General features: G+C 58.8%; 53 protein-coding genes and 2 tRNA genes (2 of these 55 running past the window's edge). 19 read left to right on the plus strand and 36 right to left on the minus strand.

Going from position 1 to position 57,671, the window contains the following annotated elements; translation table 11 throughout:
• A protein-coding gene (locus tag C3938_RS03185) for a S8 family serine peptidase (RefSeq protein WP_199775482.1) crosses the window boundary here: on the plus strand, nt 1-2,406 show its 3' end. It extends 2,598 nt beyond the left edge of the window; the window shows 2,406 of its 5,004 coding nt (coding positions 2,599-5,004); its start codon lies off the left edge, out of view; it ends in the stop codon at nt 2,404-2,406.
• 89 nt (nt 2,407-2,495) lie between these two features.
• On the opposite strand, the gene C3938_RS03190 is transcribed toward C3938_RS03185, so the two are convergent.
• The 5 genes from C3938_RS03190 to C3938_RS03210 form a co-directional block, all read right to left on the minus strand.
• Nucleotides 2,496-3,068, minus strand: a complete 573-nt coding sequence (locus tag C3938_RS03190; protein WP_233998622.1) for a class GN sortase — start codon at nt 3,066-3,068, stop codon at nt 2,496-2,498.
• Nucleotides 3,069-3,106: 38 nt separating this feature from the next.
• On the minus strand, nt 3,107-5,464 hold the full coding sequence (locus tag C3938_RS03195) for a marine proteobacterial sortase target protein (protein ID WP_105103199.1): 2,358 nt from the start codon (nt 5,462-5,464) through the stop codon (nt 3,107-3,109).
• A 291-nt stretch (nt 5,465-5,755) separates the two neighbouring features.
• Complete coding sequence (locus C3938_RS03200; protein WP_105101801.1) at nt 5,756-6,859, minus strand: phosphoribosylaminoimidazolesuccinocarboxamide synthase; 1,104 nt, start codon at nt 6,857-6,859, stop codon at nt 5,756-5,758.
• Nucleotides 6,860-6,975: 116 nt separating this feature from the next.
• Nucleotides 6,976-8,088, minus strand: coding sequence for an AI-2E family transporter (locus C3938_RS03205; protein ID WP_105101802.1), 1,113 nt, complete (start codon nt 8,086-8,088; stop codon nt 6,976-6,978).
• Nucleotides 8,089-8,165: 77 nt separating this feature from the next.
• Nucleotides 8,166-8,438 carry a sulfurtransferase TusA family protein gene (locus tag C3938_RS03210; protein ID WP_105101803.1) on the minus strand — a complete coding sequence of 91 codons (273 nt, stop codon included), beginning with the start codon at nt 8,436-8,438 and terminating at the stop codon, nt 8,166-8,168.
• 165 nt (nt 8,439-8,603) lie between these two features.
• On the opposite strand from C3938_RS03210, the gene C3938_RS03215 reads away from it, so the two are divergent.
• Complete coding sequence (locus tag C3938_RS03215; protein ID WP_233998624.1) at nt 8,604-10,121, plus strand: M48 family metalloprotease; 1,518 nt, start codon at nt 8,604-8,606, stop codon at nt 10,119-10,121.
• A 200-nt stretch (nt 10,122-10,321) separates the two neighbouring features.
• On the opposite strand, the gene nadA is transcribed toward C3938_RS03215, so the two are convergent.
• The 18 genes from nadA to C3938_RS03305 form a co-directional block, all read right to left on the minus strand.
• Nucleotides 10,322-11,401, minus strand: a complete 1,080-nt coding sequence (gene nadA / locus C3938_RS03220) for a quinolinate synthase NadA (RefSeq protein WP_105101804.1) — start codon at nt 11,399-11,401, stop codon at nt 10,322-10,324.
• A gap of 230 nt (nt 11,402-11,631) precedes the next feature.
• Nucleotides 11,632-11,707 (minus strand) — tRNA-Lys (locus C3938_RS03225).
• Between the two features lie 84 nt (nt 11,708-11,791).
• Nucleotides 11,792-11,867, minus strand: a tRNA-Lys gene (locus C3938_RS03230).
• Between the two features lie 95 nt (nt 11,868-11,962).
• Complete coding sequence (gene queC / locus C3938_RS03235; protein ID WP_105101805.1) at nt 11,963-12,655, minus strand: 7-cyano-7-deazaguanine synthase QueC; 693 nt, start codon at nt 12,653-12,655, stop codon at nt 11,963-11,965.
• Nucleotides 12,656-12,697: 42 nt separating this feature from the next.
• Nucleotides 12,698-13,348: a 7-carboxy-7-deazaguanine synthase QueE gene (gene queE, locus C3938_RS03240; RefSeq protein WP_105103201.1), complete on the minus strand. Its 651-nt coding sequence runs from the start codon at nt 13,346-13,348 to the stop codon at nt 12,698-12,700.
• A gap of 315 nt (nt 13,349-13,663) precedes the next feature.
• Complete coding sequence (gene ybgF, locus C3938_RS03245; RefSeq protein WP_233998625.1) at nt 13,664-14,494, minus strand: tol-pal system protein YbgF; 831 nt, start codon at nt 14,492-14,494, stop codon at nt 13,664-13,666.
• 15 nt (nt 14,495-14,509) lie between these two features.
• Complete coding sequence (locus C3938_RS03250; protein WP_105101807.1) at nt 14,510-14,986, minus strand: OmpA family protein; 477 nt, start codon at nt 14,984-14,986, stop codon at nt 14,510-14,512.
• A gap of 136 nt (nt 14,987-15,122) precedes the next feature.
• A complete protein-coding gene (tolB, locus tag C3938_RS03255) occupies nt 15,123-16,418 on the minus strand; it encodes a Tol-Pal system beta propeller repeat protein TolB (protein ID WP_105101808.1) in 1,296 nt (431 codons plus the stop codon).
• Nucleotides 16,418-17,200, minus strand: a complete 783-nt coding sequence (gene tolA, locus C3938_RS03260; RefSeq protein ID WP_105101809.1) for a cell envelope integrity protein TolA — start codon at nt 17,198-17,200, stop codon at nt 16,418-16,420. Before tolA ends, tolB begins: the two co-directional genes overlap by 1 nt.
• Nucleotides 17,201-17,216: 16 nt before the next feature.
• Nucleotides 17,217-17,648 (minus strand): protein TolR, encoded by a 432-nt coding sequence (tolR, locus tag C3938_RS03265; RefSeq protein ID WP_105101810.1) that lies wholly within the window; start codon nt 17,646-17,648, stop codon nt 17,217-17,219.
• Between the two features lie 35 nt (nt 17,649-17,683).
• Nucleotides 17,684-18,376 (minus strand): protein TolQ, encoded by a 693-nt coding sequence (gene tolQ / locus C3938_RS03270; protein ID WP_105101811.1) that lies wholly within the window; start codon nt 18,374-18,376, stop codon nt 17,684-17,686.
• A gap of 4 nt (nt 18,377-18,380) precedes the next feature.
• The gene (ybgC, locus tag C3938_RS03275; protein WP_105101812.1) at nt 18,381-18,785 is read right to left on the minus strand and encodes a tol-pal system-associated acyl-CoA thioesterase; all 405 of its coding nucleotides are present in this window, start codon (nt 18,783-18,785) and stop codon (nt 18,381-18,383) included.
• A 137-nt stretch (nt 18,786-18,922) separates the two neighbouring features.
• Nucleotides 18,923-19,942 carry a Holliday junction branch migration DNA helicase RuvB gene (gene ruvB / locus C3938_RS03280; RefSeq protein ID WP_105101813.1) on the minus strand — a complete coding sequence of 340 codons (1,020 nt, stop codon included), beginning with the start codon at nt 19,940-19,942 and terminating at the stop codon, nt 18,923-18,925.
• 46 nt (nt 19,943-19,988) lie between these two features.
• A complete protein-coding gene (gene ruvA / locus C3938_RS03285; protein WP_105101814.1) occupies nt 19,989-20,600 on the minus strand; it encodes a Holliday junction branch migration protein RuvA in 612 nt (203 codons plus the stop codon).
• Between the two features lie 265 nt (nt 20,601-20,865).
• Complete coding sequence (gene ruvC / locus C3938_RS03290) at nt 20,866-21,396, minus strand: crossover junction endodeoxyribonuclease RuvC (protein WP_105101815.1); 531 nt, start codon at nt 21,394-21,396, stop codon at nt 20,866-20,868.
• A gap of 146 nt (nt 21,397-21,542) precedes the next feature.
• Nucleotides 21,543-22,286 (minus strand): YebC/PmpR family DNA-binding transcriptional regulator, encoded by a 744-nt coding sequence (locus tag C3938_RS03295; protein WP_105101816.1) that lies wholly within the window; start codon nt 22,284-22,286, stop codon nt 21,543-21,545.
• Between the two features lie 97 nt (nt 22,287-22,383).
• The gene (gene aspS, locus C3938_RS03300) at nt 22,384-24,162 is read right to left on the minus strand and encodes an aspartate--tRNA ligase (RefSeq protein ID WP_105101817.1); all 1,779 of its coding nucleotides are present in this window, start codon (nt 24,160-24,162) and stop codon (nt 22,384-22,386) included.
• Nucleotides 24,163-24,194: 32 nt separating this feature from the next.
• Nucleotides 24,195-24,461, minus strand: coding sequence for an FmdB family zinc ribbon protein (locus C3938_RS03305; protein WP_105101818.1), 267 nt, complete (start codon nt 24,459-24,461; stop codon nt 24,195-24,197).
• 305 nt (nt 24,462-24,766) lie between these two features.
• Here C3938_RS03305 and C3938_RS03310 point away from each other — a divergent pair, with 305 nt between their 5' ends.
• The 4 genes from C3938_RS03310 to C3938_RS03330 all read left to right on the plus strand — a co-directional run bounded on the left by C3938_RS03310 (nt 24,767) and on the right by C3938_RS03330 (nt 29,022).
• Complete coding sequence (locus tag C3938_RS03310) at nt 24,767-25,207, plus strand: HU family DNA-binding protein (protein ID WP_105101819.1); 441 nt, start codon at nt 24,767-24,769, stop codon at nt 25,205-25,207.
• 178 nt (nt 25,208-25,385) lie between these two features.
• Complete coding sequence (locus C3938_RS03315) at nt 25,386-27,116, plus strand: proline--tRNA ligase (RefSeq protein ID WP_105101820.1); 1,731 nt, start codon at nt 25,386-25,388, stop codon at nt 27,114-27,116.
• A gap of 280 nt (nt 27,117-27,396) precedes the next feature.
• Nucleotides 27,397-27,957 carry a lytic transglycosylase domain-containing protein gene (locus C3938_RS03325; protein ID WP_105101822.1) on the plus strand — a complete coding sequence of 187 codons (561 nt, stop codon included), beginning with the start codon at nt 27,397-27,399 and terminating at the stop codon, nt 27,955-27,957.
• A gap of 27 nt (nt 27,958-27,984) precedes the next feature.
• Nucleotides 27,985-29,022, plus strand: coding sequence for a helix-turn-helix transcriptional regulator (locus C3938_RS03330; RefSeq protein WP_105101823.1), 1,038 nt, complete (start codon nt 27,985-27,987; stop codon nt 29,020-29,022).
• A 198-nt stretch (nt 29,023-29,220) separates the two neighbouring features.
• Here the strand turns inward: C3938_RS03330 and C3938_RS03335 are convergent, their stop codons facing one another.
• Nucleotides 29,221-29,532, minus strand: coding sequence for a c-type cytochrome (locus C3938_RS03335; RefSeq protein WP_105101824.1), 312 nt, complete (start codon nt 29,530-29,532; stop codon nt 29,221-29,223).
• A 236-nt stretch (nt 29,533-29,768) separates the two neighbouring features.
• On the opposite strand from C3938_RS03335, the gene C3938_RS03340 reads away from it, so the two are divergent.
• Nucleotides 29,769-30,614 carry a peptidyl-prolyl cis-trans isomerase gene (locus tag C3938_RS03340; RefSeq protein WP_105101825.1) on the plus strand — a complete coding sequence of 282 codons (846 nt, stop codon included), beginning with the start codon at nt 29,769-29,771 and terminating at the stop codon, nt 30,612-30,614.
• Nucleotides 30,611-31,624, plus strand: a complete 1,014-nt coding sequence (locus tag C3938_RS03345; protein WP_105101826.1) for a HupE/UreJ family protein — start codon at nt 30,611-30,613, stop codon at nt 31,622-31,624. Before C3938_RS03340 ends, C3938_RS03345 begins: the two co-directional genes overlap by 4 nt.
• 52 nt (nt 31,625-31,676) lie before the next feature.
• Here C3938_RS03345 and C3938_RS03350 read toward each other — a convergent pair whose 3' ends face one another.
• The 6 genes from C3938_RS03350 to C3938_RS03375 all read right to left on the minus strand — a co-directional run bounded on the left by C3938_RS03350 (nt 31,677) and on the right by C3938_RS03375 (nt 39,039).
• Nucleotides 31,677-32,153, minus strand: a complete 477-nt coding sequence (locus C3938_RS03350) for an Lrp/AsnC family transcriptional regulator (protein WP_105101827.1) — start codon at nt 32,151-32,153, stop codon at nt 31,677-31,679.
• Between the two features lie 115 nt (nt 32,154-32,268).
• Nucleotides 32,269-33,462 carry a pyridoxal phosphate-dependent aminotransferase gene (locus C3938_RS03355; RefSeq protein WP_105101828.1) on the minus strand — a complete coding sequence of 398 codons (1,194 nt, stop codon included), beginning with the start codon at nt 33,460-33,462 and terminating at the stop codon, nt 32,269-32,271.
• Nucleotides 33,463-33,610: 148 nt separating this feature from the next.
• Nucleotides 33,611-35,800 (minus strand): autotransporter outer membrane beta-barrel domain-containing protein, encoded by a 2,190-nt coding sequence (locus C3938_RS03360; RefSeq protein ID WP_158681547.1) that lies wholly within the window; start codon nt 35,798-35,800, stop codon nt 33,611-33,613.
• Between the two features lie 84 nt (nt 35,801-35,884).
• Nucleotides 35,885-36,403: a DUF2878 domain-containing protein gene (locus tag C3938_RS03365; RefSeq protein ID WP_158681548.1), complete on the minus strand. Its 519-nt coding sequence runs from the start codon at nt 36,401-36,403 to the stop codon at nt 35,885-35,887.
• Between the two features lie 103 nt (nt 36,404-36,506).
• On the minus strand, nt 36,507-37,994 hold the full coding sequence (locus C3938_RS03370) for a cryptochrome/photolyase family protein (RefSeq protein ID WP_105101831.1): 1,488 nt from the start codon (nt 37,992-37,994) through the stop codon (nt 36,507-36,509).
• Between the two features lie 25 nt (nt 37,995-38,019).
• Nucleotides 38,020-39,039 carry a YbgA family protein gene (locus C3938_RS03375; protein WP_233998627.1) on the minus strand — a complete coding sequence of 340 codons (1,020 nt, stop codon included), beginning with the start codon at nt 39,037-39,039 and terminating at the stop codon, nt 38,020-38,022.
• Nucleotides 39,040-39,269: 230 nt separating this feature from the next.
• Here C3938_RS03375 and C3938_RS03380 point away from each other — a divergent pair, with 230 nt between their 5' ends.
• From C3938_RS03380 to C3938_RS03390, 3 genes are all read left to right on the plus strand, one after another.
• Nucleotides 39,270-42,347: an FAD-binding and (Fe-S)-binding domain-containing protein gene (locus C3938_RS03380; protein WP_105101832.1), complete on the plus strand. Its 3,078-nt coding sequence runs from the start codon at nt 39,270-39,272 to the stop codon at nt 42,345-42,347.
• A 42-nt stretch (nt 42,348-42,389) separates the two neighbouring features.
• Nucleotides 42,390-43,115 carry a tetratricopeptide repeat protein gene (locus C3938_RS03385; protein ID WP_105101833.1) on the plus strand — a complete coding sequence of 242 codons (726 nt, stop codon included), beginning with the start codon at nt 42,390-42,392 and terminating at the stop codon, nt 43,113-43,115.
• A 646-nt stretch (nt 43,116-43,761) separates the two neighbouring features.
• Nucleotides 43,762-44,187, plus strand: a complete 426-nt coding sequence (locus tag C3938_RS03390; protein ID WP_105103203.1) for a 3D domain-containing protein — start codon at nt 43,762-43,764, stop codon at nt 44,185-44,187.
• Nucleotides 44,188-44,374: 187 nt separating this feature from the next.
• Here the strand turns inward: C3938_RS03390 and C3938_RS03395 are convergent, their stop codons facing one another.
• Both C3938_RS03395 and C3938_RS03400 read right to left on the minus strand, forming a co-directional pair.
• The gene (locus C3938_RS03395; protein WP_105101834.1) at nt 44,375-45,094 is read right to left on the minus strand and encodes a hypothetical protein; all 720 of its coding nucleotides are present in this window, start codon (nt 45,092-45,094) and stop codon (nt 44,375-44,377) included.
• Nucleotides 45,095-45,306: 212 nt separating this feature from the next.
• A complete protein-coding gene (locus C3938_RS03400; RefSeq protein ID WP_105101835.1) occupies nt 45,307-45,573 on the minus strand; it encodes a hypothetical protein in 267 nt (88 codons plus the stop codon).
• 241 nt (nt 45,574-45,814) lie between these two features.
• On the opposite strand from C3938_RS03400, the gene C3938_RS03405 reads away from it, so the two are divergent.
• On the plus strand, nt 45,815-46,810 hold the full coding sequence (locus C3938_RS03405) for a rhodanese-related sulfurtransferase (RefSeq protein WP_105103204.1): 996 nt from the start codon (nt 45,815-45,817) through the stop codon (nt 46,808-46,810).
• Between the two features lie 63 nt (nt 46,811-46,873).
• Here C3938_RS03405 and C3938_RS03410 read toward each other — a convergent pair whose 3' ends face one another.
• The 3 genes from C3938_RS03410 to apbC form a co-directional block, all read right to left on the minus strand.
• Entirely contained in the window at nt 46,874-47,257 is a 384-nt protein-coding gene (locus C3938_RS03410; RefSeq protein ID WP_105101836.1) for a hypothetical protein, read from the minus strand.
• Nucleotides 47,258-47,548: 291 nt separating this feature from the next.
• Entirely contained in the window at nt 47,549-47,941 is a 393-nt protein-coding gene (locus C3938_RS03415; RefSeq protein WP_105101837.1) for a hypothetical protein, read from the minus strand.
• Between the two features lie 27 nt (nt 47,942-47,968).
• Nucleotides 47,969-49,084 carry an iron-sulfur cluster carrier protein ApbC gene (apbC, locus tag C3938_RS03420; RefSeq protein ID WP_105101838.1) on the minus strand — a complete coding sequence of 372 codons (1,116 nt, stop codon included), beginning with the start codon at nt 49,082-49,084 and terminating at the stop codon, nt 47,969-47,971.
• 323 nt (nt 49,085-49,407) lie between these two features.
• Between apbC and metG the strand changes: the two genes are divergently transcribed.
• The 5 genes from metG to C3938_RS03445 all read left to right on the plus strand — a co-directional run bounded on the left by metG (nt 49,408) and on the right by C3938_RS03445 (nt 53,898).
• Nucleotides 49,408-51,450 carry a methionine--tRNA ligase gene (gene metG, locus C3938_RS03425; protein WP_105103205.1) on the plus strand — a complete coding sequence of 681 codons (2,043 nt, stop codon included), beginning with the start codon at nt 49,408-49,410 and terminating at the stop codon, nt 51,448-51,450.
• Nucleotides 51,451-51,750: 300 nt separating this feature from the next.
• Nucleotides 51,751-52,698 (plus strand): D-2-hydroxyacid dehydrogenase, encoded by a 948-nt coding sequence (locus tag C3938_RS03430; protein ID WP_105101839.1) that lies wholly within the window; start codon nt 51,751-51,753, stop codon nt 52,696-52,698.
• A 108-nt stretch (nt 52,699-52,806) separates the two neighbouring features.
• Nucleotides 52,807-53,103 (plus strand): DUF883 family protein, encoded by a 297-nt coding sequence (locus C3938_RS03435; protein WP_105101840.1) that lies wholly within the window; start codon nt 52,807-52,809, stop codon nt 53,101-53,103.
• Between the two features lie 89 nt (nt 53,104-53,192).
• The gene (locus tag C3938_RS03440; RefSeq protein ID WP_158681549.1) at nt 53,193-53,672 is read left to right on the plus strand and encodes a hypothetical protein; all 480 of its coding nucleotides are present in this window, start codon (nt 53,193-53,195) and stop codon (nt 53,670-53,672) included.
• Nucleotides 53,673-53,688: 16 nt separating this feature from the next.
• A complete protein-coding gene (locus tag C3938_RS03445) occupies nt 53,689-53,898 on the plus strand; it encodes a hypothetical protein (protein ID WP_105101842.1) in 210 nt (69 codons plus the stop codon).
• 4 nt (nt 53,899-53,902) lie between these two features.
• Here the strand turns inward: C3938_RS03445 and C3938_RS03450 are convergent, their stop codons facing one another.
• On the minus strand, nt 53,903-55,273 hold the full coding sequence (locus C3938_RS03450) for a nitrate- and nitrite sensing domain-containing protein (RefSeq protein WP_158681550.1): 1,371 nt from the start codon (nt 55,271-55,273) through the stop codon (nt 53,903-53,905).
• Between the two features lie 482 nt (nt 55,274-55,755).
• Between C3938_RS03450 and C3938_RS03455 the strand changes: the two genes are divergently transcribed.
• Complete coding sequence (locus C3938_RS03455) at nt 55,756-56,604, plus strand: formate/nitrite transporter family protein (protein WP_105101844.1); 849 nt, start codon at nt 55,756-55,758, stop codon at nt 56,602-56,604.
• Nucleotides 56,605-56,645: 41 nt separating this feature from the next.
• Nucleotides 56,646-57,671, plus strand: partial view of a bifunctional protein-serine/threonine kinase/phosphatase gene (locus C3938_RS03460; RefSeq protein WP_105101845.1) — the 5' portion only. The gene runs 705 nt beyond the window's last position; 1,026 of the gene's 1,731 nt are visible here — the first part of the coding sequence; its start codon is at nt 56,646-56,648; its stop codon lies off the right edge, out of view.

Below are 57,671 nucleotides of genomic sequence, written 5' to 3' on the forward strand. Positions count from 1 at the left end.
GAGCTGCATATGCCCGTGGTTGCGGCCAACGTGCACGACGAGCTGCCGCTGTCGGTGAACATCGATGCGAGCCGCGATCAGGGGTCGGAAACCCTGATGGTCAGCACCGGTGACTACAGCCAGCTGACACCCCGCTACTACGGTCTGGTGCAGCCCGAAGTGACCAGCACCACACTGGAATCGGTATCTGCATTTCTCTCGCTGGAGAATATCGAGAAGGGCTGGAGTATTCAGACCGTAGAGGTGCCGGAAAACACCGTGCGCTTCGTGGCCGAATCCCTGTCTGCGGAGAAAATCAGCACCGCTGAGGACATGAACCCGCGCTACTTTGTGCATCACCCGTTCATCATCGTGGGCCGGGATCTGAACGGTAGCGGTGGCTTCATTCCCTCCGCGAGTGAAATGGAAGCGGACCCCTATGCGCTGTCCAACGAGTATCACCGCGAGGTACTCTGCGTCTCCTCCAGTTATTCCGAAGACAACTTCTGTAACTTCCAGAAGCCGGAAGCCGGCAGCTATTGGGTCGCCACCGTCAACACCGGCGACTTCCCGGTAGTGGCCAACACCGGTGTGGCAATGCTGAGTGCCAATTCCGCCAAGGGCAACCTGAGTGTATCCGGCCCCGCGGCGCACGACGGCAACGGCGAGTACCCGCTGACCGTGAGCTGGGACCTTCCGGACTCCAGGCAGGGCGAGAAGTACTACGGCGGTTTTGATCTGGGCAACATGCCCGGTGCCGAAGGTACACTCGGCTTCACCTCGGTGAACATTTCCCGCGGTGAGGATGCGGTGCAGTGGAGCGTTAGCCAGGACAAGGCGCGCGCGCTGGATGTGATCGATTTCAAGGTCAAGATCCGGCCGAACCTGGAGAGTGACGACCGCAACTACGACCTGAAGATCGATCTGCCAGACGGCATGCGCCTGCTGGGAGACAGTATCCTGGCAAACAACGAGGCGCTTCAGGACGCCGTCCAGTGGGATGACCACAGCCTGTCCCTCGCCGGCCTGCAGAGCGCCACGCGCAACATCAAGCGCGAGTATGTGATGACCAGCAACATCGACGATCAGATGTGCCACACACCGTTGATCGACGAGTACTCCACCGGTGGCTACATCGACCTCAAGGGGGAGTTCGGTATCCAGCCGAATGCCGATTGGCTCGCGGGGGATTACCGGGTCAACTATGACGTGCCCATCTGGTGGCTGTTCGGCAACGAAGACGCTGACTTCAGGGTATACAACCAGTCCAATGCCGGTTACGTGCGCATGCACACCGTGGGGGCGCTGCAGTTCAACACCGCCTATTGGACAATGAGCCAGCACCGCGGACCGGGCTTCCTGTACGAGTCCCTGGCGCCCTTCTGGCGCGGCTCCTTCGAAATGAAGTACCGCCGCCATTACGAAGATCCGTGGGGCCTGACCATCGCCGCCCAGTACGCGGATGAACGCCCGGACCTCGGCGACCTGCTGTTCCTCGAGTACGACAATGTCACCGATAAAAATACCGGCGACGAGTACGACTTCCAGGCAATTCTGCGCAGCGGTATCGACGACCGCGAAGGCCGATTCGAGATCATCTACGCCTACGACAACCTCGGTGCGAACCTCACCAAAGGTGTGGTGATGACCGAAGGTTTCGACAGTGCCTTCTCCGGCAACGCCGGCCCCAAGAACGGCATGCTCCACACGGTGGCGGGTTACGATGACCTGGACACAAAACTGAGTGACGACCTGGTACTGTGCTTCGACTATGTCGGTCCGGAAAAGAGCCTGGTTGAAGTCACCTTCCAGGCACTGGTACAGCCCGCGGCCACCGGTGCGAATCTGGAAGTGACCTTTACTCACGATCTGCAGGGGCAGCCGCAACAAACCGAGGTGCATCCCATCGCGGTGAAGGGCAACATTCAGCTGGCGGAAATCGCAGATATGACTGTTGCCGAGAACGGCCGTATCGAAGGGATTGATGTGCTCTACACCGATGCCAATGAGGTGCCCAACACGGTATTCGTAAGCGGTGAACATATCTCCGCAGGCGTGAACGGTTACCGCTTCGACCTGATCCCGGCGGCCAACTTCCACGGCAAAACGCTGGTTACGGTAACCGTGCAGGACAACGAGCACGCCGGTGACGCGGCCTCCACCAGCTTTATGTTGACGGTGGTGTCCGATGGCGAGGAACCGGGTTGTACCGATATCGAAGCGGACAACTACGATGAAAACGCCACCAGAGATGACGGCAGCTGTACCTATCCGCAGCCTGAACCGGAACCAGAGTCTCAGCCGGAACCGGAAGAGCCCAAGAAGAAAAAGAAAAAATCCGGCGGTTCAACCGGAACCCTCATGCTCGCACTGCTGATCGCCCTCGGGCTTGGTCGCCGCCTCCGAATGAATATCCGGAAGCAGTAACGACCGCTGTCTAACAACCATTCCTCCTTGACCCGGCGAACATCTGTTCGCCGGCTTCTCACCCCGGTCTTGCGACCGGGGCTTTTTGTTTACAGACGCACCGGTTGCGCCGTGCCTGAATACTCCGCGTAAACCAGGTACCGCAGCGGACCACCAGAGTCCAGAGCATCAAACGGGTAACAGGTCATCAGGATCAGCCCCCATGACCGTTTCGCGGTCATCGTAGCCGGCAGTACGGCGTTTCTGCTGTCGACAATCTCTGCGTCAGTGACCCGAAAACTGTGCCAGCGGCCATCCGCGCCCTGCAGTTGTACCGGCATGCCCACACGTAGTTTTCCAAGCCCGCGAAAATGCGTATCCCGGTGCGCGGCAATCACCGCGACACCGAGGTCGGAGGTCGCCCCTGGCAAAACGGAAGACGCATACAACCCGGGACCAAAAGCGAGCGCTTCCCCACTGGTACCCTGCAGTACCACCAGCGGCTTTTCGTCGCCCAGTTGCAGTTGCGCCACCGGCCAGGTATCTGCCCAGGGCCAGGGTTTATGTGGCTCGCCACTACTCAGCTGGCGCTGCCAGGAATCTCTGATCAGGTATTGCGCCAGTTGCGCCTTAAGCAGCAACCAGCTACCGCTTCCCAGTTGCCACAGCCCGGCGAAAATCAAGATTAGAGACAGGCACCGCTGAATGTTTCCGCGTGTGGTCACCGGGACGTACCCCGCGGGTTGTCGCGTTTTGCCTGCAGGTAAAATTCCAATCGGCTGCGACGACGGCGGGTATCCGGCAACACACCCCGCAGCCAGCGGCGCACCGCACGCTCGATAGCGCCGCGCCACACGCGCAGCCTCGTCGCGCCGCGCACCAGCCCCCCAAGACCCAGCAAGAGAACGGCGAGCAGCCATTGACCATAAATACCATTGGCGGTTGCCGGGTAGGTAAAGGGCTGCTGCACCTGACCGTGAGCAACAGCGTTAGGTACCGGACTCGATTTCAGTGACTCCGATAACGGGCGCACCGGCGTTTCTTCCACCGCGACAAAACTGGTGTAGGGGCTCGACAGTTGATAGGCCAGTGCCAGCCGCAGGATTTCTTCGCGCAACGGATCGACTACGCCATCCCCTGACAGCGGCCCGCGCTCGCGCTGTTCGTCGCGGAGCACGGCAATTTTCGCCCGCGCCCACAGGCTGCCGATGCTCTTGCCAGTCTGGTCCACCGCAAGCTGGGAAAGCGATACCGTGCGGGAAAAATGCTGACCCGCGAGGCGTCCGGTGATCGTCACTTCACCAGACGAAGCCACACCGAGACGGTGCCCGTCTACCCGCGCCAGCAGGCGTACCGGTTCGCCACGGTAGAGATCCGGCAACCGCCTAGGGTAGGCCTCAACATTCATGCCCTGGGGCCACTGTACCTGCAAGTCCGTTACCAGTGGGCTTTCCAGCTTCTCGAACAGCACGCGCATTTTACTTTGCACTTCACTCAGATCTCCGATCTGCACGAAGCTTCCACGCCCGTACTCCGCCGCCTTTGACATAAAGAAGCTGTTTGGCGCGGACCCGATACCAACGGGGAACAGGCGCACGTTACCGAGTCGCTGACGGATCAATTCAAACAATGCGGATTCGTTGCCGACCGCGCCATCGGTAATAAAAATCAGCTGCCGGACCAGTTCATCGGATTCATCACCGACCTGCTGTGACAAGGCTTCTTTCAGCGCCGGAGCCATTTCAGTGCCCCCGGTGGCTTGCAGAGACTCCACCCAATTGCGTGCGCGGTGAATATTTTCTGCTGACGCCGATACCGGACGGGGATAAAACGTGCGGTAGTTGCTGTTGAATTCAATCACATTGAAGCGATCCGTCGCCGACAGACGAGACAATGCCAACAGCAGACTTTCCTTTGCCTGTCGAATGGAGTTGCCACTCATGGAACCGGACGTGTCCAGTACGAACACAACTTCCCGCGGTAATTTTCGTGTGGTGCTACTGTCCTGGGGCGGCAATAGCAGCAGCTGCAAATATTGTGAGGCATCCGCTACGGACTGCTCGGCAAACATCGCCGCTGCAGGCATGGCGGAAGACTGTGGCCGCCAGTACAACGCAAAATCCCGATCCATCGGAACACTGCCCTGCTTGAACTGGATACGGTAGTGGTGGTTAGTCTCACTGCGGAAATCTATCTCGTGGTAGGAACTGTGAATATCTGCGAGCGGTAATCCCATGCCGAGGTCGATTTGAATTTTCATCCGATGACTCCCCCGCTCCGCCAGTTCGCTGTCCGGCACCATCACCGGAGAAATCTGGTCTGCATCGGGCACCTGATCCGTGGGTAACGACCAGCCGTGGGCGTTGAGGTTCACTTGCTGTTGTGGCTTCACAGGCTCACCGGGCATGTAGCGTGGTGTCAGGGTACTCGGCAGACGCAGGCTGAACTGGCCACCCTCAAAGCGCAGGGTCTGCAGGTAGCGGACTTCCACCGAGATCTTCTCGCCCGGTGCGATATTCGCCACCCGGCTGGTAAACAGGTTCGGGCGCTGCTGCTCCAGCAGAGCCGCGCGCTTACCGGCTTCGCGTGCTTCCTTGTAAATTTTCTGCGCCTGCTGACGCTCGCGTACCTCGCCGATGATACGCCGCTCGCCAACCACGATTTCCATGCCATTGACCGCGGCGCTTTCCGGCAGTGGCAATACGTATACCGCTTCCTGCCAGTCATTGCTGGTGTTGGAAAACTGCTGTTGCAGTGTGACTTCCGCCACCAGCCCATGCACGCGGATGTCGACTTCGGTGCCGAGGTGAATGGCGGGGATATAGCGGCCTTTTTCGGTGGTCTGGAACAGTAGGTCGCCACTACCGGTGTCATTGATGCCGACGCTTTCAAATTCCGCAGTCGGCACACTCTCCGCTTTAGCGCCGACGGCGGCGAGCAGGACGGCTATCGCAGTCACCAGTAGCAGTAACCAGCTGCCGGTGCGGTTTTTGCGGTAGCGGCGGCGGTAATATTCCTCGGTGGGAAGAATCAGCAGGTCGCGTTCGATACGCGGCGCGTGGAAAAAGGGACGGTTCACTGGTGCCTCCAGAGTTTTCATCAATGGAGACATTTAACAGAGGCAAGTGGGCAGCGGCGGGTTATAAACCGGGCGGGGTAAGGATCAATTGTGGCGAATTGTGGCGGAGTGTTTTCAGCGGGCTCATGGATGCCTCGTAGCCACCTCCGCGGCGGCAAATCACCGAGGAGGGCGTTTCAGGACCGCTGTGAACCCGCCCCCAGCGCTTTGGCACCAAAGCAGCAATTCACCGGCACCCGAAAAAAAAGAAACCGGCACAGAGGCCGGTTTCAAGATTTCATATCGGAAAAATCAGTCAATCAAACCGTATTCATCCCGCAGCACCTGAATAATTTCCGCTTTCGGGTTGTCAGAAATCTCAAGCTTGCCGCCAATGATTTTCTCAGCGATACCCACGTAAGTTGCGGACAAATCCATCAACATGGATTCCGGCAGTTCATTGTCGCGGGCCAGGGCCTCACGTTCGTCCATGCGATCCTTGTTCAACAGGATGTCCGGATCCGGGAAGTAGTTCAACAGCGCCTGGCGGAAGCCCTCTTTGGAGTTTTCCACAACCTTGCCACCGCGATAGGCCTCGCCATCCCAGATACGGGAAGAGTCCGGCGTGCCAACTTCATCCATGTAGATCAGCTTTTCGTTACCCTCCGCATCCGTCACATAACCAAACTCAAATTTGGTATCGACAAAGATCTGATCCAGCTTCGCCAGCGCGGAGGAAATCACATCGAAACCTTCTTTCAGAAGTTTTTCGTACAGATCAATATCGCCTTTGCTGCGGAAATTGAATGCCTCGAAATTGTCTTCGATGTTCTTGCGGGTAATGTTCACATCATCCGCTTCCGGAACTCCGGGAATACCTTTGAGGATACCCTTGGTGGATGGCGTAACCAGCAGTTCCGGAAGTTTCTGGTCCTTCTGCAGACCATCCGGAATTTCAATGCCGCAAAACTCACGTTCGCCCTTACTGTATGCGCGCCACATGGAGCCGGTAATGTACTGACGCACGATGGCCTCAATCCTGACCGGGCTCGCTTTCTGTACGATCCATACCCCCGGATGGGGAATATCCAGGATATGGCTGTCCGCCAGCCCCTGCTCCTTGAACAGCTTGAACCAGTGATTGGAGATTGCGTTCAGTGCCGCACCTTTACCGGGTACACCGAGGAGGCCGCCTTCACCGGTCCAAATGCAATCGAAGGCGGAGATGCGGTCGGAAATGACCATGACTGCCAGCGGCGCGTCCGCAGCCACCGGGTAGCCTTTCTCTTCGATCAGACGGCGACTGTCTGCCTCGGTCAACCAGTACACAGAGCGGACCTTGCCACTGTGGACGGGTTTGTCGGTGCGGATTGGCAAATCGTTGTTCACTGCCAGTACTTTGTCAGCGAGGCTCATGGGTCTTTCCTATGGCTGGTTCAGCGGCCTGACCACGTATCGCGCGGCGGCCTGAAATGAAGCGCGGGATATTAGTGCCCCCGACGGGAGATTGCCACTCCCACCGGGCACCGGGATTAATTGTCGGTATCGCTGCCTTCGCTCGCAGCCAGCAGCTCACGCGCCTGCCACGCCGCCTGGTGATCCGCGGTGGGCCAGGCGTTCATGATGGCCTTGGCAAGGGTAGCCAGGGGGATAGCGAAAAACACGCCCCAGAAGCCCCAGATGCCACCAAACACCAGTACCGCCAGAATGATCGCCACCGGGTGCAGGTTGACGGCCTCGGAGAACAGGATGGGCACCAGCACGTTGCCGTCCAGCAGCTGGATGATGCCGTAGGCAAACATCAGCCAGAAAAATTCGCTGCTCCAACCCCACTGGAACAGACCGATGGCGGCCACCGGTATGGTCACCGCCGCAGCACCGATATAGGGGATCAGTACGGAAAGCCCCACGGCCACGGCCAGCAGCAGGGCATAATTGACACCCAGTAACAGAAAGGCGACGTAACTCACTACCGTCACGATCGCGATCTCAATCACCTTTCCGCGCACATAGTTGGCGACCTGATCGTTCATCTCGTACCAGATCTGGCGCAGCATCGGGCGCTGGTGTGGCAGGAAGGACGCGCACCAGGCGAGCAGTTTGTTGGAGTCCTTGAGAAAGAAGAACACCAGGATCGGCACGATAACCAAATAGATGAGTACCGCGGCCAGCACCGGGATATTGGCAAGGGAAAACGTGAGTACTGTCTGGCCGAAAGAGCCCAGTTCACTGCCCAGGGTATTGAAGATCTCGTCGATCTGCTGCGCGGTCACCAGACGCGGATACTGCTCAGGCAACAACAGCAACAGTTCCTGGCCGCGATCGATCATATTCGGTAATTCGGCAAACAGGCGCACCGTCTGACGCCAGATGATCGGCATGACCACAAACATCAACCCCGCGATTGCACCTACCAGCACCAGGCAGGCTATGGTGACCGCCAGCCAGTGCGGCACTCTCCAGGACTCCAGGCGCTGCACCATACCCTGCAGCAAAAAAGCGATTACCAGTGCCGCCAGCACCGGTGCCAGCACGCCCCCCAACGTCGCCAGTACAACCATGGCCACCAATAGCAGCAGCACCAGCAGCACCACTTCTTCCTGGCTGAAATAGCGATTTACCCAACCCCTGACGATCGCGAACATAAAACGACGTTACCTGACTGTGGATACATGACTTTGAATGGGCATCAGCGCGTGTAGTTGGCGCCGACACGGCAGTTTCAGATGGCGGCGAGCCAGTAGTGGAACTCGCCACCCGGGCACTCGGTTCGCAGCAAAGGTACACCACTCAGGCGGCAAAAGCTGCGAATATCCTCGCGGGATGCGGGGTCCGTGGCCATCAGATGCAGCAGCGCTCCCGGCGCCAGAGTTTTCAACGCGCGACGCATCGCCAGCAGTGGCTGCGGGCACGGAAGACTGCGGGCATCTACCCTTAAAGCAGATTCCCAGTCAAACTCCGGGGCTTCTGTGGCTGCATTGGCGATATCGGTCATAGATAAGCGGTAAAGATCCGTAAATGCGGCGAATTATACCGGCCGTTTCCGGTCAATGGGTCATGGTATAGAACCTTCGCGCCCGGAACTGTTCAAAACCTCGACAGTCCTACAGGGTTACGTATAGTGTTAGCCACAGGCAACCCGGCAGACGCAGTAAATGATATGACCGACCATTCCTCTATGTTCAGGCGCGCTTCAGGCCACCATCCGTGCGCCTACTGGCAGAACCTGCGCCGGTGTGCCGCCGGTATCACCGCCGGTCTGCTGCTTGGGGCCGCCCCCATCGCCGCCACCGCGCAGGACGACAACCACATCCAGCTACCGCAACTCGGGGACACCAGCAGCGGCCTGGTCTCCCGCGCGCGGGAAAATGAGCTGGGTGAGATGTGGCTGCGTATGTTCCGCAGCCAGGTGCGCACTTCCAGCGATGCCCTGCTGCAACAGTACGTGGAAAACTCCCTCAAGGTCCTCGCCGAATACAGTCCACTGGAAGACAAGACTCTGGACGTGGTGGTCGTCAAAAACGACACCATGAACGCCTTTGCGGTGCCCGGAGGTGTGGTCGGGGTACACACTGGGCTGTTCCTGTTTGCGGAAAATGAAGACCAGTTCGCCTCGGTCCTCGCCCACGAACTCGCGCACTTGAGTCAGCGCCACTACGCCCGCTCACTGGAAGCCCAGCGCAACAGTACACTGCCCACCCTCGCCGGTATGCTCGGGGCCCTGGTGCTCGCCGCCACCGCCGGTGGCGACGCGGGTATCGCCGCGATGACCGCCACTCAGGCCGCGGCTCTCGACAACCAGTTGCGCTTCTCCCGTCAGAACGAGCAGGAGGCGGACCGCGTAGGTATCGAGACCCTGGCCAAGGCGGGCATGGACCCGCAGGCGGCCGGCGAAATGTTCGAGCAGATGCTCAAGGCTACCCGCTACTATCGCCGCCCACCGGAATTCCTGCTCACGCACCCGGTGACCGAGAAGCGGATTGCCGACGCCAAACTTCGCGCCAACCGTATGGACAAGGTTCCGCTGCGGGACAGCCGTGAATACCACCTGATGCGCGCGCGTATCCGTGTCGCCGCCGAGGCCACTCCACAACAGGCGGTAAAACGCTTCCAGGCGGAACTGCTCGGTGTGAACGACAACGAAGACGCTGCCCGCTATGGCCTGGTTCTGGCGCAGACTTCCGCCGGCAAACCGGACGAAGCCCTGGACAACCTGCAGCCACTACTGGACAAAGAGCCGGACAAAGATGCCTTCATCCTTGCCCGTGCCGATATCGACCTGGCCCGCCACGACTACACCAATGCTACCCGTCGGCTGGAAAAGGCGGTGGAAAACAACCCCAAGAACCACGCGCTGATCATGGGGCTCGCCAATGCCCACTTCAAAGCCGGGAACTATATGGCCGCCGAGCGCATTCTTTCCAAACACAGCCGCGTGCGCCGCAAAGACCCGGCGGTGTGGTACCTGCTGGCCGAAACCCACGGCCTTGCCGGTGACATCGTCGGCGTACACGAAGCCCGCGCCGAGTACTACATCCTCAACGGCGTGTTCGACAAAGCCCTTCAGCACCTGCGCCACGGCGTGCGCCTGGCCAAGAACGACTACCAGACCCACGCGATTCTGGAACAGCGGATGAAGGATGTGATCAAGATGCAGGAGAAGGCAAAAGAACTCTGATTTAGTTTTTTTGCGGAAACTTGTCCGAAGAGATTTAGTCCGACGTTAAGGCGGAGCGCTGGGTGGGCATTTTCAGAACCGTCGCAAACAGGGATGTTTGCGACGGAGCGTACAGGGATGTATTGAAGGGGGGCGCCTAGCCCGGTTCTGAAAATGCCCACCCAGTGATCCGCCGCCACTGAACTCTTATCGAAGCTCTCTCAATCCAGCGGTTTGCGAAAATCCAGCATCCGCTGCAGCGGCATCATCGCGCGCTTGCCCAGTTCCGGATCCACCAGGATTTCATTGTCACCGCGCTCCAGTACCCCGCACAGATTTTCCAACGAATTCATTGCCATCCATGGACAATTTGCGCAGCTACGGCAGGTGGCACCGGAGCCCGCAGTGGGCGCGATGATCAGCTCCTTGTCCGGACACTGCTGCTGCATCTTGTAGAAAATTCCCTGGTCAGTGGCCACAATAAACTGCTTGTTCGGGCGGGTTTTTGCCGCGTTGATGATCTGGGAAGTTGAACCCACCACATCCGCCAGCTCCACCACCGCCGCGGGCGATTCAGGGTGCACCAGCACCAGCGCATCGGGGTAGAGCGCCTTCAGATCCGCAACGCCCTTAGCCTTGAACTCCTCGTGCACGATGCAGGCACCATCCCACAACAACACATCCGCACCAGTCTGCTTCTGCACGTAACTGCCCAGATGCTTGTCCGGTGCCCACAGGATTTTTTCACCCTGGGAATCTAGATAATCCACCACATCCAGCGCAATACTCGACGTCACCACCCAATCCGCGCGGGCTTTTACTGCAGCGGAAGTATTTGCGTAAACCACGACAGTGCGATCCGGATGCTGATCACAGAATGCGGAAAACTCGTCGATCGGACAGCCGAGATCCAACGAGCAGGTTGCCTCCAGAGTAGGCATCAGTACGCGCTTGTGCGGGGTGAGAATCTTGGCGGTTTCCCCCATGAATTTAACCCCAGCGACGATCAGCGTATCCGCCTGATGCTGGGCACCGAAACGCGCCATTTCAAGGGAATCCGACACGCAACCACCGGTTTCTTCCGCCAATTGCTGGATCAGCGGATCGGTATAGTAATGGGCAACCAGTACCGCATTCTGCTCTTTCAGCAGTCGTTTGATACGCTCGCGCCACAGCTCCAGCTCTTCCGAAGTATATTCATGCATGCCGGGGTGTAAGAGGTGCTCCTGCACGAACTCTCTGGCATCAATGGCATTCGGCGCGGAGCTGCTGGTGGCAATTTTTTCGCTGCTGTCTGTCATGCTGTGCTGTATCTCTGTCACACGGGAAGGCCGGCATTATACCGGTCTGCGGAAATTTCGCTGAACTCGGGGATCGACTTCAAACAGCCCGGGTAATTCCGGGGAGCCGCGCCTGCTTCCACAGAGGAAATTCTAGGATGAAACAGGAAATAGAACGAGGCAGCCCAATCCCGCGTGAGCGCGGCTTTTCTTCTGAAGCTTGCAGGAAATGATCGGGGAAAGGAGGTAAATGGTGGGTCGTGCTGGACTCGAACCAGCGACCAATTGGTTAAAAGCCAACTGCTCTACCAACTGAGCTAACGACCCTTCACACAGCCGGCAAGGACGAGCCTGGCTGGAAATACATGACGAAGGCCTGGTAGATAGCGAATCGTCACGGGCGAGGAGAAATGGTGGGTCGTGCTGGACTCGAACCAGCGACCAATTGGTTAAAAGCCAACTGCTCTACCAACTGAGCTAACGACCCTTAATCACCCTCGCCTTGAGGAGCTGCGTATCTTACGGATCTAATCCGAAAACACAAGTCCCGATTACAAAAAAATTTCCAACAAATATAAGGGCTTAGCTGCCCCCGGTACTCCCCGCATAGATGGTTGGATCCTCCAGGCCAGCCTCGGCAAAACCGGCCGCACGCAGGCGGCAGCTGTCGCAGCGGCCACAGGCTGCGCCGCTGGGCTGGGCCTGGTAACAGCTCACGGTCAAACTGTAATCCACGCCGAGTTCCGTCCCGCGCTTGACGATATCTGCCTTGCTCATATTCATCAGCGGTGCGTGAATCGTCAGTTTCTTGCCTTCCACACCGGCGCGTGTAGCCAGATTGGCCATTTTCTCAAAAGCGTCGATGTACTCGGGGCGGCAGTCCGGGTAACCAGAATAGTCAACGGCATTCACGCCCACAAAAATATCCTGCGCGCCCAGCACTTCCGCCCAACCGAGTGCGATCGACAGAAACACCGTGTTACGTGCGGGCACATAGGTAATAGGGATTCCGCTGGTTTCTTCCTCCGGCACCGCGATGCTGTCGTCGGTAAGCGCAGAGCCGCCAATGACCCGAAGGTCCAGTTTGACCACTTTGTGCTCTTCCGCCCCGAGATCCGCCGCCACCCGCTGGGCGGCGATCAACTCCGCGCTGTGACGCTGGCCGTAATCGAACCCCAGCGCATAGCATTCATAGCCATCCTGATTGGCCATAGCCAGAACCGTGGCGGAGTCGAGACCTCCAGATAACAGGACGACAGCTTTCTTCTTACTCATAAACTCATCCGAATTCTGTGAGGGACAAACCAGTACCCGACATCATACGCCGGGCACATCCCCCCATAGCAGTTTGTGCAGCTGGATCTGCATTCGCACCGGCAGACCATCTTCCAGAATCCACTCTGCCAACTGGCGCGGGCTCAGCTGCTCGTAACTGGGGGAAAACAGGACATCTCCCACGCGGTCCGCAAGGCGGTACTGATCGAGGGTGAACCTGGCCCAGTCATAATCACCCCGGTCGCAGATCACAAACTTGACCTGGTCACGAGTATTCAGCAGCGGAATGTTCTCCAGGCGATTGCGAGACTGTTCGCCGGAGGCCGGTGTTTTTAGATCCACTACTCGCGATACTCTGGAATCCACCGCATCCACGGGCATCGCGCCGCTGGTCTCCAGGGACACCTGGTAACCCGCGTCACACAGCGCGGTCAGCAGAGGCAGACAATTGGGCTGTGCCAGCGGCTCGCCACCGGTCACACAGACGTGGCGGGCGGGATAGCTTTGTACCTTCTGCAAGATATCGGCCAGCGTCATGCGCTCCCCACCGTAAAAGGCGTACTCTGAGTCACAGTAGGTACAACGCAGCGGGCAGCCCGTAAGGCGCACGAACACCGTGGGCAAACCGGAATCCCGCGCTTCCCCCTGAAGCGAGTAAAACAACTCGCTGATACGGAGAGACTCAGCAGTCATATCTTTTCCGGCCAACCCGGTCTTTACCTCGGTATTCATACGCAATCTGTATCCCGCGCTGTCAATCTCTCGCCTCTCATACCGCACCTCACCCCGCGACCTGCCTGCTCACTGCGGGCTCCGGGCACAAATAAAAACGCCCGGATGGAGCAAACCATCCGGGCGCGGGATCATAGATTCTTTTTGATCACAAAACCAGCACCGACGTCCGGCACACGACGATCCATTTGTTCATCGCAGCACCCGTCTATCCCCTCCTCACGCCATCGTTATGGGCCGATGGTTGTTCAGGATGAGAAAAGTGATCGGTTCCGGTTAAAAATTTTCCTTCAGGTACTGCTTTGCAAGCCCTGAGGCGCGGGCATCACTAGATGCCACCTGTTGCAGCAATTCCTTGGCCTTCGCGTTGTCGCCCAACTGATGGTAGACGGTGCCGAGTTTATACCGTCCATCCCAGACCTTGCTGGAATTGGGGTAACTCTCCAGCAGCGTCACAAACCAGGTGCGCGCTTCTTCCACATTGCCCTGCACCAGCGCTATCTCACCCAGCCAGTAGTTGGCGTTGGGTGCATATTGACCGTTTGGAAAGTCATCCAGGAGGCTTTTGAAGGCTTTGCTGGCACCGTCGTAATCACCGTTGCGCGCAAGGTCAAAGCTCGCCTGATAGCGATCCTTTTCGTTCTCGCTGGCCGCCGCTACACCACCGCTTGCCGGCGTCTGGGGCTGAACCCCCGCATCGGCTTCTTCAGTGTCAGCGGCTCCGGACTCGGGAGCTCCGGTCGCGGGGGCTGTGCCACTCAGTTTGGAAATTCTGCGGTCGAGATCCATGTAATCTTCGGTGCGCTGTTGGCGCAGCCGTTTGACTTCATGTCTCAACTCCTCCACGGCTCCCCTTAGCTCCTGAACTTCCTGCTGCAGAACCTGCATCTGGTAGTAGGCGTCCGCCTGCGGGTTTGCCTGCAGGCGGCCGGCTGAGCTATCCGCACGGCTGGCTAGCTGCGGATAACTCGGGGGCGGCGGAGTTGCAATGCCCCGGTTTGTGGTACTGCCGCTGGACAGATCCACCACCGGAGCCTGCGCATACGAGGTCGATACCGCAGCCATAAAGGCTGCGGTAACCGCGATACTTCTAATCAGAAAAGACAAAACCATGTTTTCAGATTAGTTGATAACCACGCGACGGTTCATGGCACGAGCGCTTTCGCTGGAGCCTTCGGAAGCCGGGCGCTCTTCACCGTAGCTGATCACTTCCAGGTTCGCGGCGTTTACGCCTTGCAGAACCAGGAAATCGCGAACAGCGTTGGCACGACGCTCACCCAGCGCCAGGTTGTATTCACGGGTACCCAGCTCATCAGCGTGGCCTTCCAGACGCACGGTGCCAGTGGCGCCGCGCATACGGTCAGCGTGCTTGATCAGCAGCTCACGGGTGGACGGCTTCAGCAGGGACTGGTCGAAGTCGAAGTAAACGACATTGTCCAGAGCAACCGGAGCCTGAGTGGTAGTGTCTTCTACTACAGGAGCCTGGGTTTGGTTGTAGGCGTTAGCATTGGCGCTATCGTCGGTATCGGTGCTGGAACAACCGGCCATTACTGCCAGTACGCAAGCCAGACCCAGACCGGTTTTAACTGATTTGAACATAAACAACTCCGCTTAAAGTGTTATCGAAAAATCTTGTCAGACATACCACCCGGTAACTTTACCGGGAATTACCTTCTTCTTATTTGTTTGATTTCACACCCATAGCAAGAACATAAGGCTCCCTGTGGGTACTGCATCAATCAAAGTAAGGCGACCACGCCGGCTCGCGGACATTTCCCTGTTGCGAAGGCAGACTGTATTTGACTCCGGCATCCAGCGACACCGCTGCCAGAATACCCTTACTCCCCCGCTTGGTGGCGTACATCAGCATCGCGCCATTGGGCGCAATACTTGGGGATTCGTCCAGGCGCGTCTCCGTGAGGACACGCATTCTGCCGGAAACGATATCCATCGTAGCGATGGTGAATACCCCGCTGCTACGATGCACCATAACCAGCGTTTTGCCATCGGGAGAGACCCGCGGGCGCGCGTTGTAATCGCCGTCGAAGGTTAAGCGGTCTACTTGACCCGTGGCAAGAGTCAATTGATAAATTTGTGGCTTACCTCCCCTGTCGGAAGTGAAAACCAGCGATTTTCCATCCGGCATCCAGTTCGGCTCGGTATCAATGGAGAAGTGGCGGGTCATCCGGGTGAACTGGCCACTGCGCAGATCGAGCACATAGATCTCCGGGTTACCGTCCTTCGACAGCACCATGGCCAGCTTGGTACCGTCTGGCGACCAGGTGGGAGAGCTGTTCAACCCTTTGAAGTTGGTGAGCTGCTGGCGCGCGCCAGTGCGGATATTTTCACGGAAGATTGCTGGGCGACCGGTCTCGAAAGAGACATAGGCCACCTCCTGACCATTGGGGGACCAGCTCGGTGACATCACCGGCGCACTGAAGCGCCGGATCTGGCGTGCGCGCGCGCCGTCGACATCCGAAACCATCAGGGCATAACTGGGCTGCCCGCCACGGGAGGTTTCCTGCACATAGATCATCTGGGTGCCGAAGGCGCCACGGATACCGGTAATGGCTTCAAAGATCTCATCTGCAGCGCGGTGCGCGATATCCCGCAGTTGCTGGGGTCCGCCGGTAACCTGTTTGGTGAACATCTTGCTCTGACCAAAAACGTTGACCAGATCAAAGCTCAACAAATAGCCGCCGGACTGGGGCTGCATGCGGCCGGTGACCACATACTCGGTGCCCAACACGCGCCAGTCGCGGAAGCTGACCTCTTCCGGCGTCTTGGGGAAAGACAGCATATCTTCCCGCGGCACCGGCGCGAACAGTCCGCTGCGGCGAAGGTCCGCGGCGATGATCTCGGAAACATCCTCCGGCAACACACCGGTTCCGGACCAGTCAAACGGTGCCACCGCGATCGGGGTCGGGTCCTGGTTTCCGTCGCTAATCTCAACCACCAGCTGTGCCCTGGCGGACACGGCCAGCACACAGCTGACCAGGGTGGCAAACAGCAGGGAGACTCTTTTTTTCATCATTGGCGCAGGCCTTCGACTCTGAATATCAGTTTGGTTGTGCGGATCTGCCGCTCGAACAGCGACGGTTCCTTGCGGGCCACGTCGGCCACTTCCGGGAATACTTCGACTTTCTTGACCGCAGTCAGCACCGATCTGTCCACCGCGGCATTGCCGCTCCCCCGGGTAATAGTGGCGGCAACCACCCGTCCCGTAGGCACGAAATTGATCTGCACTTCCACCACCATGCCGTTGCGGGCACTGGGCGGGCGGCTCCATACGGATTCGATGCGCTGCTGGATAGCCTGGGCCACGGACATAACGGCGGCGGCATCACTGCTGGCATCGTGGACCTCTTCCTCATCCTCCAACGCATCTTCAAAAGCATTCTTACGCTCCTGCTCCAGCTTCTCCTGCCGTGCTTTTTCCTTGCGTTCCTTTTCCTTGCGGGCTTTTTCTTCCGCCTCTTTTTTCTTGCGGGCCTCTTCGGCCTTGCGCTTCTTGTCCGCCTCTTCCTTTTTCTTGCGTTCCGCGGCGGCCTGGCGTTTCTTCTCTTCCGCCGCCTTCTGCTGGCGCTCGAGTTCCTGCTGGCGGCGCTGCTTCTCGATCAGATCCACCTTCGGCGGCGCCTTGCGTTCATTGGTCGACTTGGACTCCAGCTGCACCAGTTTTGCCTGCACGAACTTGGGCATGGGCTTGAGCTCCTTCTTGTGCTCGGCCTCCCACCCAAACGTCAGCACGGCAATCAACAGGGCGTGCAGCGCCACACTAATAACGATAGCCGGACCGTAAGAGCCGTTCATACTGCAAGGTCCCGGATCATTGTGACGGCGGCTCGGTGACGAGACCGACGCTCGGCGCCCCCGCCTGCTGCAGGTGCGTCATCGCGCCCACGATCAGGCCGTACTTTGCATCGGTATCACCCCACACCAGCACCGGGGTCTTCGGCTTCTGGCGCAACACCTTGGCAACCGTTTCCTTGATCTCCGGCAGCGGCTTGGCGACCTTTTCATCCTCGCCGAGATTGAGGTAGTAAGTGCCATCTGCCTTCACGGACACGATCAGTGGCTCGTCGTCGGTATCCTCGATCGGCGCGGACGGTGCGTCCGGCAGATCGACCTTGACCCCCTGCATCAACAGCGGTGCGGTCACCATGAAAACAATCAGCAGCACCAACATCACATCGATGTATGGCACCACGTTGATCTCGGAGACCAGCTTGCGCTTGGGGGCTTTGCGAAAATTGCTCATGGTTCGACTCCTGGCACAGCTCCGCTATGGGCGCCTCAGCTGGCGGCGTGCACTTTGCGGTGCAGGATGGAGGAGAACTCTTCCGCGAAGGTTTCATAGCTGGACAGCAGCCACTCGGCCTTGGCGGAGTAGCGGTTGTAGGCCATGACCGCGGGTATGGCGGCGAACAGCCCCATGGCAGTCGCTACCAGTGCCTCGGAAATACCCGGTGCCACGGTGGCAATCGTCGCCTGGTGCATGGTAGCGAGGCCACGGAAAGAGTTCATGATGCCCCACACGGTACCGAACAGGCCGATGTAGGGGCTGACGGAACCTACGGTGGCAAGGAATGGCAGGTTCATTTCCACCTTCTCCTGCTCCCGGGACATCGCCACGCGCATGGCGCGCTCGGTGCCTTCCATCACCGCCGCCGGGCTGCTCTTGCCCTGCTGACGCAAACGGGTGAACTCGGTGAATCCGGCACGAAACAGGGATTCAACGCCATCGATCTTGCCCCGCTCCGCCGCCGCATTGCCGTCGCGGAACAGCTGATTCAGATCCGAACCGGACCAGAACCGGCGCTCGAAGTTGATCATGGCCTTGCGCGCACGGGACAGGTAGGTACCGCGCTGGATGATCATCACCCAGGAGACCACCGAGGCCATGAGCAGCATCAGCATTACCAGCTGTACCAGCAGACTGGCGCTGGAAATCAGCCCCCACAGAGAAAGTTGTTCACCGGCATTCATGTCGTTAACTCACTGCCTTCAATGCTTGATAGATGGATTCGGGTAGAGCGCAGGGCTTGCGGCTGGCGTCGTCGACGCAGGCCACTTTGACCACACCCTCGCAAATAATTTCATCGCCGCGCCAGATTTTCTGCTCAAAGGTAATCGCGGCGCGCCCCAGTTTGCCGATGGCGGCACTGGCCTGTAATTGATCGTCCAATATTGCAGACTTTCGATACTGAACCTCCGCTGAATGCACCACCAGCAGCAGCCCCTGCTGTGGCATTGCCGGCTTATCATAGCCGAGCGAACGGACCATTTCTGTGCGGGCCCGCTCCATATACTTCAAATAATTTACGTAATAGACGATGCCGCCCGCATCGGTATCCTCGATGTAGACGCGAATGGGAATGTGGAAGGGTTCTGGCACAGGTTGTCCTTAAATCGCCGACCGCGAACTCGGTTTTATTGATCTTCTGCGGTGTGGCGGTCGCCGGTACCGTCTGCAAGGACAAAACGGCAACCACCAACGATAGGACAACATGCTACAGGATGACGACCAGTTCGTCAGGTGCGGTCGGGCTTCGGGATACCAAAATGTTCATAGGCCAGCGCCGTCACCACCCGACCCCGCGGGGTGCGGGTGATGTAGCCCTGCTGGATCAGGTAGGGTTCGAGCACATCCTCAATAGTGTCGCGCTCTTCGCTGACCGCGGCGGCCAGGCTGTCGACCCCTACCGGGCCGCCATCAAACTTTTCGATCATGGTGAGCAGCATGCGGCGATCGAGCTGGTCGAATCCGCGCGCGTCCACATTGAGCATGTTCAGCGCGCGGTCAGCAGTCTCGGCACACACGTGGCCATTGCCTTTTACCTCCGCATAATCGCGCACCCGCCGCAACAGTCGGTTGGCGATACGCGGGGTTCCACGGGCACGGCAGGCCACTTCCCGCGCGCCCCCCTCATCCATTTCCACCCCCATCAGGCGGGCAGAGCGGGCAACAATGCTGGTGAGGTCGTCGATGTTGTAGAACTCGAGTCTCTGTACGATGCCAAAACGGTCCCGCAGCGGCGAGGTAAGCAGGCCCGCGCGCGTGGTCGCACCGACCAGGGTAAACGGTGGCAGGTCCAGTTTGATGGAGCGCGCGGCCGGGCCTTCGCCGATCATGATATCGAGCTGATAGTCCTCCATCGCCGGATACAACACCTCTTCCACATGGGGACTAAGGCGGTGGATCTCGTCGATGAACAGCACATCACCCGGCTCCAGATTGGTCATGATGGCGGCAAGATCCCCGGCCTTCTCCAGTACCGGGCCGGAGGTGGTTTTGATCGCCACCCCCATTTCCGCGGCAATGATATTGGCGAGAGTGGTCTTGCCAAGGCCGGGCGGGCCGAACACCAGAGTGTGGTCAAGCGCTTCCTTGCGCAGCTTCGCCGCCTGAATAAAGATTTCCATCTGCTCCCGCACCACCGGCTGGCCCACATAGTCTGCGAGAGACTTGGGGCGCACGGCACGGTCGTACTGCTCTTCCTGACCGGAAGGGCCTATGGGTTCGGGAGCGATGAGACGGTCGGCTTCAATCACAGAATCTACTCGTTAAATCAGGCTCAGCCACACGGGCACAAACAATTCAGGCCGGAGCCATGCTCTTCAGGGCGAGGCGGATCAGGGTGGCGCTGTCGGCGTCGGACTGATCCTTAACGGCGCGGGCGATCATTTTGGTGGCATCGGTGGGTTTGTAGCCCAGTGCTACGAGAGCACTCTCAGCCTCGCCGGCATAGTCGACTTTCGGTGTGGCACTGACTGCCATCAATGGGATATCGCCGAGGTCGCCAACCTGTGGAGTAAGTTTGCCGCGCAGCTCGATAATCAGGCGCTCGGCGGTCTTTTTACCGACACCGGGTACTTTTACCAACGCTGCGACATTATCGTCGGCCACGCAGCGTGCGAGGGCGACGCCATCGAGACCGGACAGGATCGCCAGTGCCATTTTCGGGCCGACACCGTTGACCTTGATGAGGGTGCGAAACAGCTGGCGATCCGATTCGCGGAGAAAGCCAAACAGCTGTTGGGAGGTTTCCGACACCGCCAGGTGGGTGTGCAATTGCACACTGCCACCCAGTTGCGGCAATTCGAATATGGTGGTCATGGGGGCCAGCACTTCGTAGCCTACCCCCTGCACATCCACCAAAAGTTGTGGCGGCTGAACCGCAGCCAGCTTGCCGGTAAGTCTTCCGATCATTGTTGTCTCAGTTTCATTTTCTTAATTCCGGAGCCCTGCTTCTGGAGGCCCGGTGGCGGTGCTGCTATCGATTGCTGTGTGCGAGACACGAGCTACGCGCCCCCCTCAACCCATCCATGGGGACTCTTCCGCGAGGTGGCCCAGCCGCTCCACGTATTCACGGCGCCTTCGGCCCCTCTCGCGGAAGGTCTCGCAAACAAATATCGGTATCAGCACCTTCGCATATAGTTCTATGAATTTGCCCACCAACGAGCAAAACACCAAGTCAGGTAACACTCAGACGCCCACGCCGGAACCGGGCCCGGGAACCGGTGGACGACTGGATCAGCGTCTGCACCGTGTGCAGATGACAGAGCGCCACCGCCAACGCATCCGCGGCATCCTCCTGCGGTGAAGCGGGAAGTTTCAGCAGGGTTTTGACCATGTGCTGCACCTGCAGCTTGTCTGCTGCACCGTTGCCCACCACCGCCTGCTTCACCTTGCGCGCTTCATATTCCGACACCGGCAGTCCGGCATTGGTGGCGGCGACGATGGCGGCGCCCCGCGCCTGCCCGAGCTTTAGGGCCGAGCCCGCGCTCTTGGCCATGAACACGTTTTCGATGGCCATCTGCTCGGGCTGATATTGCTGGGCGATCTGACTGACGGCGTCGAAAATGAGCTTGAGTCGCTCTGGCAAAGGCGCGTCCGGTATGCGGATCACACCGCTGGCCACATAACGTGCCTGCGAGCGCTCCACGTCAATCAGGCCATAGCCGGTCTTGCGCGAGCCGGGGTCTATCCCCAGGATTCGGGTCACGGCAGCCTACCCCCTGTACATTTATACAATTCCAGTGGGAAGTGTCCCAAGGTGATCGCGGGGCGTCAAGGCGAAAGAAAGCCTCGGTGTTCAGATACAAAAATGCCCCGACTGGCGGGGCACGTTATCTCGCGGTGGATATGGGATCAGTCCAGCTCGGCCATCACCTCTTCAGGAATATCGGCGTTGGTATAGACGTTCTGTACATCGTCGAGGTCTTCCAGCATATCCACCAGCGCCAACACCTTTTCCGCACCGTCCTTGTCCAGGGGCACAGTGGTCGAGGGGATCATGGCAATTTCCGCGCTGCCCGGGGGGAACCCCGCTGCGGCGAGCCCCTCTTTCACGGCCATGTAATCGGTAAATTCAGTGGTCACCTCGATGCTGCCATCGTCATGGGTGACGATATCTTCCGCACCGGCCTCCAGCGCCGCTTCCATCAGTGCCTCTTCATCCACGCCAGACTCGTAGAACATCTGCCCCTTGCGCGAAAAGAGATAGGCGACGGAGCCATCGGTACCCAGGTTGCCGCCGCGCTTGGTGAAGGCGTGACGCACTTCGCTGACGGTGCGATTGCGGTTGTCGGTCAGGCACTCCACCAGAACCGCAACACCGCCAACGCCATACCCCTCATAGGTGACCGATTCATAGTTGTCGCCATCATTGGCGCCGGCACCGCGGGCAATCGCCTTGTCGATGGTATCGCGCTTCATATTCGCGCCGAGGGCTTTGTCGATGGTGGTACGCAGCGTCGGGTTGTCATCCGGATTGGCGCCAGCCTTGGCGGCAACGGTCAGTTCGCGAATGATTTTGGTAAAGATCTTGCCCCGCTTGGCATCCTGAGCGGCCTTGCGGTGCTTGATGTTGGCCCATTTACTGTGTCCCGCCATGGTTAACCCCCTGAATTGACTCCGAAGTTGTCGCCTGAAAATGAAAAAGGCTTCCGGTGGCGGCCGGAAGCCTGAGCCGAAAACCTTGCCGGCAGGATCAGCCCACCTGCTCCTCTTTACTGCGCAGCCGGATACTCAACTCGCGCAGTTGCTTGGCATCCACCGCTCCCGGTGCATCGGTCATCACACACGCAGCACTCTGGGTTTTCGGGAAGGCGATGACGTCACGAATCGAGTCGCTGTTGGTCATCAGCATCACCAGACGGTCGAGGCCGAAGGCCAAACCACCGTGGGGCGGCGCGCCGAACTTGAGAGCATCCAGCAGGAAGCCGAATTTTTCGCGCTGCTCTTCCGCACTGATACCCAGAGCGCGGAATACCGTCTGCTGCATGTCCTGGTTATGAATACGGATAGAACCGCCGCCCAGCTCGGTACCGTTCAGTACCATGTCGTAGGCGCGGGACAGGGCTTCCAGCGGGTTCTTTTCCAGCTCCTCCGCCGGGCAGGACGGTGAGGTAAACGGGTGGTGCAGCGCGGTAACGCTGCCATCGTCGTTCTCCTCGAACATGGGGAAGTCCACAACCCACAGAGGTGCCCACTCGGAGACGTACAGGTTCAGGTCTTCACCCAGCTTGCAGCGCAGGGCACCGAGTGCCTCGGAGACCACTTTCCCCTTGTCAGCACCGAAGAAGATGAGATCGCCATTTTCCGCCTGCAGGCGGTCGAGAATGGCGGCGCGCACCTCGTTCGGCAGGAATTTGACAATGGGGGACTGCAGACCGTTTTCCAGGTCGGACTTGTCGTTAACCTTGATATAGGCCAGCCCCTTGGCGCCGTAGATACCAACGAACTTGGTGTAATCGTCGATCTGCTTGCGGGTCAGCTTGTCGTTGCCACCGGGGACTTTCAACGCGGTAACGCGACCTTTCGGGTCGTTGGCCGGACCGGAGAACACCTTGAAGTCCACCTCGGTCATCAAATCCTTGATATCCACCAGCTCCAGCGGGATACGCAGATCGGGCTTGTCGGAACCGAATTTCGCCATCGCTTCAGAGAACGGCATACGCGGAAACTCTCCCAGCTCCACGCCTTTCAACTCTTTGAACAGCTTGCGGATCATGCCCTCGGTAATGGACATGATGGCGTTCTCATCGAGAAAGCTGGTCTCGATATCGATCTGGGTGAATTCGGGCTGGCGGTCTGCACGCAGGTCTTCGTCGCGGAAGCACTTGGCGATCTGGTAGTAGCGGTCGTAACCGGACACCATCAGCAGCTGCTTGAACAGCTGCGGGGACTGCGGCAGCGCGAAGAATTTGCCCGCGTGGGTACGGCTCGGCACCAGATAATCACGGGCACCTTCGGGCGTGGCCCGGGTCAGGATCGGGGTCTCGATATCCAGGAAGCCCTCGCCATCGAGGTAGTTGCGGATGGCGTTGGTAATCTGGGAGCGGAAACGCAGATTGCGCTGCATCTCGTTGCGACGCAGATCCAGATAACGGTACTTGAGGCGTACGTCTTCGCCAACCGCGGTGTGCTCGTCCAGCTGAAAGGGCGGGGTTTCCGCGGAGTTCAGAATTTCCAGCTGCAGGCCGTAAACCTCAATTTCGCCGGTCACCATATTCGGGTTGACCGCTTCCGGCGCACGCGCACGCACGCGGCCGGTGACCTTGAGAACGTACTCGCTGCGCACGCGGTCCGCCAGCTTGAAATGTTCGGCGGCGTCCGGATCAAACACCACCTGGGCAATGCCATCGCGATCGCGCAGGTCGATGAAGATCACCCCGCCGTGATCGCGGCGGCGGTCTACCCAGCCACACAGGGTTACTTCGCGGTCAATATCGGCGGATCGCAGGGCGCCACAGTAATCGGTGCGCATGGAGTCTTATTCCCTTAGTCAGTAATGTTGAATCAGCTTGCTTTGGCAGTGCCGGAACTGGCTGCCGGCTTGTCCTTGTTCGGCTTGGCGGCGTCGCCCGCCAGGTTCTTCTTGCTGCCGGTCTTGAAATCGGTTTCATACCAGCCGCCACCTTTGAGCCGGAATCCGGCCGCGGAAATTTTCTTGCTCAGTTCCGCCTGGTTGCACGCGGGGCAGTCCGTCAGCGGTGCATCGCTCATACGCTGCAGGGCTTCCATCTGGTGGCCGCAGGCCCTGCACTGGTATTCGTAGATAGGCATGGCTTTTACCCGAAATCTCACAGCATTCAAAGGGGCGCAGATTATACATGAGCCCCCCGGAGGGAAGAAGTTACCTGCATTCGGCCACTGCGGAGCCCTGCCCTTCCGCTACAAAAGGCTAAATTCCGGCCAAAACCCTGTAAAAATGCACTTTTTTTCCAATTTTTCCCGGTGCGCGCGGATAAAAACTGGATATACTCAGTCCAGTACTTGGGAACCCCCTGTCGTACTGGAGAATCCGACCGATATCCGGAGCTCCCGAACCACTTTCACTGGAAAAACACTGATATAGAAGGAAGCTAACGATGGCCGCACGCAAGACCGCAGCAGCTAAGAAAGCCCCCGCCAAGAAAGCAGCAGCCAAAACTGCAGCGAAAAAGGCTCCCGCCAAGAAGGCGCCAGCCAAAGCAGCTCCAGCCAAGAAACTGGCGGTAGCGAAAGAGAAATTCACCAAGACCCAGGTGCTGAACCACATTGCCGAGGCCACCGAGCTGTCCCGCAAGCAGGTTCAGGCGGTACTGGACGAGCTGACCAACGTGATCGAGAGCCACGTGAAGAAAAAGGCTGTGGGGGAATTCGCTCTGCCGGGCCTGCTGAAAATCACCACGGTGAAAAAGCCGGCCAAGAAAGCGCGTAAAGGTATCAACCCCTTCACTGGCGAAGAGACCATGTTCAAGGCCAAGCCCGCGAGCATCCAGGTAAAAATTCGCCCGCTGAAGAAACTGAAGGAAATGGCCGAGTCCTGATTCTCGCCACTTCCCGGTACGAAAACCCCGCTTTTGCGGGGTTTTCTGTTTCAAGACACAGATTAAACCCGTGGCGGCACCTGTACCTTCGCGTCAAACTAGGTGGCCCTACCAAAACGGCGCTGCAACGGCGTAAAATGGCCGCCCTCTGAAATTCAACGACCAAAAAGAAAGCCCTATGCGCGCCTCCCGCTATCTGATCGCCACCCAGAAAGAAACCCCCAATGACGCTGTGGTCATCAGCCACCAGCTGATGCTGCGCGCCGGCATGATCCGCCGCCTCTCTTCAGGACTCTACACCTGGCTGCCCACCGGTCTGCGCGTACTGCGCAAGGTGGAGCGTATCGTGCGCGAGGAGATGGACCGCGCGGGTGCGCTGGAAGTGCTGATGCCGGTGGTACAACCGGCGGAACTGTGGGAAGAATCCGGCCGCTGGCAGCAATACGGACCGGAACTGCTGCGTATTCAGGATCGCCACGACAACCCCTTCTGCCTGGGCCCGACCCACGAGGAGGTGATCACCGACCTGATCCGCACCGAGATCAGCAGCTACAAACAGCTGCCGGCGAATTTCTACCAGATCCAGACCAAGTTCCGCGACGAGATCCGCCCGCGCTTCGGCGTGATGCGCGCGCGCGAGTTCACCATGAAGGATGCCTATTCCTTCCACCTGACCATGGACTCCCTGCAGGAGACCTACGATGTGATGCACGATGCCTACTGCCGCATCTTCGATCGCATTGGTCTGGATTACCGCCCGGTTCTGGCAGACACCGGTTCCATCGGCGGCTCCCACTCCCACGAATTCCACGTTCTGGCTCAGAGTGGCGAGGACGACATCGCGTTTTCCACAGTGAGCCGTTACGCGGCGAATGTGGAACTGGCGGAAGCCGTAGCGCCTGCCGGTGACCGCCCTGCACCGAGCAAGGAAATGGCGGAGCTGCATACCCCGGGACAGAAAACCATTGCCGCACTGGAAGAAGCTTTCGGTATTGCCGCGAATACCTCGGTAAAAACCCTGATCGTTCTGGGTGAGACCGAGGAAGAAGATGCCGAGGCGCCGCTGGTGGCCCTGGTGCTGCGCGGTGATCACGAGCTGAATGAGCTGAAAGCCGAGAAACTGCCGGGCGTCGCCAGCCCCCTGCTGTTTGCCCCGGAAGCGCGTATTGCCGCGGAGCTGGGTTGCGGCATTGGCTCATTGGGCCCGGTGGGCTTGAAGATCGATGTGATCGTGGATCGCGCCGCGGCGCATCTGGCGGACTTTGTGTGCGGCGCCAACAGGGATGATTACCACCTGACCGGTGTGAACTGGGAGCGCGATGTGGCGCTCGCTCGCGTGGAAGACCTGCGCAATGTGGTGGCTGGCGACGCGAGCCCGGATGGCGAGGGTGTGATTGAGATCAAGCGCGGTATCGAAGTGGGCCATATTTTCCAGCTGGGCAACAAGTACAGCCAGGCGATGAATGCCAAGATGCTGGATGAGAACGGCAAGGAGCAGGTGATGGTGATGGGCTGTTACGGCATTGGGGTTTCCCGTGTTGTGGCGGCGGCTATCGAGCAGAATCACGATGAGGCCGGCATCATCTGGCCGGAGGCGATAGCGCCGTTCCAGCTGGCGATTGTGCCGATCAATATGCAGAAGAGTGAAGCGGTTACCCAGAAGTGTGAGCACATCTATGCGGCGCTCACCGCCAAGGGTATCGATGTGCTGCTGATGGATGAACCGAAGGCGCGTCTGGGTGCAATGCTGGCGGATACCGAGTTGATGGGTATTCCACACCGCATCGTGGTCGGCGACCGCGGCCTGGAAGGCGGCAAGATCGAGTACAAGGGCCGTCGCGATTCTGAGAATTCAGAGTTTTCTGCGGATCAGATCGTGGACATCCTGCTCGAGAAAATCGCTCACTGAATGATGTTTACTTCGTAGCCCTCTGTCACTCCGTATGCTGACCCGGAGGCGGTCGAGCACTGGGGGGAGGGTTTCGAAACCGCTGTGAATACATCCCTGTACGCTGCGTCGGCGACGTCCCTGTCGCCGACGCTTTCGAAACCCTCCCCCCAGCACTCACCCTTCGCGAATAGATCACCGCTCTGTTCAAATGGTCCTGCGGAGTAATGCACTTCGATGCGAAGGGCGTGACATCTTGCGATGTACCGAAATCCCAAAGCTTCCCGTAAAATCCTACCCCATGATAAGAGCAACCCTCACCACACTCCTGCTGTGCCTGTTCAGCACTGCCGCACCCGCCCAGGTCAAAGAGGTGGACCCGCAGCTGCTGGTGGCACTCAGGGAAGCCGTGACCGAAGCGGACTCCTTCGTCGATCGCTTCGATGCGGAGGTGTGGTTGATGGCCAAGTCCCAGCCGCTGGCGCGCTATATCAAGGATCCGCAGGAGCGTATGCACGTGCTCAAGGCGATCCACCGGGAAGCGACGCGGGCGGGACTGCAGCCGGAAATTGTGTTGGCGGTAATCCAGATCGAAAGTGCCTTCGACCCCTATGCCGTTTCCCGCGTAGGCGCTCAGGGCATGATGCAGGTGATGCCGTTCTGGAAAAACGAGATCGGCCGCCCAGACGACAATCTCATCAATATGGACACCAATCTCCGCTACGGCTGTACCATTCTCAAACACTACATCCAGAAGGCCAAAGGCAACATGCCAAACGCATTGGCCTACTACAACGGCAGTTACGGCCGGCACACATACAGCCGTAAGGTACTCGATGCCTGGGCGGAACGCTGGCGTTGATTGCGATACCTATTTCAGAGGTACCCAGTGAATTACGTATTTTTTACCGGCGCGTCCTGTGGGCTTTTATTACTGCTCGGAGCGCGTATTGGTCTCAGCCAGGCCCGTTACGGCGGCGGCAAATGGCTGCTGGTGGTGATTTGCGGGGTGTTTTTCTATCTGTTGCGGCCATTATTGGACGTTGAGCAACCACTGCTCGACTTCCTGATAGATCTGCCGACTATCCTGGTTCCAGGCGCGTTCTGGTTGTTTACTCACCAGCTGTGCAGTGAGGGGGAAAAATTTCCCCAGTGGGGCTGGTGCGTGATCGCCGCAGATTTTGCCATTGAACTCGCGGCCCAGTTCAATGTTCATGCATTCTTTTATGTACTGTCGCAGCCATTCAAGCTGGGCTTGATCGCCGCGGGAGTAATTACTCTGTTACAGCAGTTACAATCCGACCTGGTGACGGAGCGGCGGCAGTTGCGTATGGCGCTTCTGATTGCCATAGGCAGTTACATGTCACTGGTGGTGTGCGCGGAATTTCTCTTCAACTATTTTCCCGTACCACGAGGCATCCCCACACTGCATGCGGCCATGGCCTCGGTGCTGGCGTTCGCGGCCTGTCTGTGGCTGTTGGCGCTGTCACCCCGGGCCCTCGAAGAATCCCTGCCAGTTACAGCAGAGCCGAATCAGGAACCTGCGCCCGAGCCAGCGCCGCCACTACCACTCGATGCAAGCCAGATCACGCTGCTGGAGACACTGCGCAGCCATATGGAGAGCGGCGGCTACCGCCGTACCGGGCTCACCATTCGCGAGCTTGCCGAACAGCTGGATGCACGCGAGCATGTATTGCGCGCGCTGATCAACAAACATCTGGGATTTCGCAATTTCAACGAATACCTGAACCAGTATCGTATCGACGAGGCAAGCCGGAGACTGTCAGATCCCGGTGAGGCGCATCTGCCGGTGCTCACCATTGCGCTGGATGTGGGCTACCGCTCTCTCAGTCCATTCAATGTGGCGTTCAAACAGCGACACGCCAAGACTCCGACGGAATTCCGCAGGGAACGGCTACCGGCGTAAATGCTCTCGTGCAAATGGCACAACTTTGCCATTTGTAAATTCCATTGGCCGATTCTGAGGACTAATTGTCCGTCATAATTTTCTCGCCGACACAAGCCAAAACACGCCGAGTGGGCCAAACTGTTTCTTGCAGGACCTGCTCTGCAGGCAATTAGCCCAGTCACCAACTCGCCTGTAGTTCAGGCTCCTGCAAACCCATCAGGGTTTGGGCGAGGACATATACCCGATCAGAGCCTTGTAGTCCTCGTCACTGCAATCGGTGCACATCCCCCCGGGAGGCATGGCGTTAAGGCCGCTCTTAACCGAATTGAGCAGAGCGTCCATCCCCTTATCCAGACGCGGTTTCCACGCTTCCACATCGTGTACCTTCGGGGCATTGGCCACACCGGTGTCGTGGCAGATATGGCATGCCTGCTTGTACTTGTCCTCTACCGCATCCGCTGCTGCCAGACTGCCCGTGATCAGGCTGCCCAGAAGAACACATATTGCCGAGAGTGTCGGAGCTTTCATCAAATTTCTCCCTTGAATTCACTGGTCGCCGCCGTGGCGGTCCGTCAGGCGTGGCAATCCCGTACAGAGTGTAGATGCCTTTAAGCGCCAACAGCCACTTTTTACCGCTATTTCAGCCTTCTGCCAAACACTTTTCCATGCCACCACCGGCCACGCTGTGATTCATGAACTAAGCTCAACCGCATAAGAAATTTCTCCTATACCCCCGAATAATATCCATTAGCCGGAGTTCTCCAGTGACCTTGCATTGGCTCAAAGATCCCAGCGCCCACTTCGCCCTGATCGGCGCCTTGTTATTCGGCATCAACCATTTTTTCCAGGGCGCATACACCGCTGACCGTGAAAGCATCACGGTCAGCGACGCCCGTATCCGCCAACTGTCCGGTCTCTTCGAACGCGGCTGGCAGCGTCCGCCCGGGCCCGGGGAATTGCAGGGGCTGATCGACGACTACGTGCGCGAAGAAGTCCTTTACCGGGAAGCGGTAAAAATGGGGTTGGATAAAGACGACACCGTCGTCAGGCATCGCATGCGGATGAAGATGGAGCTATTGGCCCGAGACCTCGTCAATACCATTGAACCCGCGGAACCGGTACTACGGGATTACCACCGGCGAAATGCGCAGAAGTACACATTGCCCGCGCAGTACACCTTTGAACAGATTTTCCTCGATAGCAACAAGAGAGAGCAGGCCGCGGAAGACGCACGCCTGATCCTCACCAAACTCACCGCCGGCGGCAACCCGCACAAGCTGGGGGACAGTACCTTGCTTCCCTTTCACTTTGACGCCGCCAGTGCCGCACGTATCGACCGTCAGTTTGGCGCCGACTTCTCCCGGCAACTGCTGGAACTCCCGAAGAACCAGTGGGTCGGCCCCCTCACCTCGGCTTACGGCGAGCATCTGGTAAAGATCTCCGCTCACAATCCACAGCGAGAGCCGGCATTCAACGAAATCCGCGCTGATGTACTGAGGGACTGGCAGCTGGAAGAACAGGACAGAATCCTCCAGACCCAGTATGAAACGCTGCGAGCCAATTACCGGATTCAGGTTACCTCTCAGTCCAGCGAGGTCACCGCTCAATGAAAAGAGTCCTGCTTGCACTCACGCTGCTGTTGCCTGCGCTTGCTCTGGCACACGAACTGCGCCCAGCCTCGCTGAATATCATTCAGAGTGATGCACAAACCTTTGACGTTACCTGGCGGGTGCCGGCTCGCGGCGATCTTCGTCTGTCACTGGATGTAAAATTCTCCCAGGATACTCCCGCGCTCGCACTGCCCTCCGCCCGGTTTGTCAGAGGTTATTATGTGGAGCGCTGGAAAGTCCGGCATCGCGAAAATCTGATTGGCAGCACCATAGAGATCACGGGGCTGGCAAATACCTTGACCGATGCGCTGGTACGCATCCGCTGGCTGGACGATCGCGAGCAGGTCACCCGACTGCTGCCAGATCGCCCACAATTGATTGTCACAGATCGCGCCGATACCGAAGAAATCGGGGGCACCTATTTTGTGTTGGGCCTGGAGCACATTCTGTTGGGGGCTGACCATCTTCTGTTTGTGCTTGCCCTGGTGGTACTGGTCAGCGGCTGGAGACAATTGGTGACAACGATCACCGCCTTCACCCTGGCCCATAGCGTCACTCTGGCACTGGCGGTGCTGGGGATTGTTTCCGTTCCTCAAGGACCCGTGGAGGCATTGATCGCGCTCAGCATCGTATTTGTGGCGGTGGAGATTCTGCACAAGCTGGAAGGGCGTAAAACCCTGGCGATCCGCAAGCCGTGGCTGGTGGCGTTTGCTTTCGGGTTGCTACACGGACTCGGATTCGCAGGAGCCCTTTCCGAGATCGGGGTCCCGGACTATGCGATTCCGCTGTCACTCACCGTCTTCAACCTCGGGGTAGAAGCGGGTCAGCTCGCTTTTATTCTCGCGGTCAGCGCACTGATGCTTCTGCTGCGGAGGATGCCCTCCGTGCATCGGTGGGAAACCCGCACCGGGCACACCGCGACAGTGGCTTCAGCCCTTCCTGTGGCCTATATCGTTGGCGGACTGTCGGCCTGGTGGTTGATCGATCGGACTATTGCGCTGATGGTTTAACCTCGGAGAAGGGCCCGCTCAAGTACCAGACTCCGTAAGCGCGCACCGTCAATCAATCCTGAAACAACAGCTCCAGCGGGTAACCCGTAAACGGTTTGGTTTTTTCGATGACCAGGTGGGAGGTCATGCGCGTGATGGCCGCATCTTCGTCCGCCAGCAGCTGTTCGGAGACGCGATTGAAATCCCCCGCATCCGGGCATACAAAGCGCAACATATAGTCGAACTCGCCGGACATTTTCACACAGGAAACGATCTGTTCGATCTTGCTGATCGCTCGGCGGAAACTTTCGCTGGTTTTGGAGTCCTGGCGCTTCAATGCCACGTTCACATAGAACTCCGCGTGGCGCACCTTGTCGAGGTTCACTTCCGCCTGAAACTCACGGATAAACTTTTCACTGGTGAGTTTTTTCACCCGCGCCAGACAGGCACTCTCGGACAGCCCGATCTCATCGGCGAGATTGAGATTGCTGATACGGGCATTGGTCTGTAGAACTTCGAGAATCTTCAGGTTGTGGCGGTCTATTTTCACGCTATTTTTACGCTTCTGGATAACAGGTATTACCGACTGCAAGAAGCAGCCCGGTCAATTGCAACTTAGGATAGCGGCAAATGCCCCGGCCGGAAACCGGCCGGGGCAAAGTCCTTCACACCGCTTTCCGGCAGCCGCTTGTCACAAACCGTTCAATCCGGTCCAGCGCGCGCGAAAGCTCCGCTTCATCCGCCGCCAGGGTCAGGCGCACGTGATTGACGGCGCTGGGGCCGAAGGGTTTTCCAGGCAGTACCGACACCCGCTCCGCATCCAGCAACGCTTCCGCAAATGCTTCGCCGCACTTTGCCACTGCAGACACATCCACCATCACAAACATACCCGCATCCGGGGAATAACAGCGAAGCCCCGGAATGCGACCGATACGATCGACAATCAGGTCGCGACGCTTTTCGTAAGCATCGCGCATCTGTTTGACGAAGTAGGTATCAAACTCCAGCGCAAAGGCCGCCGCTTCCTGAATGAATTGCGGCACCCCGAAAATGGTGGCGCCGGCATACTCGATGAGACGCTCCACCAGTTCGCCCTGGGCCACCGCCCAGCCAAGACGCCAGCCGCTCATGGCGTGGGATTTGGACAGGCCGTCGATCACGATGACGTTATCCAGATGCTCCGCCGCGGTGCGCAGCGAGGTGTGGCGGCGGGCGAACGTAATCATGGAGTACATTTCGTCGGAGATAAGCCAGATATCGCGGGCGCGGCAGTAGGCGGCAAGCTCGCGCAGCTGCTCCGGGGTAGCCATGGCACCCGTGGGGTTGACCGGGGTGTTGATCATCACCGCACGGGTATCGTCGGTAATCGCCTGCTTGATGGATTCGATATCAAAGGCAAACCCCTGTTCCGCCGGGCACGCGACTTTCTTAACGTCCAGCTGCAACGCGTCGGTAATGGGCACGTAGCCGATGTACATGGGCTCGGGAATGACAATCTGTTCGCCGGGATTGAGCAGGCAGGAGAGCACTGCGTATATGGCATTGGTGCCGCCGGGGAAGACGACGACATCGTCGGGGCTACAGGGGTGCGGGCTGACCCGACTTTCGATATCGGCAATGGCGCGGCGCAGCATAAGCTCACCGGCAGCCGGTGAGTAATGGGTGCGGCCCACCCCTAAACGGGCGCGGGCAAAATCGAGAATGGGTTCGGGGGTGTCGAAGTTGGGATCACCGACACACAGGAAGATGACATCTTCGCCTTTGTTGGCCAGGGCGTGCGCCCGGTCGCTGACGGCCCATACATCGGCGTCTGCGGAGTGGAGGGCCTGACTCTGTTTGCTGAAGCGCGGGGTGTACATCGTCGGAGTCCATCGTTCTCGGTTGTTATCAATGAAGCTAAGGTAACAACCGACGGGGTAATCCATGCCGCTTAGACACAGATATTTTCGCAGCAGACCGGTTTTTTCCCGCCGCTTCCCGCAGAAAATGCGGCATCTGAACCACCTGTTAAAACCGATAGTTCAGACTCAACCCGCCCACGGTGTCCTCCGGCCTTACCAGCAGGTCCGCCGCGAGGCGCAGTTTTTCCGTAACACTCACCCCCACCATGGCGCCCACACCGTTCTGGAAATAGCCGGCATTTTCGCTGCGGTAGGACGGCAGGCGTGCCCAGTTGTTGAATATGGATTTAACGCCGACACCCAGGTCGGCGAAATCGTCACCGCTGTTGTGCTCCAGCCAGACTTCACCAAACCACTGGTACTCTGCGGTATCCGGGCAGTTGTAAAAGAAGCCGGCCCGGTAGCGAACGTACTCGCGGTCCTGGCCGTGTACCCAGAGGCCGAGAGGATCCTGGCCGGCGCCAAATCGACCAGTGTAGGTATAGGCAGACCGGGTATTTTCGCTGAAACCGTTGACGTCGATTTGGCTCCAGTCGATGGACGCGAAGGGCCCCATCTTGCTGGCGAGGTTACGGCTGGCGTTGTAGCCCGCACGGACAAACGCATTGTAGCCCTCGCCATCGGTGTCACCGTCGAGACGGTGGCGGAAGGTCTCGCCGATGCGAACGGTACGCCGAATCTTGTCGTACTGGATGTCGGAGAATCCAATACCACCGTCGGCAAACCAGAAACCATTATTCCAGCGGGCGAAAGCGCTGAGGTTGAAGTTGCGGGACTTGGCAAAGAAATCGACGGGTTCGTATTCACTGCCACCATAGGACATGCCGAGCCCCCATTCGAGATGCTCAAAGCCTGCGAAGCTCATACCGAAAAATCCGTCCCATGCGGGAAATTCGTCGTTGAGCGCCGGTCCGGTGCCCAGCTCCGCATGCCCGACACTGGCGCCGAAGAAAACGGTTGTGTACGGATCCCGGTAGCGCTGGGAGATCAAATGATGGTCGATGTTGATCTGGTGCTGGCGGGTGTTCTGATAGCCGAGGTCTGGCAACACACCGAATTCCACCGCGGCAGTGAGTGTTTCGTAGTAGTAGTCCGCCAGCATCCGCTGCGCGGCCAGGGTGGGATGGATACTGTCGTAGAACACCAGCATGTCCGCATTGGGGTCGGTGCCCGCAGCGCCATAGGTGGGATTCGGGTTGGCGCAGTTGATGTAACAGGTGGCACTCTGGTTGATCGCCGCCAGCCCAAAGGCCGCCGGATTGTCCGCGAGCAATTCCAGCATGCCCTCCATGTCCAGCAGCAGGATATTGCCGATGCTGTTCACCTGCCGACGCAAGGTGTTGTTAAACAGATCGGTGCCGTAATTGGCGTAGTCGATAGCGGCCTGCCCCTGAGCGTACACCGCGGGCGTGCGGCCGATACGTGGAGCGTTGGTCATCACGACATATTTCGCCCCCGCCGCCTTCAGTTCACGACCCGCGGTAGAGAGAAAGGTGGCCGCGCGCCCCACGGTAGCGGGAGAGAGTGTGCCGCCGCGTACGCCGTCGAGAATATTGTTGCCGCCGCCGTTGAGGAAATAGAGATCATCCCGCGATGGAGTGTTGGCCTGCAGGTATCCCTGCCCGGTGGCAAAGGGTACGCCGGTAAGCGTGATCTTGTTGTTCGGATCATCCACCAGAGCCTGCAGCGCGGCCGGATCATTGAATGCAGCCGTCGCCGCCGCGACCTCAGGAGCACTCAGATAGGGGCTCTCCCCCGCCGCCGGATCACATACACCATCCGCACCACAGCGGCTGGAATCCGGCAGGATAGTAGTAAGCGTGTTGTGATCCGCCACGGTGGTATTCGGGAATAACTGCCGGAAGCGCTGAGGGCCGACGAGATCGAGCAATACATCCGCCGTGCGATTGCCGCCCACCGCCCAGTTGGGACCGTTGGTAAACACCGAACCGGAAATCTGCTGCAACTGCTGCTCCGCTCCGCCCGCGGCAGGCGCACAGGGAATGGCGCCGCCGAAGGCCGGACCCAGTCCGTAGCAGGAATTCTGTTTGGGCACGCCTAACATGTCAGCGAGAAACGATACCGCCGGTTGACGCGGGTAGATCCCCTCGGGGTCGCTGGAGGTAAACACGCCAGCATTGCCATTGTCGGAAAGGCTGTCGCCAAACACGATCAACGAGCGGTATATCGGCTCGTCCGCCCGTACCACCATGCTATTCAGCGCAATGGACATCGCGAGCGGACAGAGAAAAAACAGGGATGGAATTCTGGCGGATGGTTGTCCATTCGGGAACACTGCAGCCTCCTTGCCACGGCGAAAATTCGTGGCAAGTATAGGTCAGCTTCGCTTGCGGAATTGATGAGTCGGGGCTGGTATTTGTTAGAGCCGGTTGGGGCTTTCCGCCGCGTCCATCTGCTCGAGGGCCGGCACCAGTACCCCGCTGACCAGCGCAGCCAGTGCACACCACACCAGAGCAATGGCCAGCAGGCATTCCCACACCGGGCGCCCCCAGTCGGCGGGGCCGAACTGTACACTGTTGAAATAAAAAGCGGGCGCGAACAGCAGCCCGGCCAGCGCCGCCCAGCGCGGTTTGTTGACCAGCCATGACAGGGAGTAGCGTATGGTTGTGGCAAGCATCGCCCAGATGCAGATGGACCAGGCCGGAGGCAGGTTGGAATGATAGTCCTGGACGCCGCTGGCCATAAAGGCCCATTCGACGCCAAAGCCACAGAAGATAAAACCCAGTACGAGAAAAATATCCCGCACGTCCCGCCACAAGATGAAATGCACCATCAGCACCACAAAAAGTGCAATCAGGGCCAGCGCGTTGCCATACAGCACAGCGGTCCACCATCCGGCAACAAAGAGGGTGAAATTGACCAGCTTTTTATAATTCATTGGCGACTCATTCATCAGAACGACTTCTGTACCGCGAGCGCATTGCCCCGAAACAACTGGCAGGACCCCACCGTCAACAGGCCCTGCTGAATTAATCAGAGGATTACCCGGACTTCAAGTTAGCAAATACCTCAATTGCATGTTTGCGCGATTGGGTCACATCGCATATGGGAGCTGGATAATCTTCGCTGCGCAGCAGTCCCACAGGGGGGCAGTGGATATCCCTGGCGGAGCACCCTTCCAATTCAGGAACGAACGCGCGGATGAACTCGCCCTCGGGGTCAAATTTTTTCGACTGGCTGTAGGGATTAAATACACGAAAGTAAGGCGCGGCATCGGTGCCCGTGGAGGCAGCCCACTGCCATCCCCCGTTGTTGGCGGCGAAGTCGGCGTCTACCAGCTGCTGCATAAAGTAGCGCTCGCCCTTGCGCCAGTCCGTCAGCAGGTTTTTGGTAAGGAAAGACGCCACCACCATACGCAGGCGGTTGTGCATCCATCCGGTCTGGTTCAACTGGCGCATGGCCGCATCGACAATGGGGACACCGGTCTGTCCCTGGCACCAGCGCTCGAAATCCGCACTGCGGCGCGACCATGGCACCTGTTCAGTCTCGGGCTTGAACGGCAGGTTGCGGCACACCCGCGGATAATGCACCACCAGGTGCTGATAGAACTCCCGCCACAGTAGTTCACAGAGCCAACTGCCGGCACCCGCGCTGCGCCCCACCCAATGACCGCCATTTTCCCCCAGGGCCATCTGCACACAACGGCGCACAGAGAGCGCGCCGCAATTGAGGTAGGGAGACAACCGGGAGGTCGCCGCCATCGCGGGATAATCCCGCTGATTGTGGTAATCGGAAATACGCCCGGAAAATGCCTTCAGCAGCTTGTTCGCCGCACTCTCGCCCACGGTCCAACCCAGCACCTTGCGATCGCCGCCGGGCACTACGTTGTAATCACCGACGCTGTCGGGAATGGAACGTATCAGGTTGTGCTCGCCCGCAAGGGTGATCCACTCTGGCCACACGGCGCGATGCTCCGCCCCGGGAGAACGGGGTGCCGGCAGCGGCTCGAAACCACCACCATTGTCGAAACGAGCGATGAACGCACGCTTGAATGGCGTATACACCTTGAACCCTTCTCCGCTCCCGGTAGTGAGACTTCCCGGCGAGGTCAGTGTACGGTCGGTACTGTATTCCACCGGCACACACTCTGATTTCAGCGTTTCACGCACGGCGGCATCCCGGCGCTGTTCATTGAGCGGGTACTCCGCATTGGCAAACAGCGCGTCTATATCGAGCTTGCGACAGATCTGTGCGAGAGCTCTCGGCACCCGCGCAAACGTGTCGAGTTGCAGGAAATACAAAGGGATATGCTTTTTCCACAGAGATGCCTGTAGTGCTTTCAGCGTGCGCAGACGCATAGCCACCACATTGTCGCCGTCACCGTGGCTGCGCCAGGTTTCGGGGCAGGCAATAAAAACCACCGCCAGGGCATCGCAGTTTGTTGCGGCACGGTAGAGCGCCGTGTTGTCATCCATGCGCAGGTCGTTGCGCAGCCAGACCAGACCGCGCGGATAGAGTTTCTTGGGCATTCTTTATGTCAGTGCATTGTTTGTGTCAGCGGAATTCACACAACCCCAACTCCGCAGGCTCCGCGGCGAGCAGAACCTGATTGTGAATGAAGCTGTTGGGGCTGCGAGGGAGAAAGTGGCGCAACAGGGTCAGCACCGCGGAAAGTGGTTTGCGCCCCTGGCGATAGTCTTCAATCAGTCGCTGCAGTTCGGCCTTTTCCTGCTTGTTGAGAAATTCCCTTAGATGCCCCTGGCTGTGCATCAGGGCATTGGTGCGATCCTTGCGGCTCGCCGGGCGCGACAATATCTGCATGATGCGGCCGCGCACCGCAAATGCCAGTTCGTCTTCCGACATGGATTTGCTGTCCGCCAGCAGCCGCCCCAGGTCGCGGGTGGCATCCTGATTGTGGGCCAGCAACAGATACTTGTAAGCGGTATAGAAATCGATAAGGCGGGCAATGCGCGACGGTACTTTTTCCCCTTCCTTCCAGAGCGTCGTATCCTCCCCTTCCACGTAGCGAAACCAGGCGTCGTAGGCGAACACCCGGGTGAGAAAGTTCTCCCGAAGTTCGCTGTTGTTGAGCCGCCCCACCTCCTCCATCGGCAGATGGGGAAAATGCTGCTGCAGGCGCCGGGCAAACAGCCCAACTCCCTCACTGTCGATACCGTGACCGTTGTCCAGGTAGCGCCGCACGCCATGCAGGCCGCAGCTGGGGGAGTTCTGCATGAAGATGTAACCGCGCACCCGTTCCAGCTGCGGCACCACTGAATCCGCGTACTGCCGCAGTGGCCCGGTCACATCCACACCGGGGTCATCCACACCCACCACGCGCACTGCATCCACCGGGGCATTGCCCTTCTCCACCAGCAGATGGATCGGTTTGCGCGGCACCCCCATGCCGATGGCCACTTCCGGGCACAGAGGCACGTACTCGAAGCACTGCCCGAGAAGCTCGGTGCATACCTTGCTGTGCTTGTGGCCACCGTTGTAGCGCACGGGGTCCCCCATCGCACACTGGCTGATGCCAACCGGGATTTTTGACTGGCGAGGCTGTATCCGCATCATCTACCACTCCGGAAGTATCCTTTGCTCAAAGTGTACTCTGAACAGACAGTCTCTACGCGTTTACACATCCGCGAACGAATCAGGTATCAGTGGATATGTAGCGGCGATCCACGCAATTTCCTCGCAATGGGGCGGCCGGATTCCGGTAAATGTTGCGCGCCCCGCCATCACCGCTAAAATGCCTTTCCTTCTGTATACACCAAGACTCCTATCAGCTCCCGGGGCCCCGAATGATTCCAGCACTGCGCGAAATCAGCGATGTACAGGCGCTCTACCTGCAGTTCCTCAAAGTACTCAAGCAGGCGGGGTTCCGCGGCGATTCGAGCCCCAGCTACGCCAGCCGCACGGTACTGGCCACCGACAACTCCATCTATCAGGTACTGCCCCAGGCGGTGGTCTACCCGCGGGACGTGCACGACCTGCAACTGCTCATGGAACTGGCGGACCGCGAAGAGTTCCACAAGGTGGTGCTGTCACCCCGCGGCGGCGGCACCGGCACCAACGGCCAGTCGCTGACCGACGGACTGGTGGTGGATCTGTCCCGGCACATGAACCGCATTCTTGAGATCAACCCCGAGGAGCGCTGGGTACGGGTGCAGACCGGGGTGGTGAAGGACCAGCTGAACGCGGCACTGAAGCCCCACGGGCTGTTCTTCGCCCCGGAACTCTCCACCAGCAACCGCGCCACCATCGGCGGTATGATCAACACCGACGCCTCCGGCCAGGGCTCCTGCGTTTACGGCAAAACCCGCGACCATGTGCTGGAGCTGAGCAGCGTGCTGATGGGCGGTGCCCTGTGGCACTCCCGGGTGATCGACGATGCCGAACTCGCGGCAATCCGCGAACAGGACAGCCGCGCCGGCAAGATTCACCGTATCGTTGACGATATCGAGCGCGACAAACGCGATCTGATCGCGGCCAAGTTCCCCAGGCTGAACCGCTGCCTCACCGGCTACGACCTGGCTCACATCCGGGACAGCGAAAAAGGCCGGGACGGCCGCTTCAACCTGAACAATATCCTGTGCGGCTCCGAGGGCACCCTCGGCTTTATCGCCGAAGCCAAGCTCAATCTGCTGAAGATCCCCACCTGCGCGGCGCTGGTAAATCTCAATTACGACCACTTCCAGGACGCCCTGAAAGATGCGGCCGATTTGATGAAAGCCGGCCCCACCTCCATCGAGACCGTGGACAGCAAGGTGCTGCAGCTGGCGATGGGCGACATCGTGTGGGACAGCGTGAGCGAATACTTCCCCCAGAACGAACGCCCGGTTAACGGTATCAATCTGGTGGAGTACACCGCGGAATCCGAGGAAGAACTGGACGCGGCGCTGGCGAAATTCACCGCCCATATCGACAGCCTGATCGGCGAACCCGGCAAGAGCTTCGGCTATACCATCGCCCGCGGCCATACCCAGGTGAACAAGATCTGGGGCATGCGCAAGCGCGCGGTGGGCCTGCTCGGCAACGCCAAGGGCGAGCAGCGTCCGATTCCATTCGTGGAAGACTGTGCAGTGCCGCCGGAAAATCTGGCCGATTTCATTGCCGAATTCCGCGCGGCACTGGATGAAGCCGGTTTCGCCTACGGCATGTTCGGGCATGTGGACGCGGGCGTGCTGCACGTGCGCCCGGCCATCGACATGAAGGATCCGGAGCAGGCGAAGCAGGTACGGGTCATCACCGAAAAGGTGGTGGCGCTGGCACAGAAGTACAACGGCCTGCTGTGGGGTGAACACGGCAAAGGCGTGCGCTCGGAGTTCGCACCGGCGTTCTTCGGCGAACTGTACCCGGAGCTGCAGAAGATCAAGGCCGCGTTCGACCCGCGCAACCAGCTGAATCCGGGCAAGATCGCCACTCCCAGCGCCGCCTCCGGCCTGCTCAAGATCGACCAGGTGCCGACCCGTGGCGAGCACGACCGTCAGATTCCAGTACAGGTTTGGGAGGGTTATTCCGAAGGCGTCTACTGCAACGGCAACGGCGCCTGCTTCAACTGGAACCCGGACGATGCCATGTGCCCTTCCTACAAGGGCACCCGCAATCGCATCCACTCGCCGAAAGGCCGCGCCTCGCTGATCCGTGAGTGGCTGCGCCTGCTGGCAGATCGCTCCGTGGACCCCGAGGCCGTCGCGCGCAAGAGCCGCGAGCAGTCCTTTATCATCGGCCTGCCCGGGCGTATCAAGAACAGCCTGGCCAAGGCCCGCGGCGAATACGACTTCAGCCACGAGGTGAACGAATCCATGCAGGCGTGCCTGGCATGCAAGTCCTGCGCCGGCCAGTGCCCGATCAAGGTGGATGTGCCCACCTTCCGCGCCAAATTCCTCGAGCTCTACTACAGCCGCTACCTGCGCCCGCTGAAGGATTACTTCGTCGGCGGCCTGGAATTCCTGATGCCGTATCTGGCGCGGGTACCACAAATCTACAACTGGCCGCTGAAACTGAAGCCGGTGCGCTGGGTTCTGGAGCGCGGCCTCGGCCTCGCGGACTCCCCCAGCCTCTCCGCCACCAGCCTCGACAAGGCGATGCGCGAGCTGGGCGTACCCTACGCCAGCCGCGAGAGCCTGCGCGCCATGGGCCCGACCCAGCGCGCCAAGGCGGTGGTGATCGTGCAGGACGCCTTCACCAGTTATTTCGACGCCGAGGTGGTCGCAGACACCCTGCGCCTGCTCAAACTGCTGGACTTCAACCCGCTGGTGGCGCCGTTTCGCGCCAACGGCAAACCCCTGCATGTACACGGTTTCCTGCGCCAGTTCGCGCAGACCGCCGCCGGCAACAGCGCCATGCTCAACAGCCTGGCCGAGAGCGGCGTGCCGCTGGTGGGCATAGACCCGTCCATGACCCTCACCTACCGCGGTGAATACCAGAAGCTGCTGGGGGACAAGGCGCCCAGGGTACTACTGCTGCAGGAGTGGCTCGCCGGGCACACCGAGCACCTGGCGACCAACCGCAACCGCCTGCAGCCCGGCAGTTTTACCCTGCTGCCCCACTGCACCGAGCAGTCCAACGCCGCCGGTGCCGGCAAGCAGTGGCAACAGGTGTTCAGTGCACTCGGCATGGAACTCAGTACCCAGGCTGCGGGCTGCTGTGGCATGGCAGGCACCTACGGCCACGAAGTGGCGAACAAGGAGACATCGCGGGTGATCTTCCAGCAGTCGTGGGCCCCCAAACTGAATGGTGACACCAGCGCAATTCTCGCCACCGGCTATTCCTGCCGCTGTCAGAGCAAGCGCTTTGCCAACACAAATTTACGCCATCCATTGCAGGCACTACTGGCGCAAATCGAGGATTCAGGGTTTACTGTCAGTACTCACTAACCTGTCGCTGCCACCAGCGGCTCGCCCCGGAGATGTCTGGCCATGCTGATTCCGCGGAAAAATCCGGCCCCGTGCCTGTTCAAGTCTCTCGGCGCAGCGCTGTTGGCGCTGCACCTGGGCGCAGTCGCTCCGGCCAACGCGGAGCCGAATGAGTCTGAGGGCATGGCGCCACTGATTGCAGAGGCCGAGGAAAACGCACTGGCGGGCGACTACGACGCGGCCCTGCCCCTTTACGAGCGGGCCATATCCGGGCTCCGCGGTGATCCCCACAGCCAGAATCTGCTGCGCTACCGCTACGGTATCGTGTTGAATGCCCTCGGCGGCGAGCGCCCGGACCTCTACCCGCTGGCCCGCAGCCAATTCGAAGCCGTACTCACCTATATCGAGTCGTCACCGGGGCTGCCGTTTGAGCACTCCGCCGGGCGGGTGCGCTCCGCCATCGCCCACACCTACCACCAGCACTCCGCGCTACAGGAAAACCCCAACAAACGCGCTGCCATGCTGCGCAATGCCTACCAGCTATACACCAGTGCTATCGGCGACCTGCGTCAGGAGCGCGACTGGCAGAATCTCGCCATCACCGCATTCAATATCGGCCAGGTGTGTGAATGGCAGGGCAATGTGGAAGAGGCCATCCATTGGCTGGAACAGGCCGTTGATCTCGACCGTCGCCACGATCTGGAGGACCTGGAAGAAGATCTGGCCTATCTGACCGCTTTGCGTGAACTGGCAAATCCCCGCCAACCGGTGAGCGACACCGCTATTTGAGTCTTACGCCCTCCCACTTTTCCGGCGCTGTTAGCCAAAAATTCCGGGACCCTCCCGTGGTTCCCGAGGAAATCTGTACTCTTCCGCTCGCGCCTATAACTAGGATGTCTCGCCGGATAAGTGCGGCTTTCTATGAGGCTGATAGTCTGAGACTTGCGTGAAACAGCGGAAATCCCGGCTCTGCATCCCCCCTACAACGCTGTCATCGACAAAATTTCGCGGTATTGAACCGCTGGTCGCAAAAAAACGTAAAAAAATTTTGTTCTACGAACCAACCGGACTCATCACCCAGATCGCACAAAAATCCAACAATTCGAGATGACATCGCTGTCAGCTCCATGCTGCCCATGGAAACCTGAGACCTACCGATAACATCTCCAGGCTGTCAGTTCTGTCATCAAACCGTCACAACCAGATATATTCTTCCACGATTGATGAAAAAATAAGCAAAGCATACTCAGAACAAAAAATAACCGATCACCCTGTGGGGGAAATCCCGCTGGTTGTGCAAAAGATTGATTCGCATCCCCGGACGTTTAATATGGCCATCCCTGATCAAAGATTGATCACTTATTACGAAATCAACTTGGAGCCTGCGCGACAGGAACCGGTTGTGCCAAGAGAGCTTCCAGAGGTAATGAGACTTATGCGACAGAACCTTAAAAAGTACATCATCGTAATTGCAGCTTCCCTTGTGGCCCTGGCCGGTGGCGACGCCTTCGCCGCGATCAAGAAAGAGCCGGAAGGAAAGAAGAAATCCATGACCGTCACCGCAACGGCCTACAACTCCATTGAAGGCCAGACCGATGACGACCCCTGGACCGCGGCCTGGAACAACCGTCTGCGCCCGGGCGACAAGATCATCGCGGTATCCCGCGACCTGGAGAAACACGGCCTGACCAATGGCGCCAAGGTCAAAATTGAAGGCCTGCCCGGGACCTATACCGTGCGCGACCGTATGAACAAGCGTTACACCAACCGCATCGATGTGTGGATGGAAAAGGACCTGAAAAAGGCCCGCGCCTGGGGCAAGAAGAAACTGAAAATCGTCTGGCACCCGAAAAAGAAGTAAGGCAGCGATTGACAGGAAGTTGATAGGAAAACGTCGCTAAGAAAACGTTGCCTGCCAGAACCTTGCCGAACTCAGACTCCGGCGCACCACCGGGCTGACGAAAGTACACAGGGCTTTGCCAAGCACTGCTTTCACAAACAAAACCCCGCAATCCGCGGGGTTTTGTTTGTTTCGGCTCAACCCTTCTTCACGGCTCAGTGGTTGTTTCGATCCCGGGCAATTCACGACAGCCCTCGTTGGCAATGTAATACACACTCGGTTGAGTGGATTCGTTGTAACGGTGTTCCACCCCTTCGTCGCGAAATACCAGTAAATACTCCTCCTTCACCCACCCCTTATCCGTACGGTATTCCGTCAGCCACAACAGGGCAGGCGAGCTTTCGTGACAGTTGCCGTAAAACATCCGGGTTTTTTCCACCAGTTTCCTGGAGAGGTAATCACGGTACTGCCCCGGATAGGTAAAGCGCTCGCCGGACAGCCCCATCTGGGTGACGCCATCTTCATCTCCTTCCTCCGCGGCCTGGGAACGATCCTGCCGCATGGCAGCCGTCTCATCCGCTCGGTTCTCATCCGCAGTAGAGAATCGCTGCGGCTCCGGCGGCTCCTCTGATTCATGCGCGGGGGGGGCTTCGCCATCAATTTTTTCCAGGAAGATAGCGGTATTTTCGTCGCATTCGATGCAGGTGCGCCCGGCGATGACGGCGTAACCCTTCAACTCGGAGATGAGGCGTGCCTCCGCCAGGTCCACATGGATCACCCGGTCGTCTGAGAGCTTGAGCGCAACGTCGGACAACGCGGGTGATGCACTGGCGAAACAGAACAGGGGGAGAGCGAAAGGAAGAAGGAATTTTTTCATGCAGAGCAACCACACTTCATACATCTGCAGACCGCGATCAGTTGGCGCCACCAGGGCAACTTTCCTTGCTGCCCTTGGTGGCACCGCGATTGGGTAGTGCTGTTACACTGTCGCGATTCCCTTCTATGTATAACCTTAGCAGCCCAGAAAAAAACTGCTTTTTGTGGCGCGAATTATTTACAAACAAACTTGCCGCCGCCAGTCACGCACATTAAGGCCGACTGACAGACTGTTGATATGGAGCAAAAGTTTCGGCGGCGAAATCAGGGCGCCTCCCAGCTGCCGCTGGACTCCGCGGGGCCGATAAAGGCGCCTACCCCCTCCTCCTTCAGCGCATCCAGCGCCTCCCGCAGCGCCTCTTCATCGGTATCAAACGCGTCTTCCCACACGGTACTGTTATTGTGCTCATCCACAATTTCCAGCAGCCAGCCGCCCTCGCCATCCTCATAGATGTCGATATTGACGGTGTGGTTGCCGTCACTGTAGGCGCGGCAGAGGGGAGAGTCCTGGGGAGTGAAGTCGTCGACCATGGGAAACACCTCGCTGGTATAGCTCGCCGGAATTGCTCGATTGTATCGGGAGAAATGAAAAGTGGCGGCCAATCTGACAACTAATGAATCACCGGTCAAGGCCCGCCTTTCACTGTCGAAAAAGTGTACGACGGCATCGGCGAAGTTTTGTTAGAATACGCGGCGATTTTTTCTCATGTTTTACCCCAATGCCCCGGATTTACGCTCCGGCCTGCAAAAGGAACCTCTCGTGACCAACACCATGACCGATACCACTACCGTGGTCTGTGCACTGTACAAATTTGTCAGCCTGGACGATTTCGAATCCCTGCGCGAGCCCCTGCTCAAGGTCATGCTCGACAACGAAGTGCGCGGCACTCTGCTGCTGGCCCACGAGGGCATCAACGGCACCGTAGCCGGCAGCCGCGCGGCCATTGATACCCTGCTCGCCTACCTCAAATCCGACCCTCGTCTTGCCACCCTGGATTACAAAGAGTCGCTTACCGATGAGATGCCGTTCCTACGCAGCAAGGTGAAACTGAAACGCGAGATCGTCACCATGGGTGTGGAGGGTATCGACCCCCGTCGCACCGTGGGCACCTATGTCAAGCCCCGGGACTGGAACGCGTTGATCTCAGACCCGGAAGTGCTGCTGATCGATACCCGCAACGACTACGAATATCAGGTGGGAACTTTCGAGCACGCGGTCAACCCGAACACCACCAGCTTCCGCGAATTCCCCCAGTACGTAAAAGACCATCTGGACCCGCAGAAACACAAAAAAGTCGCCATGTTCTGCACCGGCGGTATCCGCTGTGAAAAATCCACGGCCTATTTGAAAGAGCAGGGCTTTGACGAGGTCTACCACCTCCAGGGTGGCATATTGAAATATCTGGAAGAAGTGCCGAAGGAAGAAACCCTGTGGAAGGGCGAGTGCTTTGTGTTCGATGATCGCGTCACCGTAAATCACGATCTTGAACGCGGCAGCTACCAGCAGTGCAACGCCTGCCGCATGCCGGTAACCGATGAGGAAATACAGTCACCCCAGTTTGAGAAAGGGGTCAGCTGCCCCCACTGTTTCGAGACGGTTTCCGACGCCGACAAGGCGCGCTTTCGCGAGCGGGAAAAGCAGATACAGCTGGCAAAGGCCCGCGGCGAAGATCACCTGGGGCACGATGCCAAAGCCACTACGGAAGCCCGCCGCCGGCACAAGCAGACACTGCGCAGGCAACAGGCCGAGCAGGTGGGTAGAGCCTGATTTCTCGTCCCGCGAACCGGGTGGAAGCGAGGTGCCCTGATCAGGGTACCGCCACAGACCAATTTAACAGGGTACCTCGGCGGTGCTGGTGAGCCACTTGATGGCTTCCGCTTCCGTCAGGAAAGAAAAGAGCTCCAGACCATTTTCCCTGGCCTTGGTACGCATCACTGCGGTGGTGTTGAGCTCCGCCCGGTTCAGTATGGCGATGCGTGCTCCTGTCATGGCTGGCAACTGCGCCATATAAACCCCGTAGTGCTGTTGTTCCTCCAGGCTCATCGACATCTTCGTTACCCCGCGTACATCCGCCAGTACCCGCAGGGGTTTCTGATGACCGTATTTCGCCACCAGCTGCCGCAGCGCGTCGATTCGGTTTTCGTAGGTGGCCTCACCGTACAAATGTATCTTCACTATCCGCTGCTGGCTGTCGTACCGGATCTGAAAACTCATTACTGCTAAATACTCCAATCCGCGCTAATACTGAAACTTTGTCGCACCCCGGGATCTCCTGTGACGCCCCGAAGTAAACAAGCGACAATCGTTCCAGTTTAGACGTATCGGTCCTGCCAGCGTTACAAAAGACCAAAAACAAGTTTAAATGTGGAATATTGTTCTCATCTTTACCCCAAAGAAAACGATCGCTGTTCGCTCACTACGGCGATGGTGTAGATGATGTTGAGAGAAAGTTCTGGCGGGGAATGTGCGTGTACTCACCCGCACAGCACCTGGTGACGTTCGGGATCAGGCGGGTTCGCGGCCAGCGCCTTCGGCTTCCATCATCAGCCACCCCTGCGCCGCCTGTTCGGTAACAAACTCCCGCACCTGCATGCCCTCGGACTGAGCGGCACTATTGATAATGATATTGGCGTTGAAGTCCGGTGCATGCAGCACCGCTACGCGGCTGTGACTGGTGCCCGTCTGGCGGGCAACAAACTTGCCAAATTTCTGGCGTTCTTTAACGGACAGCACGATATCCGCCCGGCGCACGTCCACCAGCACCCTCAGTGGGTGCAGGTGGCCAAACTTTTCCGCAATCTGGCGGGCGGACGCCAGCTTTTCTGCGAAATCGACACGATCAAAAAAAACGGCGTGAACGATGCGTAATTCGGTGTTGAAACGAATATGAAAACTCAACCTTCCGCCTCCTTGTGCGGGACCGTATTACTCCACTTCAATTTCCGGCAGTGTGTCTTCGCCAACCGCCAACCACACCTGTGCCGCCGCCTTACGGGCAATCTCCCGATACAGTGATGCAACCGCACCATCCGGTTCCGCTGCCACCGTGGGCTCGCCACCGTCGGTCTGCTGGCGGATAGACATGGCCAGAGGCAACTGGCCCAGCAGACGGGTATTGTAGTCCGCCGCCATTTTTTCGCCGCCGCCCGCGCCGAACACCGGCTCCTGATGGCCGCAATTGGAGCAGGTGTGCAGTGCCATATTCTCCACAATACCCAGTACCGGCACCGACACCTTGCGGAACATCTCCACACCTTTGATCGCATCCACCAGTGCCAGATCCTGTGGCGTGGTGACAATCACAGCCCCCGCCAGCGCCACTTTCTGGGAAAGAGTCAACTGAATATCGCCGGTACCCGGGGGCATGTCCACCACCAGGTAATCCAACGCATCCTCGTCTGTCCCGGCCCAGACGGTCTGGGTCAACATCTGGCTCAGCGCACCACTCGCCATGGGCCCGCGCCACACGGCCGGGGTGTCTTCCGTCAGCAGATAGCCGAGAGACATGGTCTTGAGCCCCTTGGCCTCCACCGGCACAAAGAATTTGCCATCTCTCACTTCCGGGCGCACACCTTCAGTACCCAGCATAGTCGGCAGGCTGGGACCGTAGATATCCGCATCCAGCAGCCCCACGGAAGCGCCCTCCGCAGCCAGCGCCAGTGCCAGGTTTACCGCGGTGGTGGACTTGCCCACACCGCCCTTGCCAGACGCCACGGCGATGATGTTTTTCACCGACTGGAGCGATTCCGGCTGCGCCCCGGAATCCGCGCTCTGTACCTCAAAAAACAGATCAAACTGCAGCCCGGTTCCCGCGAGAGGACCGCCCTCCAGCAGCGGCTCACAGGCGGCCCGCACCCGCTTGGCCCAGGCGGACTGCTCGCTGGCACAGGGGTAGCCGAGGGTCACCGCGGTATAGACCGTGCCATCCTCATAGCCCACCTCGATATCGGCATCCAACGCATCCAGTGGCAGTCCCGTGGCCGGGTCCTCCAGCGCACCGATGACTTCCGCCACCTGCTCGAGCTGCTCCTGCACCGCCACAGGGAGATCCTCGTGGTCATGATCGTGCGCATGCCCGCAATCGTGGTGATGGCCGTCGCAATGGTGATGGTGATCGGTCACGCTGTTTTCCTCATTGGCACTCTTGTTCGGACGGGCATTTTGGAGACGCCCCAGTGCGAATACAAGGTCAATGCACGGAACACCGGTACACAACCCCTACAAGGGTAGTCCGCCGTGACGCGGGTGCCTTGCAGGCCCCAATTCTGCTATATTCCGCGCTCTTTTTCGGCGACCCGCCACGCAGCACCGGCCGCCGCGCGAACCCGTTCCACCGTCAAGTCTCGCAGCCTTTGGAAACCAAGATGTCTCAGACCGACCATCAGCCCAGAAACATCCTCGTCACCAGTGCCCTGCCCTATGCCAATGGCTCCCTGCACCTGGGTCATATCCTCGAGTACATCCAGACCGACATCTGGGCCCGCTTTCAGCGCGCCCGCGGCAACCAGTGCCTGTACATGTGTGCCGACGACGCCCACGGCACCGCCATCATGCTGAAGGCCGAACAGCTGGGTCTGACGCCCGAGCAGCACATCGCCAATATGCAGGCGGAACACGAGCGCGACTTCGGCGGCTTCCTGATCAGTGTGGACAACTACCACTCCACCCACTCGGAAGAGAACCGCGAACTGTCAGCGATGATCTACAAGCGCCTCAGAGAGAACGGCCACATCGCCTCGCGCACCATCACCCAGGCCTACGACCCGGAAAAAGAGCTGTTCCTGGCGGACCGCTACATCAAGGGCACCTGCCCGAAGTGCAAGACCGAAGACCAGTACGGCGACAACTGCGAAGCCTGTGGTGCCACCTACAGTCCCACCGAGCTGATCAACCCGGTCTCCGCCATCTCCGGCGCCACCCCGGTGGAAAAAGAGTCCGAGCACTTCTTCTTCACGCTGCCGGCGTTCAACGACTTCCTGAAAGAGTGGACCCGCGCCGGCCATCTGCAGAGCGAGATGGCCAACAAGCTGGCGGAGTGGCTGGATGAAGGACTGCAGGAGTGGGATATCTCCCGCGATGCCCCCTACTTCGGCTTCGAGATTCCCGATGCACCGGGCAAGTATTTCTATGTGTGGCTGGACGCCCCCATCGGCTACATGGCCAGCCTGAAGAATTACTGCGATGCAAAAGGCCTCGACTGGCTCGACTTCTGGAAAAAAGACAGCAGCGCCGAGGTGTATCACTTTATCGGCAAGGACATCGTCAACTTCCACGCCCTGTTCTGGCCGGCCATGTTGCACTCCGCGCAGTTCCGCACCCCCACCAGGGTGTGCGTGCACGGTTTCCTCACCGTGAACGGCAAGAAGATGTCCAAGTCCCGCGGCACCTTCATCAATGCGCGCAACTATCTCGATCACCTGAACCCGGAATACCTGCGCTACTACTTCGCCGCCAAGCTCACCGCCGGTGTCGACGACCTCGATCTCAACCTCGAAGATTTCATTGCCAAGGTGAACTCGGATCTTGTGGGTAAGGTGGTAAACATCGCGTCGCGCACCGCCAAATTTGTCAGCAAGTCCGGCGGCGCACTGGCAGAGACCATTGCCGACGAAGCGCTGTGGAACCAGTTTGTGGAAGCGGCTCCGCGCATTACCGAATTTTTCGAGGCCCGCGAATACAGCCGCGCGGTGCGCGAGATCATGGCGCTGGCCGACGCCGCCAACGCCTGGATCGCCGACAAGGCACCTTGGTCGCTGGCGAAACAGGAAGGCAAGGAAGCAGAAGTGCTGGCGGTGTGTTCCCAGGGCGTGAACATGTTCCGCGCGCTGATTACCTGGCTGGCGCCGGTGCTGCCGGAAACCGCGAAGAAAGCTGAGGAATTCCTCGCGGTACAACTGGACTGGAACACCGCCACCACCCCACTTGTCGGCCACACTATCAATGAGTTCAAGCCACTGATGCAGCGCATTGAAAAGGCGCAGGTGGACGCGATGCAGGAAGCGGCGAAAGAGTCTCTGGCGCAACTGCAGGCGCAGGCAACGCCGGCTGCCTCTGGGCCGCTGGCAGACGATCCGATTGCGGCGGAAATCCAGTTCGACGACTTCGCCAAGATCGACCTGCGCATCGCGCTGATCGCGAACGCGGAGCATGTGGAAGGTGCCGGCAAGCTGCTGAAGCTGACCCTGGATCTCGGCGGTGAGACCCGCCAGGTATTCTCCGGCATCAAGAGCGCCTACAAGCCGGAAGACCTGATCGGCAAGCACACGGTGATGGTGGCCAACCTGGCGCCGCGCAAAATGCGCTTCGGCATGAGCGAAGGCATGGTTCTCGCTGCCGGCCCCGGCGGTAAAGACCTGTGGATTCTCGAACCCCACGCCGGTGCGCAGCCGGGCATGCGGGTGATGTAAGCTCGCGATACGTGATGCGAAGGTGCCGATGCCGGGTACAGCCTTGTGAGACCTGCACCGCCATGGATGGCGGTACAGAGCTCCCATGGAAGGGTTGAGGGGGGGCGCCTAGCTCGTGTCTCACAAGTTTTTACCCGGTAGCGATACCGCCACTGAACTCGCTCAGAACTACGACCGGGCGGCCCTCGGGGGCAATTTTCTGCTCCACAACCTCATCGGCAATCGTTCCGCAGAAAACAGCCCCTGAGGGCCTTAGCGAAGATTTCTGTGGCCCGAAAAGGCAGAAAAAGGAATTAATCCATGCGCGGTGTTTTTCTCGATACACTCACCATGAAGCCGGAAGAGCTGGATATTTCCGCGTTGGAACATCTGCTCGATCACTGGGATTTTTTCGAAACGACATCGCCAGACCAAACCGCTGCGCGCATTGCCAAAGCCGATGTGGTCATCACCAATAAAGTCGTCCTCGATCGCCCCCTGATCGACAACGCCCCCAACCTCAAACTCATCTGCGTTTGCGCCACCGGCACCAACAACATCGACCTCGCGGCCGCCGCTGAAAAAAACATCCCGGTCAAAAATGTCACCGGCTACACCGGCACGTCCCTGGCGCAACACACCATCGCACTGCTGCTGGCGCTGGCCACCCGCTGGTACACATACAACGAAGATGTGAAGAACGGGCGCTGGAGCCAGTCGCCGATTTTCTGCCGGCTGGATTACCCGGTGATGGAGCTCGCGGGAAAAAATCTCGGTATTATCGGCTGCGGGGATCTCGGCAAAAAAGTCGCGGCGCTCGGGCAAGCGCTGGGGATGAACCTCCTGATCGCGCAATCCGCCACCAGTGAAGAAAAGTCCGGCCGCGTGTCACTGGAAACAATGCTTGCTGAATCCGATGTCATCAGCCTGCACTGCCCGCTCACCGAGCAGAACAGCAAAATGGTGAACCGCGAGTTTCTCGCGGCCATGAAGGACTCCGCGTTTCTGATCAATACCGCCCGCGGCGGTCTGGTCGATGAGAAGGCACTGGCGGAAGCATTGCGGCGCGGTGTCATTGCCGGTGCGGCGCTGGATGTATTGAGCACCGAACCACCGCCCGCGGATCACCCCCTGCTCGCAACGGACATTCCCAACCTGATCATTACCCCCCACAATGCGTGGATCAGCCGGGAGAGCCGTCAGCGCTTACTTGACGGCGTGGTCCGCAATATTCAGGACTGGCTGAATACAAATTCCAGGAACATCTAGTCACGAGCGCGCTGATACCGATTAGACCCAACGCCTCTAAATCGCTCTGATTCCTCAAAAGCGAGCCTAGCATTCAAGTTCACCTTGAGTCTCTCCGAGGATATCGTTATGGCAAGCGCAAAGTCTCCCAACAGCGGTTCCGGTCTCCATTCCGGCCGGGAAAAGCTCCGCCAGGCCTATAACCTGGCCGGTGAAGCGGCCCACGATACCGCTGAGCACATGAAAACCCGCGCCCGCGAAACTGCGGATCACATGAAGGCCCGCACGCGGGATTCCGTGGAGAAGGGGCGGCAACGGGCACACGACGTAGCCGAGCGCGCGGAGAATTCCATCAAGGCCCATCCCCTGGTCAGTGTTGGCTGCGCCTTCGCGGCCGGATGGCTGATTGCGAAAATCCTCAAGTAGACTCTTAGATTCTCGCGATTCAGTCTCATGCACAATTTCCGTGAGCAACCTGGACTTAGGGACAATGGTGTAATGGTGGAGTTCGATTGATGGCCGCAGCAGACGAATCAGGGAAACAGCATTCCGAAGACGCCGCACCGGACTACACCGTCCCTCCCTCTCCCGGAGCGCATTCGCTGCACGAGGAGATGGCAGCATTGGTGGATCGCGCGGAAGCGACCATGACGCTGGCCACCGCGTGGACGGAAAATCTGACCCGCCTGGTGCAGCTGGAGTTCCAGCGTACCCTAGCCGCCGGCAAGCGCATCGCAGCCTTACTGCTACTGGTCTTCTTTCTCGCCATCGCCCTGATTATCAGCCTCTGTGCCGGGCTGGGAGTGCTGGGGTATTACGTTTTTCACTCCGTGTATATTGCCTTTGGCATTTTTCTGCTGGCACAGCTGCTGATCATCGGCGGCATGCTGTTGTCCGCGCACCGGCTGCGCCGGCTGCTGGGCTTTGAAGAAAGTCGTAAACAGGCGAGAGAGGCGATCGACGATGTCACTGCGCTCTTTAAGTCGACAGATTGAAAATCGCGGAAATGAAATGGCGAGGCAGCGCCGCTGCGCCGTGGCCCTTATGCACCAGCAAAAAGTTCAAGGTATCGCACAGGCGCGCAAAATCCCTCTGCCCCTGGCTCTGGGTGTTGCCTTTGTCGGCGGCTTCCTACTACAGAACTTTTTTGCGACACCGGCCCCGAGAACACTGCTGAACTGGTATCTCACCTACCAGGCATTCATCAGTGGGACGAGATAATCGTTTACACCGTCGCTAACCGTGCTTCCGGAGTGGGCCGCATCTGATCGGAGTCATCACCGGAGACTTCCGGCGTTCGCCCACCAATCTGCAGGATTTTTTCCGCAACCTCGGCAAGTTTCAGATTCATTTCCATCGCGCGGACCTGCATGGTCCGATAGGCGTCTTCTTCGCTCAATTTCAGGCTGCGCATCAGCAGGCCCTTGGCCCGTTCCACCAGTTTTCGCTCGCTAAGCGCACGGCGGGTCTGCTCCAGCTCCTCGCTCACCCGGTGAATGTGCGCCACCTGAGCACGGATCAGTTCATATAGGGAATGCGTCAGGTTCTGCCCCGGCAACGACGGCACCACCGCACTCGATGGGCGTCCATACAACCCGGGCAATTCAGGATCAAACAGTACCGTGAGTGCAGGTCGCTGCGCCCACTCCGAGGACTTCATCTGCTGCAGCTGCGCATAGTGGTGCCCCAGTTCCGCCTGGGATTCCGCCACCCGTCTGCGGATGACACTCAGTAGGCGCGCTGCCATTTCGTCCTCAAGGCAATGCATGGCATCGATGCGTGCAGTGGCCAGTTCATACCATACCTCGCTGATTTCCGCGGCAATCGGTTCGCCGTCTTTCAATCCGGCGATGACCAGACGCAGGCGCTGAAGATCACAGGATTGCTGACTGCCTTCAATTGAACGCCAATGTGCCTGTTCCCTCTCTCCGGCAAACTGCGCAAACAGCTCCAGACTGCTGCGCTGACAATCCTGCAATTGCGCCAAGCGCCCGTGCAGCTTTTCGTCAAAGCTTGTGCCGGCAAAACCGATCGCGCCCCAGGCGCGCTCCTGTCCGGAAAATTCCTTGGCCTGCATGAGATTGAACATGGCGACGAGCAGACGCGTCACCTCCGGGTCGTCCGCCACATCCGCGGCCTCGAATACCACGGACAACAGGCCGGCAATCAATCGGCAGAATGCATCGGTGGATTCAAGTGCGCTCACCTCAAACGTATCAATGTGGCGGCGCAGGTTGATCAGCTCATCCAGCCCGTGCAGAGAATAGGCAATACTGTTCAGCAGCCGCATATCCCTCGGGTTATCCCCGCGACCGGTCTGCAGGTAGCGATTGCGCAGCAGCTTCCGGAACAGATTCTCGCTTTCTACACAGGCCCGGATCTGCGCCAGTCGTTGTGGAGCAAAGCGGAGGCCGGTGGAGACAAGGTAGATATTGCTGATACCCCGTTCCCGCTGCAGCTGGTGTACCAGATCAGATACCGTAGTCACCAGTTCACAACTGCCCACCAGCCGCTCCAGCGCCCGGATTTCCGCGCGCTTGGCGGCCAGCAGGAATTTTTCCGCATCGTCGCTGTGTTGGGGTAAAGGATTGGACATGGCTGCATTTCCGCAAATGACTGGGATACACAACTCCAGCAATAAATATTCCACCCGGGATACTCCGTAAACAAGTTCAGCCGCACCAACTGTGGGCACACCCTGCGGAGCGCACCAGATTGAGGCGAACCTCACCAAAGCGTGAGAGATAAAACCATGCACCACCCAGATGTCGCGCATGGATGAACCGTTCCACAAAGGCAAAATGGGTCGCGGTGTAAAAGTTGGCACCGAGATTGCTTTTGTTATCGGGGTAAGGATACCGCGCACCAGCCACCAGTATCGGTGCGGGTCTTACCGGGCACTGCGCCCACGACAATTCGAATACTCTGGATAAAGGCGTCCATCACTTTCCGGCAGCAACCGGTTTGTGTGGGCGCTTTTTTTGTGCCCCGGATTTTCCCCTCGATCACAGCAGAACGTCGAGGGGCGATCCAGCACAGCGGGAATGCCGATCCTCGAACACACGACAGGTGATCACTATGGCTTATCTCATCCCAACCGAATTCGTGACCAAAATGGTCGATGCGGGAGAATCCAAAATCTACATGTCCACCCGCGACACGCTGGTGCGCGCCTATATGGCCGGTGCGATCCTCGCGCTCGCGGCAGTATTTGCCGTGACAGTTGCCGTGGCCACGGGCTCGCACCTGATCGGTTCGATTCTTTTCCCGGTGGGTTTCTGCATGCTTTACCTGATGGGGTTCGATCTATTGACCGGCGTGTTTGTGCTCACACCGCTGGCACTGCTGGACAAGCGCCCTGGGGTTACCGTACAGGGCGTGTTGCGCAACTGGGGGCTGGTGTTTGTGGGCAACTTTGCCGGCGCACTGACGGTAGCGACCATGATGGCGTTCGTCTTCACCATGGGCTTCAACACCGAAGCCGGTGCCGTGGGCGAAAAACTCGCATCCGTGGGGGAAGCACGCACCCTCGGTTACGCGGAGTATGGTGCCGCCGGCTGGTTCACCATTTTCCTGCGCGGCATGCTGTGTAACTGGATGGTGTCCATGGGCGTGGTGGGTGCGATGATCTCCACCCATGTGAGCGGCAAGGTACTGGCGATGTGGATGCCGATCATGCTGTTCTTCTTTATGGCCTTCGAGCACTCCGTGGTGAACATGTTTCTGTTCCCCTTCGCGATCATGATGGGCGGCGACTTCTCGGTGATGGATTACCTGATCTGGAATGAAATCCCCACCGCACTGGGCAACCTGGTGGGCGGCCTCGCCTTCACCGGTCTCACCCTCTACAGCACCCACTACAAAACCGCGCCGAAACGCCAACTGACCGCAGCGAGCGGCAGCACAGGCAAACAAGCACTGGCCTGATAACCTCACAAAGCCCCGCAACCGCGGGGCTGATTTTATCCATGAACAGCACACTGACACTGGACATTGGCCAGCACAGCAGCGCCGGCCTCAAAGCGGAAAACCAGGACAGCTGCGGGGCACGCCTGCCGGCGGAGCCGCAGCTCGGTCTGAAAGGCGCGACCTTTGCCATTGCCGACGGTATCAGCTCGAGTCCGGTGAGCGCCGCGGCCAGTGAAACCGCGGTAAAAAGCTTTATCGACGACTACTACTGTACCTCCGATGGCTGGAGTGTGCAGAGCGCCGCGGAGCAGGTACTGAAAGCCACCAACGCCTGGCTCTACGGCCAGACCCGACAGAGTCCCTACCGCTATGACAAAGACAAGGGTTACGTCTGCACCTTCAGCGCCGTCATTCTGCATGGCAACGAGGCGCATCTGTTTCACCTCGGCGATTCGCGGATTTACCGGCTGCGCCATGGCAGCCTGGAACAACTCACCCACGATCATCGCGTGTGGCTGGGCGAGCAGAACAGCTATCTGAGCCGAGCGCTCGGTGTGAAACCCCAGCTGGAGATCGACTACCGTCGCGAAACGCTGGAATCCGGTGACCTGTTTATTCTCAGCACCGACGGTGTGCACGAATCCCTCTCGCAGCAGACACTGATCGAACATATCGAGCAGCAGAAAGACTGCCTCGACAAAGCCGCAAAAAACCTGGTGGCCGCAGCGCTCGCCAATGGCAGTAACGACAATCTCACGGTGCAACTGGTGAGGGTCAACCGTGTGCCAGAGGCAAAGCCCGAGCTTGTAGAGCAGGCTGGCACCCTGCCGCTGCCACCGTTGCTGAACAGCGGCGATGAATTCGACGGTTACGTCATCGAGCGCGAAATTCACGCAAGCAGCCGCAGCCATGTATATCTTGCCACCGACCGCTCCAGCGGCCGCCGGGTAATTCTGAAAACGCCCTCCATCGATCTCTCCGACAACCCGGCTTATCTCGAGCGCTTACTGAGGGAAGAGTGGGTGGCCCGGCGTGTGAACAGCGCTCATGTGGTGCGCGCGGCGACCACCCACCGTCCGCGGAAT

This window comes from Microbulbifer pacificus (assembly GCF_002959965.1).
In the GTDB taxonomy this organism is placed as follows: Bacteria; Pseudomonadota; Gammaproteobacteria; order Pseudomonadales; family Cellvibrionaceae; genus Microbulbifer; species Microbulbifer pacificus_A.

Bases quoted from the DNA above. Each gene is read 5' to 3' on its own strand.
- C3938_RS03355 (WP_105101828.1), bottom strand. From the start codon at position 33,462: ATGTACACCCCGCGCTTCAGCAAACAGAGTCAGGCCCTCCACTCCGCA.
- C3938_RS03430 (WP_105101839.1), top strand. From the start codon at position 51,751: ATGCGCGGTGTTTTTCTCGATACACTCACCATGAAGCCGGAAGAGCTG.
- C3938_RS03375 (WP_233998627.1), bottom strand. From the start codon at position 39,039: ATGATGCGGATACAGCCTCGCCAGTCAAAAATCCCGGTTGGCATCAGC.
- C3938_RS03205 (WP_105101802.1), bottom strand. From the start codon at position 8,088: ATGTTCGCGATCGTCAGGGGTTGGGTAAATCGCTATTTCAGCCAGGAA.
- C3938_RS03445 (WP_105101842.1), top strand. From the start codon at position 53,689: ATGGCGAGGCAGCGCCGCTGCGCCGTGGCCCTTATGCACCAGCAAAAA.
- C3938_RS03405 (WP_105103204.1), top strand. From the start codon at position 45,815: ATGACCGATACCACTACCGTGGTCTGTGCACTGTACAAATTTGTCAGC.
- nadA (WP_105101804.1), bottom strand. From the start codon at position 11,401: ATGACAGACAGCAGCGAAAAAATTGCCACCAGCAGCTCCGCGCCGAAT.
- queE (WP_105103201.1), bottom strand. From the start codon at position 13,348: ATGACTGCTGAGTCTCTCCGTATCAGCGAGTTGTTTTACTCGCTTCAG.
- C3938_RS03325 (WP_105101822.1), top strand. From the start codon at position 27,397: ATGATAAGAGCAACCCTCACCACACTCCTGCTGTGCCTGTTCAGCACT.
- C3938_RS03210 (WP_105101803.1), bottom strand. From the start codon at position 8,438: ATGACCGATATCGCCAATGCAGCCACAGAAGCCCCGGAGTTTGACTGG.
- C3938_RS03450 (WP_158681550.1), bottom strand. From the start codon at position 55,273: ATGTCCAATCCTTTACCCCAACACAGCGACGATGCGGAAAAATTCCTG.
- C3938_RS03390 (WP_105103203.1), top strand. From the start codon at position 43,762: ATGCGACAGAACCTTAAAAAGTACATCATCGTAATTGCAGCTTCCCTT.
- C3938_RS03365 (WP_158681548.1), bottom strand. From the start codon at position 36,403: ATGAATTATAAAAAGCTGGTCAATTTCACCCTCTTTGTTGCCGGATGG.
- ruvA (WP_105101814.1), bottom strand. From the start codon at position 20,600: ATGATCGGAAGACTTACCGGCAAGCTGGCTGCGGTTCAGCCGCCACAA.
- tolR (WP_105101810.1), bottom strand. From the start codon at position 17,648: ATGAGCAATTTTCGCAAAGCCCCCAAGCGCAAGCTGGTCTCCGAGATC.
- C3938_RS03400 (WP_105101835.1), bottom strand. From the start codon at position 45,573: ATGGTCGACGACTTCACTCCCCAGGACTCTCCCCTCTGCCGCGCCTAC.
- C3938_RS03335 (WP_105101824.1), bottom strand. From the start codon at position 29,532: ATGAAAGCTCCGACACTCTCGGCAATATGTGTTCTTCTGGGCAGCCTG.
- C3938_RS03295 (WP_105101816.1), bottom strand. From the start codon at position 22,286: ATGGCGGGACACAGTAAATGGGCCAACATCAAGCACCGCAAGGCCGCT.
- C3938_RS03345 (WP_105101826.1), top strand. From the start codon at position 30,611: ATGAAAAGAGTCCTGCTTGCACTCACGCTGCTGTTGCCTGCGCTTGCT.
- C3938_RS03305 (WP_105101818.1), bottom strand. From the start codon at position 24,461: ATGCCTATCTACGAATACCAGTGCAGGGCCTGCGGCCACCAGATGGAA.
- tolQ (WP_105101811.1), bottom strand. From the start codon at position 18,376: ATGAATGCCGGTGAACAACTTTCTCTGTGGGGGCTGATTTCCAGCGCC.
- C3938_RS03250 (WP_105101807.1), bottom strand. From the start codon at position 14,986: ATGTTCAAATCAGTTAAAACCGGTCTGGGTCTGGCTTGCGTACTGGCA.
- tolA (WP_105101809.1), bottom strand. From the start codon at position 17,200: ATGAACGGCTCTTACGGTCCGGCTATCGTTATTAGTGTGGCGCTGCAC.
- C3938_RS03455 (WP_105101844.1), top strand. From the start codon at position 55,756: ATGGCTTATCTCATCCCAACCGAATTCGTGACCAAAATGGTCGATGCG.
- C3938_RS03370 (WP_105101831.1), bottom strand. From the start codon at position 37,994: ATGCCCAAGAAACTCTATCCGCGCGGTCTGGTCTGGCTGCGCAACGAC.
- C3938_RS03380 (WP_105101832.1), top strand. From the start codon at position 39,270: ATGATTCCAGCACTGCGCGAAATCAGCGATGTACAGGCGCTCTACCTG.
- C3938_RS03215 (WP_233998624.1), top strand. From the start codon at position 8,604: ATGACCGACCATTCCTCTATGTTCAGGCGCGCTTCAGGCCACCATCCG.
- C3938_RS03435 (WP_105101840.1), top strand. From the start codon at position 52,807: ATGGCAAGCGCAAAGTCTCCCAACAGCGGTTCCGGTCTCCATTCCGGC.
- C3938_RS03315 (WP_105101820.1), top strand. From the start codon at position 25,386: ATGCGCGCCTCCCGCTATCTGATCGCCACCCAGAAAGAAACCCCCAAT.
- aspS (WP_105101817.1), bottom strand. From the start codon at position 24,162: ATGCGCACCGATTACTGTGGCGCCCTGCGATCCGCCGATATTGACCGC.
- C3938_RS03385 (WP_105101833.1), top strand. From the start codon at position 42,390: ATGCTGATTCCGCGGAAAAATCCGGCCCCGTGCCTGTTCAAGTCTCTC.
- C3938_RS03410 (WP_105101836.1), bottom strand. From the start codon at position 47,257: ATGAGTTTTCAGATCCGGTACGACAGCCAGCAGCGGATAGTGAAGATA.
- tolB (WP_105101808.1), bottom strand. From the start codon at position 16,418: ATGAAAAAAAGAGTCTCCCTGCTGTTTGCCACCCTGGTCAGCTGTGTG.
- C3938_RS03310 (WP_105101819.1), top strand. From the start codon at position 24,767: ATGGCCGCACGCAAGACCGCAGCAGCTAAGAAAGCCCCCGCCAAGAAA.
- C3938_RS03200 (WP_105101801.1), bottom strand. From the start codon at position 6,859: ATGAGCCTCGCTGACAAAGTACTGGCAGTGAACAACGATTTGCCAATC.
- C3938_RS03440 (WP_158681549.1), top strand. From the start codon at position 53,193: ATGGCCGCAGCAGACGAATCAGGGAAACAGCATTCCGAAGACGCCGCA.
- queC (WP_105101805.1), bottom strand. From the start codon at position 12,655: ATGAGTAAGAAGAAAGCTGTCGTCCTGTTATCTGGAGGTCTCGACTCC.
- metG (WP_105103205.1), top strand. From the start codon at position 49,408: ATGTCTCAGACCGACCATCAGCCCAGAAACATCCTCGTCACCAGTGCC.